The 57,671-nt window shown below is 71.4% G+C and carries 53 protein-coding genes (1 of these 53 running past the window's edge); 42 read left to right on the plus strand and 11 right to left on the minus strand.

The features are described from left to right. Positions 1-189: 189 nt before the first annotated feature. Positions 190-921, minus strand: coding sequence for a glutamine amidotransferase (locus N3K63_RS06165; RefSeq protein WP_261579213.1), 732 nt, complete (start codon positions 919-921; stop codon positions 190-192). 83 nt (positions 922-1,004) lie between these two features. Here N3K63_RS06165 and N3K63_RS06170 point away from each other — a divergent pair, with 83 nt between their 5' ends. Further along, positions 1,005-1,241 carry a response regulator gene (locus tag N3K63_RS06170; RefSeq protein WP_261579214.1) on the plus strand — a complete coding sequence of 79 codons (237 nt, stop codon included), beginning with the start codon at positions 1,005-1,007 and terminating at the stop codon, positions 1,239-1,241. Between the two features lie 7 nt (positions 1,242-1,248). Beyond that, positions 1,249-1,881, plus strand: a complete 633-nt coding sequence (locus tag N3K63_RS06175) for a CYTH domain-containing protein (RefSeq protein ID WP_261579215.1) — start codon at positions 1,249-1,251, stop codon at positions 1,879-1,881. Between the two features lie 128 nt (positions 1,882-2,009). Here the strand turns inward: N3K63_RS06175 and lpdA are convergent, their stop codons facing one another. Both lpdA and N3K63_RS06185 read right to left on the minus strand, forming a co-directional pair. Beyond that, positions 2,010-3,410: a dihydrolipoyl dehydrogenase gene (gene lpdA / locus N3K63_RS06180; protein ID WP_261579216.1), complete on the minus strand. Its 1,401-nt coding sequence runs from the start codon at positions 3,408-3,410 to the stop codon at positions 2,010-2,012. 9 nt (positions 3,411-3,419) lie between these two features. Continuing rightward, positions 3,420-3,989 carry a copper resistance CopC family protein gene (locus N3K63_RS06185; RefSeq protein WP_261579217.1) on the minus strand — a complete coding sequence of 190 codons (570 nt, stop codon included), beginning with the start codon at positions 3,987-3,989 and terminating at the stop codon, positions 3,420-3,422. A gap of 113 nt (positions 3,990-4,102) precedes the next feature. Between N3K63_RS06185 and N3K63_RS06190 the strand changes: the two genes are divergently transcribed. Further along, positions 4,103-4,501 (plus strand): hypothetical protein, encoded by a 399-nt coding sequence (locus tag N3K63_RS06190; protein ID WP_261579218.1) that lies wholly within the window; start codon positions 4,103-4,105, stop codon positions 4,499-4,501. A gap of 49 nt (positions 4,502-4,550) precedes the next feature. On the opposite strand, the gene N3K63_RS06195 is transcribed toward N3K63_RS06190, so the two are convergent. Beyond that, positions 4,551-4,898, minus strand: a complete 348-nt coding sequence (locus N3K63_RS06195; RefSeq protein ID WP_261579219.1) for a hypothetical protein — start codon at positions 4,896-4,898, stop codon at positions 4,551-4,553. A 169-nt stretch (positions 4,899-5,067) separates the two neighbouring features. On the opposite strand from N3K63_RS06195, the gene N3K63_RS06200 reads away from it, so the two are divergent. The 3 genes from N3K63_RS06200 (at position 5,068) to N3K63_RS06210 (ending at position 6,876) form a co-directional block, all read left to right on the plus strand. Beyond that, a complete protein-coding gene (locus N3K63_RS06200) occupies positions 5,068-5,562 on the plus strand; it encodes an FHA domain-containing protein (protein ID WP_390895106.1) in 495 nt (164 codons plus the stop codon). Further along, positions 5,559-6,236: a transcriptional regulator FtsR gene (gene ftsR / locus N3K63_RS06205; protein WP_261579220.1), complete on the plus strand. Its 678-nt coding sequence runs from the start codon at positions 5,559-5,561 to the stop codon at positions 6,234-6,236. Before N3K63_RS06200 ends, ftsR begins: the two co-directional genes overlap by 4 nt. Positions 6,237-6,330: 94 nt before the next feature. Further along, positions 6,331-6,876 (plus strand): MerR family transcriptional regulator, encoded by a 546-nt coding sequence (locus N3K63_RS06210; protein ID WP_261579221.1) that lies wholly within the window; start codon positions 6,331-6,333, stop codon positions 6,874-6,876. Positions 6,877-6,974: 98 nt separating this feature from the next. Here the strand turns inward: N3K63_RS06210 and N3K63_RS06215 are convergent, their stop codons facing one another. Continuing rightward, positions 6,975-7,784, minus strand: a complete 810-nt coding sequence (locus N3K63_RS06215) for a ParA family protein (RefSeq protein WP_261579223.1) — start codon at positions 7,782-7,784, stop codon at positions 6,975-6,977. Between the two features lie 92 nt (positions 7,785-7,876). Between N3K63_RS06215 and N3K63_RS06220 the strand changes: the two genes are divergently transcribed. The 3 genes from N3K63_RS06220 to def are packed head-to-tail and all read left to right on the plus strand — an operon-like array spanning position 7,877 to position 13,203. Then, on the plus strand, positions 7,877-11,284 hold the full coding sequence (locus N3K63_RS06220) for a pyruvate carboxylase (protein ID WP_261579226.1): 3,408 nt from the start codon (positions 7,877-7,879) through the stop codon (positions 11,282-11,284). A gap of 51 nt (positions 11,285-11,335) precedes the next feature. Further along, positions 11,336-12,712, plus strand: coding sequence for a MinD/ParA family ATP-binding protein (locus N3K63_RS06225; RefSeq protein ID WP_261579227.1), 1,377 nt, complete (start codon positions 11,336-11,338; stop codon positions 12,710-12,712). Next, a complete protein-coding gene (gene def, locus N3K63_RS06230) occupies positions 12,712-13,203 on the plus strand; it encodes a peptide deformylase (protein WP_261579232.1) in 492 nt (163 codons plus the stop codon). The genes N3K63_RS06225 and def overlap by 1 nt, the downstream gene beginning before the upstream one ends. Before the next feature lie 82 nt (positions 13,204-13,285). Here the strand turns inward: def and N3K63_RS06235 are convergent, their stop codons facing one another. Next, positions 13,286-15,121: an AMP-dependent synthetase/ligase gene (locus N3K63_RS06235; protein ID WP_261579237.1), complete on the minus strand. Its 1,836-nt coding sequence runs from the start codon at positions 15,119-15,121 to the stop codon at positions 13,286-13,288. 181 nt (positions 15,122-15,302) lie between these two features. Between N3K63_RS06235 and N3K63_RS06240 the strand changes: the two genes are divergently transcribed. The 3 genes from N3K63_RS06240 to N3K63_RS06250 are packed head-to-tail and all read left to right on the plus strand — an operon-like array spanning position 15,303 to position 18,321. Beyond that, positions 15,303-16,238, plus strand: coding sequence for an ROK family protein (locus N3K63_RS06240; protein WP_261579239.1), 936 nt, complete (start codon positions 15,303-15,305; stop codon positions 16,236-16,238). A gap of 17 nt (positions 16,239-16,255) precedes the next feature. After that, on the plus strand, positions 16,256-16,945 hold the full coding sequence (locus N3K63_RS06245; protein ID WP_261579240.1) for a lysophospholipid acyltransferase family protein: 690 nt from the start codon (positions 16,256-16,258) through the stop codon (positions 16,943-16,945). Positions 16,946-16,983: 38 nt separating this feature from the next. Further along, entirely contained in the window at positions 16,984-18,321 is a 1,338-nt protein-coding gene (locus N3K63_RS06250; protein ID WP_261579241.1) for a class II 3-deoxy-7-phosphoheptulonate synthase, read from the plus strand. A 994-nt stretch (positions 18,322-19,315) separates the two neighbouring features. Here N3K63_RS06250 and pknB read toward each other — a convergent pair. Together pknB and N3K63_RS06260 are read right to left on the minus strand one after the other, a co-directional pair. After that, a complete protein-coding gene (gene pknB / locus N3K63_RS06255) occupies positions 19,316-21,256 on the minus strand; it encodes a Stk1 family PASTA domain-containing Ser/Thr kinase (protein WP_261579242.1) in 1,941 nt (646 codons plus the stop codon). 79 nt (positions 21,257-21,335) lie between these two features. Next, a complete protein-coding gene (locus tag N3K63_RS06260) occupies positions 21,336-22,517 on the minus strand; it encodes a LysM peptidoglycan-binding domain-containing protein (RefSeq protein ID WP_449288828.1) in 1,182 nt (393 codons plus the stop codon). A gap of 177 nt (positions 22,518-22,694) precedes the next feature. On the opposite strand from N3K63_RS06260, the gene N3K63_RS06265 reads away from it, so the two are divergent. Then, positions 22,695-23,036 (plus strand): Rv2175c family DNA-binding protein, encoded by a 342-nt coding sequence (locus N3K63_RS06265; RefSeq protein WP_261579245.1) that lies wholly within the window; start codon positions 22,695-22,697, stop codon positions 23,034-23,036. A gap of 63 nt (positions 23,037-23,099) precedes the next feature. On the opposite strand, the gene N3K63_RS06270 is transcribed toward N3K63_RS06265, so the two are convergent. Then, positions 23,100-24,188, minus strand: a complete 1,089-nt coding sequence (locus tag N3K63_RS06270) for a polyprenyl synthetase family protein (protein WP_261579246.1) — start codon at positions 24,186-24,188, stop codon at positions 23,100-23,102. Positions 24,189-24,257: 69 nt separating this feature from the next. Here N3K63_RS06270 and N3K63_RS06275 point away from each other — a divergent pair, with 69 nt between their 5' ends. The 21 genes from N3K63_RS06275 (at position 24,258) to N3K63_RS06375 (ending at position 46,107) form a co-directional block, all read left to right on the plus strand. Next, on the plus strand, positions 24,258-24,632 hold the full coding sequence (locus N3K63_RS06275) for a DUF3040 domain-containing protein (RefSeq protein WP_261579247.1): 375 nt from the start codon (positions 24,258-24,260) through the stop codon (positions 24,630-24,632). A 221-nt stretch (positions 24,633-24,853) separates the two neighbouring features. Continuing rightward, positions 24,854-25,285 (plus strand): division/cell wall cluster transcriptional repressor MraZ, encoded by a 432-nt coding sequence (gene mraZ / locus N3K63_RS06280; RefSeq protein ID WP_261579248.1) that lies wholly within the window; start codon positions 24,854-24,856, stop codon positions 25,283-25,285. Positions 25,286-25,385: 100 nt separating this feature from the next. After that, positions 25,386-26,345, plus strand: a complete 960-nt coding sequence (gene rsmH, locus N3K63_RS06285; protein WP_261579249.1) for a 16S rRNA (cytosine(1402)-N(4))-methyltransferase RsmH — start codon at positions 25,386-25,388, stop codon at positions 26,343-26,345. After that, the gene (locus N3K63_RS06290; protein ID WP_261579250.1) at positions 26,342-27,010 is read left to right on the plus strand and encodes a hypothetical protein; all 669 of its coding nucleotides are present in this window, start codon (positions 26,342-26,344) and stop codon (positions 27,008-27,010) included. The genes rsmH and N3K63_RS06290 overlap by 4 nt, the downstream gene beginning before the upstream one ends. Positions 27,011-27,015: 5 nt before the next feature. Next, positions 27,016-28,824, plus strand: a complete 1,809-nt coding sequence (locus N3K63_RS06295; protein ID WP_261579251.1) for a peptidoglycan D,D-transpeptidase FtsI family protein — start codon at positions 27,016-27,018, stop codon at positions 28,822-28,824. 28 nt (positions 28,825-28,852) lie between these two features. Further along, positions 28,853-30,265, plus strand: coding sequence for a UDP-N-acetylmuramoyl-tripeptide--D-alanyl-D-alanine ligase (locus tag N3K63_RS06300; protein WP_261579253.1), 1,413 nt, complete (start codon positions 28,853-28,855; stop codon positions 30,263-30,265). Further along, a complete protein-coding gene (gene mraY / locus N3K63_RS06305) occupies positions 30,262-31,371 on the plus strand; it encodes a phospho-N-acetylmuramoyl-pentapeptide-transferase (protein WP_261579255.1) in 1,110 nt (369 codons plus the stop codon). Before N3K63_RS06300 ends, mraY begins: the two co-directional genes overlap by 4 nt. Beyond that, positions 31,353-32,915 (plus strand): UDP-N-acetylmuramoyl-L-alanine--D-glutamate ligase, encoded by a 1,563-nt coding sequence (gene murD, locus N3K63_RS06310; RefSeq protein ID WP_261579261.1) that lies wholly within the window; start codon positions 31,353-31,355, stop codon positions 32,913-32,915. Before mraY ends, murD begins: the two co-directional genes overlap by 19 nt. Beyond that, positions 32,875-34,149: a putative lipid II flippase FtsW gene (ftsW, locus tag N3K63_RS06315; protein ID WP_261579266.1), complete on the plus strand. Its 1,275-nt coding sequence runs from the start codon at positions 32,875-32,877 to the stop codon at positions 34,147-34,149. Before murD ends, ftsW begins: the two co-directional genes overlap by 41 nt. Positions 34,150-34,275: 126 nt before the next feature. After that, positions 34,276-35,370: a UDP-N-acetylglucosamine--N-acetylmuramyl-(pentapeptide) pyrophosphoryl-undecaprenol N-acetylglucosamine transferase gene (locus N3K63_RS06320; RefSeq protein WP_261579267.1), complete on the plus strand. Its 1,095-nt coding sequence runs from the start codon at positions 34,276-34,278 to the stop codon at positions 35,368-35,370. Positions 35,371-36,098: 728 nt separating this feature from the next. After that, positions 36,099-37,514 (plus strand): UDP-N-acetylmuramate--L-alanine ligase, encoded by a 1,416-nt coding sequence (gene murC / locus N3K63_RS06325; RefSeq protein WP_261579268.1) that lies wholly within the window; start codon positions 36,099-36,101, stop codon positions 37,512-37,514. 2 nt (positions 37,515-37,516) lie between these two features. Continuing rightward, positions 37,517-38,491 carry an FtsQ-type POTRA domain-containing protein gene (locus N3K63_RS06330; protein WP_261579273.1) on the plus strand — a complete coding sequence of 325 codons (975 nt, stop codon included), beginning with the start codon at positions 37,517-37,519 and terminating at the stop codon, positions 38,489-38,491. A gap of 185 nt (positions 38,492-38,676) precedes the next feature. Then, positions 38,677-39,843 carry a cell division protein FtsZ gene (ftsZ, locus tag N3K63_RS06335; RefSeq protein ID WP_261579274.1) on the plus strand — a complete coding sequence of 389 codons (1,167 nt, stop codon included), beginning with the start codon at positions 38,677-38,679 and terminating at the stop codon, positions 39,841-39,843. Positions 39,844-39,871: 28 nt separating this feature from the next. Next, the gene (locus N3K63_RS06340) at positions 39,872-40,555 is read left to right on the plus strand and encodes a YggS family pyridoxal phosphate-dependent enzyme (protein ID WP_261579276.1); all 684 of its coding nucleotides are present in this window, start codon (positions 39,872-39,874) and stop codon (positions 40,553-40,555) included. 47 nt (positions 40,556-40,602) lie between these two features. Continuing rightward, complete coding sequence (locus tag N3K63_RS06345) at positions 40,603-41,064, plus strand: cell division protein SepF (protein ID WP_261579277.1); 462 nt, start codon at positions 40,603-40,605, stop codon at positions 41,062-41,064. Between the two features lie 2 nt (positions 41,065-41,066). Next, complete coding sequence (locus N3K63_RS06350) at positions 41,067-41,369, plus strand: YggT family protein (protein ID WP_261579280.1); 303 nt, start codon at positions 41,067-41,069, stop codon at positions 41,367-41,369. A gap of 107 nt (positions 41,370-41,476) precedes the next feature. After that, positions 41,477-42,103, plus strand: coding sequence for a DivIVA domain-containing protein (locus N3K63_RS06355; RefSeq protein ID WP_261579283.1), 627 nt, complete (start codon positions 41,477-41,479; stop codon positions 42,101-42,103). A gap of 8 nt (positions 42,104-42,111) precedes the next feature. After that, a complete protein-coding gene (gene lspA / locus N3K63_RS06360) occupies positions 42,112-42,777 on the plus strand; it encodes a signal peptidase II (RefSeq protein ID WP_261579284.1) in 666 nt (221 codons plus the stop codon). Between the two features lies 1 nt (position 42,778). After that, entirely contained in the window at positions 42,779-43,699 is a 921-nt protein-coding gene (locus N3K63_RS06365; protein WP_261579285.1) for an RluA family pseudouridine synthase, read from the plus strand. A 52-nt stretch (positions 43,700-43,751) separates the two neighbouring features. Further along, a complete protein-coding gene (locus N3K63_RS06370) occupies positions 43,752-44,321 on the plus strand; it encodes a GNAT family N-acetyltransferase (RefSeq protein ID WP_261579286.1) in 570 nt (189 codons plus the stop codon). Between the two features lie 22 nt (positions 44,322-44,343). Beyond that, complete coding sequence (locus tag N3K63_RS06375; protein ID WP_390895113.1) at positions 44,344-46,107, plus strand: long-chain-fatty-acid--CoA ligase; 1,764 nt, start codon at positions 44,344-44,346, stop codon at positions 46,105-46,107. 31 nt (positions 46,108-46,138) lie between these two features. Here the strand turns inward: N3K63_RS06375 and N3K63_RS06380 are convergent, their stop codons facing one another. Further along, positions 46,139-46,612, minus strand: a complete 474-nt coding sequence (locus N3K63_RS06380; protein WP_261579289.1) for an NUDIX hydrolase — start codon at positions 46,610-46,612, stop codon at positions 46,139-46,141. A 172-nt stretch (positions 46,613-46,784) separates the two neighbouring features. On the opposite strand from N3K63_RS06380, the gene dnaE reads away from it, so the two are divergent. From dnaE to N3K63_RS06405, 5 genes are all read left to right on the plus strand, one after another. Then, a complete protein-coding gene (dnaE, locus tag N3K63_RS06385; protein ID WP_390895155.1) occupies positions 46,785-50,255 on the plus strand; it encodes a DNA polymerase III subunit alpha in 3,471 nt (1,156 codons plus the stop codon). 61 nt (positions 50,256-50,316) lie between these two features. Next, entirely contained in the window at positions 50,317-51,441 is a 1,125-nt protein-coding gene (locus N3K63_RS06390) for an SUR7/PalI family protein (protein WP_261579293.1), read from the plus strand. 4 nt (positions 51,442-51,445) lie between these two features. Beyond that, entirely contained in the window at positions 51,446-52,762 is a 1,317-nt protein-coding gene (gene hisD, locus N3K63_RS06395) for a histidinol dehydrogenase (RefSeq protein WP_261579294.1), read from the plus strand. Position 52,763: 1 nt separating this feature from the next. After that, positions 52,764-53,249 (plus strand): transcriptional regulator NrdR, encoded by a 486-nt coding sequence (gene nrdR / locus N3K63_RS06400; protein WP_261579295.1) that lies wholly within the window; start codon positions 52,764-52,766, stop codon positions 53,247-53,249. 21 nt (positions 53,250-53,270) lie between these two features. Further along, positions 53,271-54,311, plus strand: a complete 1,041-nt coding sequence (locus N3K63_RS06405) for a quinone-dependent dihydroorotate dehydrogenase (protein WP_261579299.1) — start codon at positions 53,271-53,273, stop codon at positions 54,309-54,311. A gap of 119 nt (positions 54,312-54,430) precedes the next feature. Here the strand turns inward: N3K63_RS06405 and N3K63_RS06410 are convergent, their stop codons facing one another. Beyond that, positions 54,431-54,997 carry a DUF3043 domain-containing protein gene (locus N3K63_RS06410; protein ID WP_261579300.1) on the minus strand — a complete coding sequence of 189 codons (567 nt, stop codon included), beginning with the start codon at positions 54,995-54,997 and terminating at the stop codon, positions 54,431-54,433. 49 nt (positions 54,998-55,046) lie between these two features. On the opposite strand from N3K63_RS06410, the gene N3K63_RS06415 reads away from it, so the two are divergent. The 3 genes from N3K63_RS06415 to ctaC all read left to right on the plus strand — a co-directional run. Continuing rightward, the gene (locus tag N3K63_RS06415) at positions 55,047-56,441 is read left to right on the plus strand and encodes a dipeptidase (RefSeq protein ID WP_261579301.1); all 1,395 of its coding nucleotides are present in this window, start codon (positions 55,047-55,049) and stop codon (positions 56,439-56,441) included. Between the two features lie 157 nt (positions 56,442-56,598). After that, on the plus strand, positions 56,599-56,964 hold the full coding sequence (erpA, locus tag N3K63_RS06420) for an iron-sulfur cluster insertion protein ErpA (protein ID WP_261579305.1): 366 nt from the start codon (positions 56,599-56,601) through the stop codon (positions 56,962-56,964). 115 nt (positions 56,965-57,079) lie between these two features. Next, positions 57,080-57,671 carry the 5' portion of an aa3-type cytochrome oxidase subunit II gene (ctaC, locus tag N3K63_RS06425; RefSeq protein ID WP_261579306.1) on the plus strand. 314 nt of this gene lie beyond the right edge of the window, so 592 of the gene's 906 nt are visible here — the first part of the coding sequence; the start codon lies at positions 57,080-57,082; its stop codon lies off the right edge, out of view.

Genomic DNA, 57,671 nt, shown 5'->3' on the forward strand with positions numbered 1-57,671 from the left:
CGGTCGTTGAGCGAGGAGCGCAGCGACGAGTCGAAACGCGCACCGTGGGGCCTCGTTTCGACTCGCTGCGCTCGCTCAACGACCGGGGGTGGGTGTCGCTTCGTCTCGCTGCGCTCGCTCAACGACCGGGGTTGGGGCCTCGTTTCGGCTCGCTGCGCTCGCTCAACGACCGGAGGGGTCGGAGGGCGGTCAGCGGGCGTAGCGGGTGGTGAAGGCGCGGAGGATGCGGTCGGTGTGGGTCACCGGGGCGCGGCGGACGGCATCCAGCGTCAGCTCGAGCTCGTGCGCGGCGAAATAGCCGTGGTCGGCGTAGGCGAGGATGCGGGTGGTGATGCCGTCGACGTCGAGCTCGGGGTGGAACTGGGTCGCATAGACGTTGCGTCCGACCCGGAACATCTGCACCGGGCACGCCTGGCCGCGCAGGAGCAGCGTGGCCGAGGCGGGCAGCACCGTGATGGCCTCCTTGTGCCCGACGAACGCGGTGAAGGCGTCGGGCAGGTCGGCCAGCAGCGGGTCGTCGGCGCCGGCGGCGGTGCGAGCGACCTCGATCACGCTGATGGGCTCGCGGTGGGCGCCGTCGATCACCGCGCCCTGGTGGGCGCCGAGGGTGCCGACCCCGTAGCAGGCGCCGAGAAACGGGAAGTCCCGCGCGACGACCTCGTCCAGCAGCGCGGCGAACTCCGCTTCGACGCGGTGCTGCACCGGCGACTTGCGCTCCGGCGGGTCGGAGGCGTTGAACGGGCCGCCGCCGACGAAGATCCCCGACCAATCGTCCAGATCGACCTCGCCGAGCGGGCCGGCTTCCATGCGCACCCGCACCAATTCGTGTTCCGCGAGGCCCGTCGCCTGTCGGAACAGCGCGTACTCCTCGTCGGCGGGAACGTCTTCGGCGCGGGTGGCCAGCAGCAGGAAGGGCTTCATCCTGGTCGAGCCTACGGCCTCGCGCAAGGGGTCGGAGCAGGCCGGTGCCCCCGGCGTAGGCTGGCGGGAAAGGAGGTCGAACCATGGCCATTGCCCGACTGAACGGCGGTCCGCTCGACGGACAGCTCATCCCGCTCGACGACACCGCATCCGACCGGCTGATCATGCCTTACAGCGAGACCCAGGTGGTCTACGCCCGCGGCGGAGCGCCCGAGAACACCGGTGACGACGACGGCCCGACCGAGGTCGTGTTCGACTTCGTCGAGGCGCAGGACGACATCGATCCCGATCCCGATCGCCGCGACGACCAGGCCGAGTGAGGCCGTCGTGAGCGCAGCCGTCTCCCTCGAGGTCGAGCGCAAGTACGACGTCGGCGAAGACACCCCGGTGCCCGACTGGGCGCGCCTGCCCGGCGTGGCCACGGTCGGCGCCGCCGAGCCGCGCGCGCTCGACGCCCGCTACTTCGACACCGTCGATTCGCGGCTGGCCGGCGCGCTCACGGCGCTGCGGCGCCGCACCGGCGGCCCCGATGAGGGGTGGCACGTCAAGCGGTCGACCCCCGAGGGCAAGCTCGAGACGCACTGGCCGCTGGGGGAGGCGCTGACCGACCCGGATGCCGATCCGCCGGTGCCCGACGCGATCGTCGCCGAGCTCGCCGCGGTGACGGACGCACCGTTCGCGGTGATCGCCCGCATCCGCAACGATCGCGTCGCCTATGCGCTGCGGGGCGCCGACGGCGGAGTGCTCGCCGAGTTCGTCGACGACCACGTGCACGCGACCGATCTGCGCCGTGGCGTCGAGACGCGCTGGCGCGAATGGGAGCTCGAGCTCGGCCCCGCCGCGCCGGCCGACCCCGCGGCGCGCGCGGCGCTGTTCGCCGCCGCCGACGCCCTGGTGGTCGCCGCCGGGGGCGCGCCCTCGGCATCCGGTTCCAAGCTCGGCCGGGCGCTCGGCGCCTGACGGGCCACCGGGAACCCCGCTCAACGCACTGACGCCGCCCCCGGCTTCGATGGGGCGGCGTCAGTCGCGAAGGCTCAGATTACTCCGAGAACCTATTCGCGTAAATAGGTGTTGGGACCGTTCTCAACTCACAGGTTGATCATGTGGCCGGCGAGCCCGTGGAACGCTTCCTGCAGCGCCTCCGACAGCGTCGGGTGGGTGTGCACGTTGCGCGCGAGCTCGAGGGCGGTCAGGTCCCACTTCTGCGCGAGGGTGAGCTCGGGCAGCAGCTCCGACACGTCGGGGCCGATGAGGTGTCCGCCGACGAGCTCGAGGTGCTCGGCATCCGCGATGAGCTTGACGAAGCCGACCGGCTCGCCGAGGCCGTGCGCCTTGCCGTTGGCCATGAAGGGGAAGGTCGCGACCTTGTACTCGCGGCCGGTCTCCTTGTACTGCGCCTCGGTGTAGCCGAACGAGGCCACCTGCGGCGAGCAGAACGTCGCGCGCGGCATCATGCGGTAGTCGCCCAGCGGCATGGTCTCGGCGCCGCCGATCGTCTCGGCCGCGACCACGCCCTGCGCCTCGGCCACGTGGGCCAGCTGCAGCTTGGCGGTCACATCGCCGATGGCGTAGATGCCCTCGACGTTGGTGCGCATGAAGTCGTCGATCGCGATGGCGCCGCGGTCGGTGAGGGAGACGCCGGTGTTCTCGAGGCCGAAGCCCTCCACGCGCGGCGCGAAGCCGATCGACATGAGCACCTTGTCGGCCTCGATCTGGCCCTGCGCACCGGTCTTGTTGTCGGTGTAGGTGACGGTGACCTTATCGCCGGAGTCGACGACCGTCTCGACCTTCGTCGAGGCGAGGATCTCCACGCCGTCCTTCTTGTACTGCTTGGTGATCTCCTTCGAGACGTCGGCGTCCTCGTTGGGGAGGGCACGGTCGAGGAACTCGATGATCGTGACCTTCACGCCGTAGTTGCTCAGCACGTAGGCGAACTCCATGCCGATGGCGCCGGCGCCGACGATGACGATCGACTCGGGGAGCTCACGGGTGAGGATCTGCTCCTCGTACGTGACGACGTTCTCGCTGAGGGTGACGCCCGGCAGCAGACGCACGGTCGATCCGGTGGAGATGATGACGTTGTCGAACGTGATGGTCTCGGTGGACCCGTCGGCCTTGGTGACCGTGATCGACTTCGCGTCGACGAACGAACCGCGGCCTTCGAACTCGGTGACCTTGTTCTTCTTCATCAGGTAGTGGATGCCCTTGACGCGGCCGCCGGCCACCTCACGGCTGCGGTCGAACGCGGTGCCGTAGTCGAAGGTGAACTCACCCGAGATGCCGAAGAACTCGGCCTTGTGCTTCAGCGTGTGCGCGAGCTCGGCGTTCTTCAGGAGGGCCTTGGAGGGGATGCAGCCGACGTTGAGGCAGACACCGCCCCAGTACTTCTCTTCGATGATCGCGGTGGACAGGCCCAGCTGGGCGCTGCGCACGGCCGCGACGTAGCCGCCGGGGCCGGCGCCGAGGACGACGACGTTGAAATGAGGCATGGTTCCAGCCTAGTCCTCGGCGGAGGGGCGTCTCCGTGTCAACAGAACCACGACGACCACGCCCACCACGACCACCGCGCCGACGACGATCAGCAGCGTCGGATCGAACGCCGAGCCCTCGGCGTCCGTCCCCTCGCCCGCCGCGACGGCGCACGGGGTCTGGCCGGCGCCCGCCTCGCCGACGGCGAACTCCCACGTGCCCGAGATGGGGTGACCGTCGCTGGAGACCACGCGCCAGACGACCGTCACCGGGCCGGTGGCCGCGCCGGTGAGCTCCTGATGCACGCGGGTGCCGTCGAAGGTCGGGTCGCCGGCGGTCAGCGGTGCGCACGACGCGTCGAGAACGTCGATCTCGGTGGCTCCCGCATCAGCGAGGACGACCGCGCTGAACGTCAGCGTGAGCTGCGCCGGCAGCGCGTCGAGCGTGGTGCCGGCGGCGGGGTCGGTGCCGATGAGCTCGTCGTGCGCATACGCGGGCGCGGCGATCGCGGTGAGCAGGGCGACCACGAGCGCCCCGAGGGCGGCGAGCCCTCCGGCGCGAGCGCGACGGCGTGGTTTGTGAAGATTGCGTGACAGCACGCTTTCGAGCCTATCGGCGCCTGTCGCGGTGGCATCCGTCGCCCTACCATGGGCGGCAGGCGGGCTCCCTGCCCGTCACTCCCACGGGAGACGACGATGCGAGGAGAGCCCCGATGGACGCGATGATGATGAACGCGATGACCGAGGACATGATGTCGATGGACGGCATGCCGGCGATGGGCATGGCGATGATGCAGGCGTGCATGGATGCCTGTGCCGCCTGCGAGCAGGCCTGCACGGTGTGCTCCACCCAGATGATGGACTGCGCGCCGGCCTGCATGAACTGCGCCGACATGTGCAACACCATGATGCGCGCCATGATGCGGATGCAGGGGATGACGCCGGCGTCGATGATGGCGATGCTCGACGCCTGCATCGCGATGTGTCAGACCTGCATGGACATGTGCATGGAGCACGCCGACATGAGCCCGGTCTGCAAGATGTGCGCCGACGCCTGCCGCGCGTGCATGGACGCGTGCATGGCGATGAAGTCCGCCATGATGACGGCCTGACAGACCTGGTCCCCGACGCGCCGCGCACCGAGCGGTGCGGCGCAGAAGCTCAGAGGACGAGGGCGTTGTAGCGCGCGCTGCCGTCGGCGAGCACGTGATAGCGCGGGTGGAAGGCCACCGGCGTGCCGGCACGCAGGTGCTCGGCCGCACCCGCGCCGTTCCACAGTTCGATCCGCTCGCCGTGCTCGACGGTGTGCAGCACGATCGTGCGGTCGTCGCGCACCGCGCCGACGATCGCGTCGACCCATTCGGTCGGCGTGGCCGACACCAGGCGCGCCTGGATCAGGTGCACCGCGTGACCCGGAGCGAACGAGGAGCAGGCGCCGCCGCGCGCGCACATGCAGATCGCATCCTGACGCACCGGGGCGGGCGTGAGGTGACGATGCGGCGTGGGCACGATGAGCTCCTTGTCAACGGGATCGGTTGTCGGCCAGGCTAGGCGCAGCCCCCCGCCGCTGTCGTACCCGACGACACACGCGGAAACAATGACCGACCGTCCCGTCGGAGCGCGCATCGGCATGACCGGACACTGCGCGATCGGATAGTGTGGATGAGGAGGAGGAACCGTGAGTGACAACACCCGATCCGGCGGCGAGATCCGGCGAGATGCCGAAGACCCGACGCGCCACACCGGGTCTGACACGACCCAGACCTTCGGACACGACTCCGACCTCTCGTTCGTGCCCTTCGGCAGCGACCTGACCGACGCGGAGCGCGAGGCGATCAGCGCCCTGCCGACCCGCTCGGCGATCCTGCTGGTGCGCTCGGGCCCGACCGCCGGCGCGCGGTACCTGCTCGACACCGACGTGACCACGATCGGCCGTCACCCCGAGGCCGACATCTTCTTCGACGACGTCACCGTCTCGCGCCGTCACGCCGAGATCACGCGCACCGGTCCGACGTTCGAGCTCGTCGACCAGCGGTCGCTCAACGGCACCTACGTGAACGGCGACCGGGTCGATCGCGCCGCCCTCGTCGACGGCTCGGAACTGCGCATCGGCAAGTTCCGACTCAACTTCTTCGTCTCCCCGCTCGACCGCGACCAGGCGCCCGCCGCGTGACCCCGGCGGTCTCCCCGCGCGGACGTGGTCCGGCCGCGGGGCATCTGAGCATCGGTCAGGTGCTCGCCCGGCTCACGCCCGAGTTCCCGGAGCTCAGCGCCAGCAAGCTGCGCTACCTCGAGGTGCAGGGGATCGTCACCCCGGTGCGCACCGAGTCGGGCTACCGCAAGTTCTCGCCCGCCGACCTCGAGCGGCTGCGCACCACTCTCACGATGCAGCGCGACTACGGCATCCCGCTGGCGCGCATCCGCGAGCACCTCGACGGCCAGTCCAGCGACGGCGCGGTCGTGCCGACCTCGATCATCGCCGCCACCCGCCGGTACCGCCGCGACGAGGTGCTGAGCGCATCGGGCGCCTCGGCGACCCTCCTCACCGACGCCGTCACCGCGGGCCTGATCGCCGCCACCGACAGCTACGACGAGCGCGCGCTGACGCTGCTGCGGTCGCTCGTCGCACTCGATGCCCACGGCATCCAGCCGCGGCATCTCCGCACGCTCCGCCAGGCCGCCGAGCGCGATGTGGCGCTGGTCGAGAGTGCGCTCGCGCCGCTGCTGCGCCGACCGGATGCCGCCGGCCGGGCCCGCGCGCATGAACTCGCCCCCGAGCTGGTGCGCCGGCTCGACGAACTGCGCGCCGCATTCGTGCAGTCCGCTCTGGACCGCCTGAGCCCCTGACCCGCACGACACGCCGACGACACGAGCGGATGTCGTTGCCGGAGGGCATGGCCTCCCGTAGCGTGGAAGAACCATCGATCCGCAGGAGGCCAACATGACCGCGCACGACGCGCATGGCGAGCCGCAGTTCACGACCGAACTGCTGTTCACCGACGGTCTCCCGCAGATGGACGACGAAGTCGGGTACCGCGGGGCGCAGGCCGCCCGGGCCGCCGGCATCACCTACCGCCAGCTCGACTACTGGGCTCGCACCGAGCTCGTCGAGCCCACCGTGCGCGGAGCCAGCGGCTCCGGATCGCAGCGCCTCTACGGCTTCCGCGACATCCTCGTGCTGAAGCTCGTCAAGCGCCTGCTCGACACCGGCATCTCGCTCCAGCAGATCCGAGTGGCCGTCGAGCAGCTGCGTGCCGCCGGCATCCGCGATCTGGCCGGCACGACGCTCATGAGCGATGGTGCTTCGGTGTACCTGTGCACGTCGAACGACGAGGTCATCGACCTCGTCAGCCGTGGCCAGGGCGTGTTCGGCATCGCCGTGGGCAAGGTGCTGCGCGAGGTGGAGTCGACGCTGGTCGAGTTCGACCCGCAGGCGCCCGACCCCGTCGACGAGCTCGCCGCCCGCCGCACCAAGCGCTCCGCCTGATCCGCCCCGCCGTCGCGCCCTGAGCGCGGCGCTTCCGCGCGCCCTGAGCGCGCCGACGCAGCGGTGGTCCCGTGAAGCGACCCCGCGCGCGGCGCGGGTCAGGCGCGCTGTTCGCCGGTGGCGGGGATGCGGCCGGTGCGCATGACGCGGTCCAGCAGCGAGTCGAAGTCGGCGGCGAGCTCCTGCGCCGAGTCGCCGGGCCAGATGTGCAGCGGCTTGGCGGCACCCTGCGCCTGCTGCAGCGAGGTGCGCTCGGGCAGCTGCGGCGAGAGCACGAGCGGGCCGAACATGTCGCGCAGCTCCTTGATGCGGAACTGGTGCTCGATCGACTGCGGGCGCACGCGGTTGACGACGATGCCCAGCGGCTGGAGGCGGGGGGAGAGGCCGCGGCGGATCTCCTCGATCGCCCGCAGCGCCCGGTCGGCGGCGGCGACCGAGAACAGCCCCGGCTCGGTGACGACGATGACGCGGTCGGATGCCGCCCACGCGGTGCGCGTGAGGGCGTTCAGCGACGGGGCGCAGTCGATCAGCACCAGGTCGTAGTCGGCCTCGATGGTCGCCAGCGCCTCTTCGAGCTTCCACACGTCGCGCACGCTCGGGTGCGGACCGTCGAAGTTGATGGCGGAGGGGCTGCCGATCATGACGTCGATCGTGCCGGGGTGCACCTTGGCCCACCCGCTGGAGGTGATCGCCTGACGGACGACCTTCTCCTTGGGGTTGGCCAGCACATCGGCGACGTTGAGCCGACCGGCGACCTGGATGTCCATGCCGGTGGAGACGTCGGACTGCGGGTCGAGATCGACGACGAGGGTGCGAACTCCCCGGGCGAAAGCGGCGGACGCGAGTCCGAGGGTCACGGTCGTCTTGCCGACCCCGCCCTTGAGCGAAGAGACGGAGAGAACGTGCACGAGGCTCTACGTTACCGTCCCCTAGGCTGTGAAGATACTCAGCCCAGGTGGCGGCCCGACGTCGTGTCGCCTCGGCACCCGAAGAGGTGAGCATGTTCCGCAAGATCCTTGTCGCGAACCGTGGTGAAATCGCGATCCGAGCCTTCCGAGCCGCATTCGAGCTGGGGGCCCGCACCGTGGCCGTCTTCCCCTACGAGGATCGCTACTCGCTGCACCGTCTGAAAGCCGACGAGGCCTACCAGATCGGCGAGCGGGGCCACCCGGTGCGCGCCTACCTCGACGTCGACGAGATCGTGCGCGTCGCCGTGGAGTCGGGGGCCGATGCCATCTACCCCGGCTACGGATTCCTCTCGGAGAACCCCGATCTGGCAGCCAAGGCCGCCGCGGCCGGCATCGCCTTCATCGGACCGCCGGCGCGCGTGCTCGAGATGGCGGGCAACAAGGTCACCGCCAAAGAGCACGCCATCGCCGCCGGCGTGCCCGTGCTGCGCTCCACGGCCGCCTCCGACGACGTCGACGGGCTGGTCGCGCAGGCGGATGCCATCGGCTTCCCGATCTTCGTCAAGGCGGTCGCCGGTGGCGGCGGCCGCGGCATGCGTCGCGTGGAGCACAAGGAGCAGCTGGCCCCCGCCATCGCCGAGGCGATGCGCGAGGCGGGCAGCGCGTTCGGCGACGCCCGCGTCTTCCTCGAGCAGGCGGTGCAGCGCCCGCGGCACGTCGAGGTGCAGATCCTCGCCGACGGCACCGGGCACACGATCCACCTGTTCGAGCGCGACTGCTCGGTGCAGCGCCGCCACCAGAAGGTCATCGAGATCGCTCCGGCGCCGAACCTCGACGACAGCGTGCGGCAGGATCTCCACCGCTACGCCGTCGCCTTCGCCACCTCCATCGGCTACGAGAACGCCGGCACCGTGGAGTTCCTGCTCGAGACGGCGGGGCCGCGCGCCGGCGAGGTCGTCTTCATCGAGATGAACCCGCGCATCCAGGTCGAGCACACCGTCACCGAAGAGGTCACCGACGTCGACCTCGTGCAGTCGCAGATGCGCATCGCGGCGGGGGAGACCCTCGACGAGCTGGGCCTGCGCCAGGAGGACGTGCGCCTGCGCGGTGCCGCGCTGCAGTGCCGCATCACGACGGAGGACCCGACGCAGGGGTTCCGCCCCGACACCGGCAAGATCACCACCTACCGCTCGCCCGGCGGTGCCGGCATCCGGCTGGACGGCGGCACGACCGCCGCCGGCTCGCAGGTGAGCCCGCACTTCGACTCGATGCTCGCCAAGCTCACCTGCCGCGGGCGCGACTTCGCGGCGGCGGTGCGCCGGTCCAAGCGCGCCCTTGCCGAGTTCCGCATCCGCGGCGTCTCGACGAACATCCCCTTCCTGCAGGCGGTGCTCGACGACCCGGCCTTCGAGGCTGGCGACCTGTCGACCGCGTTCATCGACGAGCGGCCCGAGCTGCTGAAGGGGCGCGAGTCCCGCGACCGCGGCTCGAAGATGGTCGCCTGGCTCGCCGACGTCACCGTCAACCGCCCGCACGGCGAGAACCCGCTGAGCATCGACCCGGCCGTCAAGCTGCCGCACCTCGACCTCACCACGACCCCGCCCGCCGGCAGCCGCCAGCGCATCCGCGAGCTCGGCCCGGCCGGCTTCGCCCAGGCGCTGCGCGCGCAGACCGCCCTCGCCGTCACCGAGACGACGTTCCGCGACGCGCACCAGTCGCTGCTGGCCACCCGGGTGCGCACGCGCGACCTCGTCGGGGTCGCCCCGCACGTGGCGCGCCTCACGCCCCAGCTGCTATCGGTGGAGGCCTGGGGCGGTGCCACCTACGACGTGGCGCTGCGCTTCCTCGGCGAAGACCCGTGGGAGCGGCTGGACGCCCTGCGCGCAGCGCTGCCCAACGTCGCGATCCAGGCGCTGCTGCGCGGGCGCAACACCGTGGGCTACACGCCGTACCCCACGCGCGTCACCGACGCGTTCGTGCGCGAGGCCGCGGCATCCGGAGTCGACATCTTCCGCATCTTCGACGCCCTCAACGACGTCTCGCAGATGCGCCCCGCCATCGAGGCCGTGCTGCAGACCGGCACCGCGGTCGCCGAGGTGGCCGTCTGCTACACCGGCGACCTGCTCGACCCGGCCGAAGACCTCTACACGCTCGACTACTACCTGCGTCTGGCCGAGCAGATCGTCGAGGCCGGCGCGCACGTGCTCGCGGTCAAGGACATGGCGGGCCTGCTGCGCCCCGGCGCGGCGTCGACCCTGGTGTCGGCGCTGCGTGAGCGCTTCGACCTGCCGGTGCACGTGCACACCCACGACACCGCGGGCGGGCAGCTGGCGACCCTGCTGGCCGCCAGTGCCGCCGGTGCGGATGCCGTCGATGCGGCGGCCGCGCCGATGGCGGGCACCACGAGCCAGCCGTCGTTGTCGGCGCTGGTCGCCGCGCTCGCCCACACCGAACGCGACACCGGGCTCGACCTGCGCGCCGTCTCCGATCTGGAGCCGTACTGGGAGGCGGTGCGCCACCTCTACCGCCCCTTCGAGTCGGGCCTTCCCGGCCCCACCGGGCGCGTGTACCGCCACGAGATCCCCGGCGGGCAGCTGTCGAACCTGCGCCAGCAGGCGATCGCACTCGGTCTGTCTGACGACTTCGAGCTCATCGAGGACATGTACGCCGCCGCCGACGCGATGCTCGGCCGCGTGCCGAAGGTGACGCCGTCGTCGAAGGTCGTCGGCGACCTCGCGCTGCACCTGGCCGCCGTCAAGGCCGACCCCGCCGACTTCGAGGCCCACCCCGAGAAGTACGACGTGCCCGACTCGGTCATCGGCTTCATGGCGGGCGAGCTCGGCGACCTGCCGGGCGGCTGGCCCGAGCCGTTCCGCACGAAGGTGCTCAGCGGCCGCGAGCGCGGGCCGGGAATGGTCGAGATCTCCGACGACGAGGCCGCCGACCTGGATGCCGATTCGCCGACGCGCCGCGACCGCCTCAACGAGCTGCTCTTCCCGGCCCCGACCCGGGTGTTCCGGGAGATGCGCGAGACCTACGGCGACCTCAGCGTGCTCGACACGTCGGACTACCTCTACGGGCTGCATCCCGGCACCGAGCACGTCGTGCAGATCGAGCGGGGCGTGCAGCTCTACTTCGGTCTCGAGGCGATCGGCGAGGCCGACGACAAGGGCATGCGCACCGTGATGACGACCCTCAACGGGCAGCTGCGACCGGTGTTCGTGCGCGATCGCAGCATCACCGTCGAGGCGCGCCCCGCCGAGAAGGCCGACACCTCCAAGCCCGGGCAGGTGGCCGCTCCGTTCTCGGGCGTGGTCACCCTCAAGGCCGCCGTCGGCGACTCCGTGAAGGCCGGTCAGCCGGTCGCCTCCATCGAGGCGATGAAGATGGAGGCGGCCATCGCCGCGCCCGTCGACGGAGTCGTGGACCGCCTGGCCATCACCGCCACCGCCGCCGTCGAGGCGGGCGACCTTTTGCTGGTCGTCCGACCCGCCGAGTAGCCTAGGGCGCGGACGGCAGGCGCCGTCCATGAGCACGGGAGTGAACCTGTAGTGACGTCTGACCGCAATGACGAGACGCCGGACGATATCGAGAACGGCGTCCTGGCCGACACGGGAGCCGTGGATGCGACCGACATCGGCTTCGTCGACGGCGCCACCGCGCAGGTCGACATCACCCTGCCCCACACGGGCGACGACGACGACTTCGACGACGCGGATGTCGTCCTCGACGACAACCTCGCCTTCGAGGCGCTGCCCGAGCTCGAGTCCGAGCTCGAGCCCGAGCAGGAGCTGCAGCAGGTGACGGCCCCCGAGCCGGCCCCGGCCACCGGCATCCTCTCCGCAGTCGCGCCCGCCGCCGGCGCCGCAGCCGCAGCCGCCGCCTCGCCGCGCGTCGAGGAGGAGCACCACGAGCGGGTGCGTCCGCGCACGTCCGAGATCGCGCTGCAGTCGCGGCGCATCGGCGACTTCGAGCCCGACCGCGAGAGCGCGGACCTGCTCACCGCCGACCGGCTGCTCGACCCGGCCCACGTCGTGCGTCCCGAGCCGGAGGGCGCCTGGCGCCACTTCGTCTACACGATCTCGGGCCGCCGCATCAACCTCGGCGACGGCAAGCGCGCCCGCGCCCGCAAAGAACTCGACCGCCGCATCGCCGCGCCGCTGACGGGCGGGGCGAAGTTCGTGCCGGTGCTCTCGCGCAAGGGCGGCGTGGGCAAGACCACCGTCACGACGCTGCTGGGCATGGCCCTCGCCGACGCGCGCGACGACCGCGTGATCGCCGTCGACGCGAACCCCGACCGCGGCACGCTCGCCGAGCGCATCAGCCGCACGAGCGGGCGCACCGTGCGCGACCTCGTGCGCACGCACGGCGAGGTGCACGGCTTCAATGACCTGTCGCAGATCGTCGCCCGCGACGAGACGCGCCTCGACGTGCTCGCCTCCGACACCGACCCGCACGTCTCCGAGGCGTTCAGCGACGACGACTACCGTCACGTCGCCGATCTCGCGGCGCACTTCTACTCGGTCGTGCTCACCGACACCGGCACCGGGGTGGTGCACTCGGTGATGACGGCCACGCTCGACCTCGCCGACCAGATCGTCATCGTCGCCGGCCTCAGCGTCGACGAGGCGCGCCTGGCCTCCGAGACCCTCACGTGGCTCGAGACCAACGGCCACGCCGAGATGGTGCGCCAGGCGGTCGTCGTGATCAACACGGCCCGGCCGGGCGCCCCGCTCGTGCGCGCCGACGAGCTCGACGCCCACTTCCGCTCCCGCGTGCGCGCCGTCGTGCGGATGCCGTACGACCCGCAGATCGCGGCGGGAAGCGCCATCACCTTCCGCGACCTCCAGCCCGAGACCCGCGCCGCCGCGCGCGAGCTCGCCGCCGTCGTCGTCGAGGGGCTGCGCGCCCTGGCGGCTGCCGCCTGATGGCCGTCCGTCCCATCCGCCTCTTCGGCGACCCCGTGCTGCGCGCGCCCTCGGCGCCGATCGAGGTCGTCGACGACGGCGTCCGCTCGCTCGTGCGCGATCTGCTCGACACGGTCGAGCCCGCCGGGCGGGCCGGTGTCGCCGCCCCGCAGATCGGCGTGGGCCTGCGCGCCTTCAGCTACAACATCGACGGCGACATCGGCTATGTGCTCAACCCCGTGCTCGTCGAGGTCGCCGGCGAACCGGTGCTCACCGGCGAGGGGTGCCTGTCGGTGCCCGGGCTCTGGCACGACACCCCCCGCTACCCGTGGGCGAAGGTCGTCGGCACCGATCTCGACGGCAACGAGGTCGTGCTCGAGGGGGAGGGGCTGCTGGCGCAGGCGCTGCAGCACGAGACCGACCACCTCGACGGGATGCTGTACCTGCAGCGCCTCGAGCCCGCCGCGCGCAAGGTCGCGATGCGCGAGGTGCGCGAGTCGAGCTGGTTCTGAGCATCGTGGGTGCCAGGCGCACCCGAAGACAGCGAGAAGGGCCCGGACGGTTTCCCGTCCGGGCCCTTCTCACATCTGGGCCTCAGCCCAGCGGCACGTTGGTCGTGGTCACCGGCACCGTGTAGAGCTCTTCGACGACATCCGCGTAATCGCTCATGATGACGTTGCGCTTGATGCTCATCTTGGGCGTGAGGTGGCCGCTCGCCTCGGTCCACTCGGTGTCGAGGATCGTGAACTTGCGGATCGACTCGGCCCGGGAGACGCCCTTGTTGCCGATGTCGATCGCGCGCTGCACCTCGGCGCGCACCTTCTCGTTGGTGGCGGCGTCGGCCAGCGACATGTCGGCGGGCAGCTCGTTGTTGGCCAGCCACGTGGGCAGCATCTCGCTGTCGAGGGTGACCAGCGCCGCGATGAACGGCTTCTGGTCGCCGACGACGACCACCTGGCCGACGATCGGGTTGGCGCGGATCGGGTCTTCGAGCGCGGCGGGGGCGACGTTCTTGCCGCCGGCCGTGACGAGGATCTCCTTCTTGCGGCCGGTGATCGTGAGGAAGCCCTCCTGGTCGAACGAGCCGATGTCGCCCGTTTTGAACCAGTCGCCGTCGAACGCGGCGGCGGTGGCCTCGTCGTTGCGCCAGTACTCGCGGAACACGTTGATGCCCCGCACCTCGATCTCGCCGTCGTCGGCCAGCCGCACGCCCACACCGGGCAGCACCGGGCCGACCGTGCCGATCTTCGACTTGGTGGCGAGGTTCACCGTCGCCGGGGCGGTGGTCTCGGTGAGGCCGTAGCCTTCGAGGATCGTCACGCCGAGGCTGTGGAAGAAGTGCCCGAGGCGCGCGCCCAGCGGCGCCGAACCCGACACGGCGTACGCCACGCGGCCGCCCATCGCGGTGCGCAGCTTGCTGTAGACCAGGCGGTCGAACAGCGCGAACTTGATCTTGGTGCCCAGCGGCACCTTCTTGCCCTCTTCGACGAGCTTCGAGTGCGCGATGGCGGTGGCCGCGGCGGCGCGGAAGATCTTGCCCTTGCCGCCGGCCTCGGCCTTCTGCTCGGCGGAGTTGTAGACCTTCTCGAACACGCGGGGGACGGCCAGGAGGAACGTGGGCTTGAACGAGCCCAGCGCCGGCAGCAGCTGCTTGGTGTCGGGCTGGTGGCCCGTCTTCACACCCGCGTGGATGTTGAGGATCGAGATGAACCGCGCGAACACGTGCGCCGTCGTGATGAACAGCAGGGTCGATGCGCCGCCCGGGGCCTCCAGCACCTCCGAGAGGGCGCTGGCCGAGTTGCGCGAGAGCTCCACGAAGTTGCTGTGGGTGAGCACGCAGCCCTTCGGGCGGCCGGTGGAGCCCGACGTGTAGATGAGCGTGGCGATGTCGGAGCCGACGGCGAGGCCGCGACGGCGCTCGATCTCGGCGTCGGTCACATCGGCGCCGCGGGTGAGGAGCGCATCGAGGTCGCCGTCGGCGAGGGTCCACACCTCGCGCACCAGCGGCACGTCGGCGCGGATCTCCGCGATGCGGTCGCGGTGCTCGGCGGACTCGGCGACGACGGCCACGGCGCCGGAGTCGGAGAGGATCCAGCTGATCTGCGACGCCGAGCTCGTCTCGTAGATCGGCACCATCACGGCGCCGGCGAAGAAGAGGGCGAAGTCGACGAGCGTCCACTGATACGTGGTGCGCGCGATGAAGCCCACCTTGTCGCCCGGCTCGACGCCCGCGGCGGCGAAGCCCTTGGCCAGGGCGATCACCTCGCGCTCGAACTCGGCGGCGGTGATGTCGCGCCAACCGTCGCCGTCGGGCACGGCGAACAGGGCCAGCGAGGGCGTCGCCTTGACGCGCTCGACCAGCAGATCGGCGATGTTGGCCTGCGGATCGGCGGGGACGATCGCAGGGACTTCGAACTGAACAGCGCTCATGGGCGGCAACTCCTTCGGTACCGGACGGTGGCGAGTATGGAATCGAGTCTAAAGGGGAGTGAGACCGAGTCCTACGACACGTGGTCGACAAGTAGTCACGGCCCCGCGTCCCCTGCGGTGCGTATGCCTCCACACTAGACTCTCGGATGCCGTGCCGCCTGGCTCGGCTGAGAGGAGTCCCGTGCTCAGCGTCGGCATCGACATCGGTGGAACGAAGATCGCGGGGGGAGTCGTCGACGACGACGGTCGCATCGTCGAGCAGGCGCGTGTGACCACGCCCGTCGACCCGACCGCCCTGGCGGATGCCGTTGCAGACATGGCCCGCGACCTGGCGTCGCGTCACGACGTCGCCGCCATCGGCGTGGCCGCCGCCGGCTTCATCGACGCGACTCGCTCGATCATGATCCACGCGCCGAACATCGACTGGCGCAACGTGCCGCTGCGGGCCGAGTTCGAGCGCCGCATCGGCCGCGCCGTCACCCTCGAGAACGACGCGAACGCGGCCGGCTGGGGCGAGTACCGCTTCGGCGCCGGTGCGGGCTCGTCGAACATGGTCATGCTGACCCTCGGCACCGGCGTGGGCGGCGCCGTCATCACCGACGGCGAGCTGCTCCTGGGCGGCAACGGCACCGCCGGCGAGCTCGGGCACCTGCGCTACGAGCGCGGCGGGCACGCCTGCGGCTGCGGCCAGCGCGGATGCCTCGAGCAGTATGCATCCGGTCGCGCCCTCCAGCGCGAGGCGCGCGCGATCGCCGCGACCGACGGCATCGGCCAGGGGCTGACCGACGCGCAGCAGCCCGACGGCACGATCCCCGGCGAGGCCATGGCCGCGCTCATCCTCGCCGACGACCCCGGCGCTCTCGAAGCGGTGCACCGTGTCGCGACCGCCCTCGGCGAGGCGTGCGGACAGTTCCAGGCCGTGCTCGACCCCGACCTGTTCGTCATCGGCGGCGGCGTCGCCGACCTCGGCGAGGCCCTGCTGATCCCCGCGCGCGTCGCCTACGAGCAGTCGCTGCCCGGCTACAGCGGTCGCCAGGTCGCACGCTTCGCGATCGCGACGCTCGGCAACGACGCCGGCCTCATCGGCGTCGCCGACCTCGCGCGCATCCGCGGCTGACGATAGGCTCCGGCACGATGTTCTACTGGTTCATGAAGTACGTCGTGATCGGGCCGATCGTCAAGGCGATCTTCCGTCCCTGGATCGTGGGCCGGCGCAACATCCCCGCCGGCGGCGCGGCGATCCTCGCCAGCAACCACCTGTCGGTGAGCGACTCGATCTTCCTCCCGCTGATGATCGACCGGCCCATGTCCTTCCTCGCCAAGAGCGACTACTTCACGGGCAAGGGCCTCAAGGGCTGGTCGACGCGCGTGTTCATGAAGGCCACGGGCCAGATCCCCATCGACCGCACCGGCGGCAAGGCATCCGAGGACTCGCTCAACACCGGGCTGCAGGTGCTCGGCCGCGGCGACCTGCTCGGCATCTACCCGGAGGGCACCCGCAGCCCCGACGGGCGGCTGTACCGCGGCCGCACGGGGCTGGCGCGCATGGCGCTCGAAGCGCGCGTGCCGGTGATCCCCGTCGTCATGGTCGACACCGGCGAGGTGATGCCCATCGGCCGCAGCATCCCGCGCATCGGACGCGTCGGGATGGTCATCGGCGAACCGCTCGACTTCTCGCGCTTCCACGGCCTCGAATCCGACCGGTACGTGCTGCGATCGGTGACCGACGAGATCATGGTGGCGCTGCAGCGGCTGGGGGAGCAGGAGTACGCCGACGTGTACGCCTCCACCCTCAAGGAGCGCGCGCCGCAGACGGCGTCATAGCGGCGATCGGGCCCCACCGCCGACACTAGACTTGGCGGATGCCGACTTCGCAGACCGACCTGGATCGCTGGCGCTCGCTTCCCATCAAGCAGCAGCCGCAGTGGGGCGACGCAGACGCCGTCGCGGCCGTGTCGGCCGAGATCGCCACCCTCCCGCCGCTGGTGTTCGCCGGCGAGGTCGACCTGCTGCGCGAGCGCCTCGCGCGCGCGGCATCCGGTCGGGCCTTCCTGCTGCAGGGCGGCGACTGCGCCGAGACGTTCGCCGGTGCCACGGCCGAGCAGATCCGCAACCGCATCAAGACGGTGCTGCAGATGGCGGTCGTGCTCACCTACGGCGCCTCGATGCCGATCGTGAAGATGGGGCGCATGGCGGGGCAGTTCGCCAAGCCGCGCTCCAGCGACACCGAGACCCGCGGCGACGTCACGCTGCCGGCCTACCGCGGCGACATCGTCAACGGCTACGACTTCACCGAGGGCTCGCGCCAGCCCGACCCGCAGCGACTGCTGAAGGGGTACCACACCGCGGCATCCACCATCAATCTCATCCGCGCGTTCACCCAGGGTGGCTTCGCCGACCTGCGCGAGGTGCACTCGTGGAACAAGGGCTTCGCGCAGAACCCCGCCAACCAGCAGTACGAGCGGCTGGCGCAGGAGATCGACCGCGCCATCAAGTTCATGGAGGCCGCCGGCGCCGACTTCGACGAGCTCAAGCGCGTCGAGTTCTACACCGGCCACGAGGGCCTGCTCATGGACTACGAGCGCCCGATGACCCGCATCGATTCGCGCACCGGCACGCCCTACAACACCTCGGCGCACTTCCTGTGGATCGGGGAGCGCACCCGCGAGCTCGATGGCGCCCACGTCGACTACTTCTCGCAGATCCGCAACCCCATCGGCGTGAAGCTCGGCCCCTCGACCTCGGTCGACACCGCGCTCGAGCTCATCGACAAGCTCGACCCCGAGCGCGAGCCCGGGCGTCTCACCTTCATCACCCGCATGGGCGCCGGCAAGATCCGCGACGCGCTGCCGCCGCTGCTGGAGGCCGTCAAGGACTCCGGCGCCACCCCGCTGTGGGTCACCGACCCCATGCACGGCAACGGCATCACCACGCCCACCGGCTACAAGACGCGTCGCTTCGACGACGTCGTCGACGAGGTGCGCGGCTTCTTCGAAGCGCACCGCGCGGTCGGCACCTTCCCCGGCGGCATCCACGTGGAGCTCACCGGCGACGACGTCACCGAATGCCTGGGCGGCTCGGAGCAGATCGACGAGGCCACCCTCGCGACCCGCTACGAGAGCCTCTGCGACCCGCGCCTGAACCACATGCAGTCGCTCGAGCTCGCCTTCCTCGTCGCCGAGGAGCTCGAGAAGCGCTGACCCCCGGCATCCGCGGGTCGGTGTGGCCCGCGGGGTGGCGGCTGGGGTGTGGGCTGGTGCGCGACCTGCCGGTGCCGCGTCCCACAAGTGGTGGGTGCGGTTGGCTCGGCGCGCAGGTTGCGGGACCTCCCGCGTGAGCGTGTCCCGCGATGCGCGGGTGCGCTGGGCGGAGGTCGCCGATTGCGTGACCCGCTGAGCGACCATGTCCCGCGAACGGCGGATGCGGTGGCTCGAGCCCGCAGGTCGCGGGACCTGCCCGTAGGCGGTGTCCCGCAACTGGTGGGTGCGGACACCGTCACCCGCAGGGTGCGGGACACGTGCCGGTGGACGGCGTCCCGCAAATGGTGGATGCGATGGCTTTCAGCCGCAGGTTGCGCGACCTCCCCGCCGACGGTGTCCCGTTATCGGTGGGTGCTGGCCGCGACCCGCAGGTTGTGAGACCTGCCGGGCGACCGTGTCCCGCGAACGGCGGATGCGGTGGCTCGAGCCCGCAGGTCGCGGGACCTGCCGGGCGACCGTGTCCCGCAGGTGGCGGGTGTCAGCGCCGCGACCTGCAGGGTGCGGGACTTGCCCGTGGGTCGGGTCCCAGAGATGGCGGGTGCGAGGGGCACGAACCCGCACCTTGCGGGACCTGCCCGATGAGCATGTCCCGTGATCGGTGGGTGCGCGCCGCCACCCGCAGGTCGCGGGACCTGCCGGGTGACCGTGTCTCACAGATGGCGGGTGCGAGCGCCTAGACCCGCAGGGTGCGGGACTTGGCAGTGGGTCGCGTCCCAGAGATGGCGGGTGCGAGGGGCACGAACCCGCGGGTTGCGGGACCTGCCCGTCGACCGTGTCCCGCAAGTTGCGCCTGCGAGCCTCACGACCCGCAGGTTGCGGGACCTGCCCGCACACCGTGTTCCGCAAACGGCGGATGCCGTCGCCCACCGCGCACCGGCAGAGAGGTCGGACCCCACATACTGCCCCACATACCGCGGCGGCACCCCGCCGCGGGCTACAGCCCGGGGGTGAGGGTGATGGTGCTGCCCTTGGGCGCCATCGCGCCGGCCTTGGGGTTGGTGGAGCGGACGTTGTAGACGTCCCAGTACTTGAAGCCGAGCGGCAGGTCCCCGTCGTCGATGCCGGCGTTCACCTCGAAGCCGAGGGCCTCGAGTTCGCGCACGGCGCTGCGGATCGAGTCGCCGGTGACGTCGGGCACCTTCACGGGCTCCGGGCCGTCCGAAACCACGAGCGTCACGGTGTCGCCCTTGCGCAGCGGGTCGTCGCCGATGCCGGTCACGCGGATCACGCGACCCTTGTCGACCGAGTCGCTGTACTCGCGGGTGATGTCGGTCTTCAGCTCGACGGCATCCATCGCGGCGGCAGCGTCGTCCTGCGACTGCCCGGCGACGTCGGGCACCGGGCCGAGCGAGACCTGCAGGGCGGCGGTCGCGCCCTCGGTGACGCTGCAGCCGGCGGTGCAGTCCACCGCGTCGCCGCCGCCGAACGGCGTGACCGACACCCCGACGACCTGACCGGCGGCCAGGTCGTTGAAGAACTCGTCGGTGCCGCTGACGTCGATGCGCGACTGGGTGAGGATCTGCGTGACATCGGATGCCGGGCGGTCCTGCAGCGCGGGAAGATCCACCGGCGCGGGGCCCTGCGACACGACGACGGTCACCGTCGTGTCTTTGTCGATGAAGTCTCCCGCGGCCGGCTCGGTGCGGATCGTGAGACCCGCGGTGACCTCGAGGCTGTAGTCGGCGCCCTCGGCCGCCACCAGCGATCGTTCGGTGAGGGCGGTCTGCGCCTCGGCGAACGACAGGTTCGTGACATCCGGCACCGACACCAGCGAGCCCGGACCCGAGCCGAACCACCACCCGGCGCCGCCGGCGAGGGCGGCGAGCACGACCACCAGCGCGATCAGCCATCCGCCCTTCGTCGCGTTGCGGCGGGCACGGCGGCGCAGCTTGGTGGCGTTGTCGACGTCTTCGGTGACGGTGGGCGCGGTGAACGCGCCGGGGAGCACCTTGGTGACCTCTCCCGAGTCGATGCCGTCATCGGCGCCCACGAGCCCCACGGGGGTCGCGCGCACCACCTGCGGGTGCACCCCGAGCTCGCGCTCGATCTCGCGCAGCCGGTCGAGCATGACGCGGGCGTCGGTGGGGCGTTCGTCGGGGGAACGCTCGGTGGCCCACAGCACGAGCTCGTCGAGCTGCTCGGGCACGCCCGGGTTCTTCGCGCTCGGGCGGGGCACCGAGTCGGTCGCGTGCTGGTACGCGATCTGCATGGGCTGCTCGCCCTTGTAGGGCTGCTCGCCGGCGAGCATCTCGTAGAGCATGATGCCGAGCGCGTAGATGTCGCTGCGGGCGTCGGCGGTGCCGCGGGTGACGAGCTCGGGCGCCAGGTAGGCGATGGTGCCCAGCAGCATCTGCCCGGTGGCGGTGTTGGCTGTCGTCGCCCGTGCCAGGCCGAAGTCGCCGATCTTGATGCGGCCGTCCTCGGCCAGCAGCACGTTCTCGGGCTTGACGTCGCGGTGCACGATGCCGGCGCGGTGCGCGGCCGCGAGGCCCGACAGCACGGCATCCATGATGGTGATCGTCTGCGGCACCGACAGGCGCCGCTGCTCGCGCAGCAGCTCGCGCAGCGTGATGCCGGGCAGGTACTCCATGACCAGGTAGGCCATCTCGCCGTCCTGGCCCTGGTCGAACACGTTCACGACGTGCGGGTCGGCCAGGCGGGCGGCGGCCCGCGCCTCTTGGATGAAGCGGCTCTGGAAGACGGTGTCGTCGGAGAGATGGCCGTGCATCACCTTGAGCGCGACGCGGCGTTCCAGCCGCAGATCGGTGGCGACGTAGACCGTCGCCATGCCGCCGCGGGCGATGCGAGCACGCACCCGGTACCGGCTGTCGACCAGACGGCCGATCAGCGGGTCGGTCTGCTGGCTCGTGCTCACAGGGTGGATTCTACGGACGCCGACCCGCGAGGCCGGTGAGCGGCGCACCCCTGCGGGCACACCTGATGGTGGATCCGGGTCACCCGAGGGCGGCGAGCCAGGCGTGGGCCTGGGTCTCCCATGCTCCATAACGATCCGGGAACGCCGAGACCTGCACCGCCTGAGCGGCCTCGCTGAAGCCCATCTGCTCCCAGCCGCGCACGTCGAGGAGGCCCTTCGTGCGCGCGCCGTTGGGATCGGCGGGCCCACCGAAGAACGTCGCGGCGGAGCGGTAGGGGTCCTGCACCTCGGCCGCGCTGCCCCACCCGGTGCTCGGGCGCTGCTGGAACAGGCCGAGCGAGTCGTACGTGCCCCAGTCGACATTGCGGATCCACGACTCGACCATCGCGGTGGCCAGCGCGATGGCGATGCCGCGATCGGGCACGCCGCGCTCACGCCCCACCTGGATGATGATGCGCGCGTTGGCCACCTGCTCGGCGTCGAGACCGAGCTCGGGGGCGGCGGCGGGCGCCGCGGATGCCGGGGCGGCGGCCGCCGGGAGTGAGAGCTGCTGCCCGGGGTAGATGATCGACCCGTCGTCCAGTCCGTTGGCCTGCAGCAGGGCGGCCAGCGCGACGCCGTTCTTCTGCGCGATCGACCACATGGTCTCGCCGCGGGTGACGGTGTGCGCGGCGGCGGCGGTCGGTGCCGGGGCAGCGGAGGGTGCGGCGGCGGCGGTCGGTGCCGGGGCAGCGGAGGGTGCGGCGGCGGCGGTGCGGGTCATGGCGCCGGGGAGGGTCAGGGTCTGGCCGGGGCGGATGAGCGAGCCCTCGCCGAGCCCGTTGGCGGCGCGCAGATCGGCGACCGAGACACCGTGGGCCCGGGCGATGCCCCAGAGCGTGTCGCCCGCGGTCACCGTGTACCCGGCAGCGGCCGGCGCCGCCGGCGCGGCGGGGGCGGCGGGGGCCGCGGCGGGGGTCAGCGTGAGCACGTCGCCGGGTCGGATGACGGAGCTCCACGTCAGCGCGTTCCAGGCGAGCACGTCGGCGGTGCGCAGGCCGAACCGGGCCGCGATGCGGCTGACGGTGTCGCCGGCGCTCACCGTGTAGGAGGTTTCCGCTGCCGCGGGGCGGATCGCAGCGGGGGAGCGGTGGGCGCCGGCCGCGTCGAGGGAGCGCGGTGCCCGCTCGGTCGTGGTCTGTGACGCCTGGGCGGGAGCCGCCGTCAGGGTCAGCGCGATCGATCCGAGGATCGCGGTGGGAGCGGCGAGGGCCGCGGGCATGGTCGGTCGCTGTCGCACGATCTTCCCCCTTCGGTGACCTCGCCAAGCTGTCACGGATGAATACTCGAGTCAACGGATGTGACTGAAGTGACAGATGAGATTCCTGTCATGTTCGGGTGAGACGCCGACGGCCGGGCGGATGCGGGGCGGGAGAGATGCGGGTGGGATAGTAGAGGGGTGACCACGTCGCCTCTTGCCACCGATTGGCTGACCCTGCCCGAGATCGTCGAGCGCACCGGGGAGCCCCTCGGGCGGGTGCGCCGCATGCTCGACGAGAAGCAGCTCATCGGCTCCCGCCGGGACGGCACCTTCAAGGTGCCCGCACTGTTCCTCGTCGACGACGCCCCGCTCTCGTCGCTGCGCGGCACCGTCATCGTGCTGCTGGATGCCGGTTTCACCGAGGACGAGGCGATCGACTGGCTGCTGGCCGACGAGGAGTCCATCGGCCGTGCGCCGATCGAGGCTCTGCGCGCCGGGCGCAAGAGCGAGGTCCGCCGCGTCGCCCAGACGCTCGCCTGACGACGCCCGCGTCGCTCAGACGCTCTGACCGGCCCCGAAGTGGCGGCCGTGACGCCGCCGCGCCTAGAAGGTGCGCGCGGTCGCCGCGCGGGCCAGGTCGCGCAGCTCGCCCACGGCGGCATTGCCCAACGGCGCGCCGCGCAGCGCGGCATCCGCTTCGCCGGTCTGCTGCGTGATGAGCTGCTCGACGCGGTCGAGGGCGCCCGAGTCGACGATCGTCTGCTGCAGGGCGCCGATCTGCGCGTCGTCGAGGGTCGGGTCTCCGACGAGCTCGTCGAGCGCGCGGCGGGCGCCGGTGGGCAGTGCCTCGCGGGCGTACGCGATCAGCAGTGTGCGCTTGCCCTCGCGCAGGTCGTCGCCGGCGGGCTTGCCGGTCACGGCCGCGTCGCCGAACACGCCGAGCACGTCGTCGCGCAGCTGGAAGGCGATGCCGACGGGGTGGCCGAACCGGGCGAGGGCGTCGAGCTGGGCGGCATCCCCGCCCGCGAGGGCCGCGCCGATGAGGAGCGGCTGCTGCACCGAGTAGCGCGCCGACTTGTACGAGGCGACGCGCAGCGCCCGCTCGGCGTGCTCGGTGTCGGGTGCCGTGACGTAGGCCGCCTCTTCGGCGACGTCGAGGAACTGTCCGATGGTCACATCGCGTCGCATCCGGGCGTACTCGGCCCGCGCCGCCGCGGCGTGGGGGCCCCCGACGAGGCCCTCTTCGAGGAGGTCGTCGCTCCACGCCACGAGCAGGTCGCCCAAGAGCACGGCGGCCGCACGCCCGAACGGCTCGGCGGCACCCGACCAGCCCTGGGCGCGGTGGTGGGCCTCGAGCGCACGGTGGGCCGCGGGGCGGCCGCGACGGGTGTCGGAGTTGTCGACGATGTCGTCGTGGACGAGCGCGGCGGCGTGGAACACCTCGAGCGCGGCGGCGGCGGACAGCACGTCGTCGGGGAGGGCGCCGAGGGGGCCGCGGCGCTCGGCGACGGCCCGCCAGCCGGTGAGGCAGAAGCGTGCGCGCAGACGCTTTCCGCCCACCAGAGCATCCGCCGCGGATCGGGCGAACGTCTCGGCCTCGACGCCGAGGGCGGAGGCTGCGGCCACCTGGGTCGCGGTGAACCTTTCCAGTCGCTGGGAAACGGCCTCGATCGGGTCAACGGAGCGGTGCACGGGCCTAGCCTAGTTCTCGTCCCGGTGCGTACAATTGCAAGGACTCGAGACACTCCCAAAGGGGGATGTATGCCACTTTCAGAGCAGGAGCAGCGTCTGCTCGATGAGATGGAACGCCATCTCATGCGCAACGACGCCGACGTCGTCGCGCCTCGCGAGGGTCAGACCCTCAGCTATCGCAACATCGTCTACGGCGCGGTCCTCGCTCTGGTCGGCATCGGCGGGCTCATCGTGGGCGTGTCCACCTCGCTCATCGTGGTCGGCGTCATCGCCTTCCTGCTGATGGTCGCCGGTGTGCTGCTGGCGGTCACCCCCGCCAAGGGAACCCCGACCACGCCTCGTGCCGCCACCGCCGGGCAGAAGCCGCGCCCCACCGCCGGCACCGGCCAGTCGTTCATGGATCGCATGAACGATCGCTGGGACCGCCGCAACGACGGGCACTGACCCGCACCTGGCTTCCGAAAAGCACCGACCTCCGGGTCGGTGCTTTTTTTGTGCCCGCGGGACGCCGCCGACGCACGGTATGCCCGGATCTGCGCGGGGCCTGTGGGGGAGGGGGAGCGCGGGGGGAGCATTCACCCAGCAAACATGTAGTGGAGTGGAGGGAAGTGGAGTAAAGTGGCGCGTACCTGAGGCGGGCCGGCACGAAAGGGGGTGAGCGACCGATGTTGTTGGGCACCTACACCCCCAAGCTCGACGACAAGGGGCGCGTCATCCTCCCGGCCAAGTTCCGCACCGACCTCGGCGACGGCCTGGTGATCACCCGTGGTCAGGAGCGCTGCCTGTACGTGTTCAGCTCGAAGGAGTTCGAGCGCGTCTACGAGCGCATCCGCGAAGCGCCGCTCACCAACAAGCAGGCGCGCGACTTCCAGCGCATGTTCCTCTCGGGCGCCAGCGACGAGAAGCCCGACAGCCAGAGCCGCATCACCATCCCGCCGCACCTGCGTACCTACGCCAGCCTCGACCGCGAGCTGGTCGTCACCGGTGTCGGCGCGCACGCCGAGATCTGGGATGCCGAGGCGTGGAACACCTATGCCGCCGGCAACGAAGACAGCTACTCCGACATGGAGCAGGAGGTGATCCCGGGACTGTTCTGAGCCCCGACCGTGACTCCCAGCCGCACGCCCTGACGCACTTCCCCGGTGTCAGGTCGCGGCGGATGGGGATCAGGGTCGGCGGGTCGGATCCGGACACATCATGGCCATCGACGACATCCACACCCCCGTGCTGCTCGACCGCTGCGTCGAGCTGCTGGCCCCTGCGCTGGAGCGCGACGACGCCGTCATCGTCGACGCCACCGAGGGCATGGGCGGCCACTCCGAGGCTCTGCTCGAACGGTTCCCGCGCGTGCACCTCATCGGGCTCGACCGCGACACCGACGCCCTCCGCATCGCGGGGGAGCGCCTGGCGCGGTTCGGCGACCGCGTCTCGCTCGTGCACACCGTCTACGACGGCATCGCCGATGCCGTCGCCTCCACCGGGCACCGCCGTGTCGACGGCATCCTCTTCGACCTCGGCGTCTCGTCGCTGCAGCTCGACGAGGCGGAGCGCGGCTTCGCCTACTCGCAGGACGCGCCGCTGGACATGCGCATGGACCAGACGGCCGGCACCACCGCGGCCGATGTCGTCGCCACCTACGGCGAGGGCGACCTCCGCCGCATCTTCGAGCGCTACGGCGAGGAGAAGCTCGCCGGCCGCTACGCCCGCGCGATCATCGACGCCCGCGGTCGCGCCCCCATCACCCGCTCGGGGCAGCTCGTCGACATCCTCGTCGCGGCGACCCCCATGGCCGTGCAGCGCGAGGGCCGCGGGCACCCCGCCAAGCGCGTGTTCCAGGCGCTGCGCATCGAGGTCAACGCCGAACTGTCGGTGCTCGACGCGGCCCTCCCGGCCGCGATGGGGCTGCTGCGGGTCGGCGGCCGCATCGTCGTCATGTCGTACCAGTCGCTCGAAGACCGCCTCGTGAAGCGCGCCTTCGCCGAGGCATCCAGCTCCACCGCCCCCGCCGGGCTGCCGGTCGAGCTGCCCGAGCACGCCCCGCGCTTCCGCCTGCTGGTCAAGGGCGCTGAACTCGCCTCCGACGCCGAGAAGGAGCGCAACCCGCGCGCCACCCCGGTGCGCCTGCGCGCCGCCGAACGAGTGAGGGAGGCCGTATGAGCGCCGACATCCTCGGTACCGCCGCACTGCCGGTCCGCACGCGGCCGGCCCCCGCGACGGGCCCCCAGCCAGGCGACGCACGGCGCCTGCGTGCGCTGGAGCGCCCCGCCGCTTCCCGCCGCCCCCGCCTGCTCTACGGCATCATCGCCGTGGCCGGCGCGCTGACCATCGCCGGCGTGCAGATGGGCATGTCGATCCTCACGACCCAGACCTCCTACGAGCTCAAGTCGCTCACCGCGCAGCAGAAGGACCTCGACTGGCAGAAGCAGATCCTGCAGGACGACCTCGCCGGACTCAGCTCGCCGCAGTACCTCGCCGCCAACGCCGCCTCGCTGGGCATGGTCACCGGCCAGGTGCCCAGCTACCTGCGCCTGAGCGATGCCGCGATCGTCGGCCCGAGCGAAGCCTCGCTCGGCGCCTCGAGCATCGATGCGCTGGGGAAGGCGGCGGTGGGCAACAAGCTCGTGGCCGGCACCCCGCTGGTCACCGACCCGGGTGCGACGCTCGGGGCCGGACCGGCGCCGGTGGTCGCCGAGGAGACGGCGCCGCCGGCCGATGAGGCCGCACCGCCCGCCGACGGGGCGAGCGATCCGGCTGCGCCCCCCGCCGATCCGACGACACCCCCGGCCATCACCGACGGCCTGCCGACTCCGACCACACACTGAGAGACATGACGACACGAGCCACCCGCAGCCCGCGCCGGCGGACGGTCGTCGCGCTGGCGGTCGTCCTGGCCGTCTTCGGCGCCTTCGTCGTGCGCCTGGTCGACATCCAGGTCGTCAACGCCAGCGACCACATCGCGGAGTCGCAGCACTTCGCCACCGGCACCACCGTGCCGCTGCGCGGCGTGCGCGGCGAGATCGTCGACGAGGACGGCACCGTCCTGGCCTCGTCGACCGTGCTCTACGACGTCGAGATCGACCCCCAGCTGGCCGTGCAGGGCATCAAGAAGCGCGACGCGGCGGGCAAGACCGTGCGCGACGAGGCCGGCGACGCGGTGATGGTGCCCTGGCCCGAGCTGGCCGCGAACATCGCCCAGGTCACCGGACAGACCGCCGACGAGGTCACCGCCATCGTCAACGACGCGGTCGCCAAGAACCCGAACGCGCAGTTCGCCTACGTCAAGCGCTACGTCTCCACCGAGACCTACCGGGCTCTGGCGACGCTCGGCTATCCGTTCCTGAACTTCCCGGCGACCTCGTCGCGGGTCTACCCCGACGGTGCGGTCGCCGGCAATGTGCTCGGCTTCATGGGCACCGACGGTCCGCTGGAGGGGCTGGAGAGCCTGCAGAACACCTGCCTCGACAAGACCGACGGCAAGCTCACCTACCAGCGCGGCGCCGACGGCGTCATCATCCCCGGCACCGAGGTCGAAGACCCCGCCGTCGACGGCGGCACCGTGACCCTCACCATCGACGGCGACCTGCAGTGGTACATGCAGCAGCTCATCGCCGAAGAGGTCTCGCACTACCAGGCCGACTGGGGCGGGATCATCGTGATGGAGACCAAGACGGGAAAGATCCGCGCGTTCGCCGAGACCCCCACCGTCGACCCCAACGATCCCGGCGCCTCGTCGCCGGAAGACCGCGGCTCGCGCCTGCTGCGCTTCTCGTACGAGCCCGGCTCGACCTTCAAGCCCATCACGGCCGCCACCGCGATCGAGAAGGGCGGCGCCACGCCGACCTCGACGGCGTGGACGCCCTCGCGGATGCAGTTCCCCAACGGCGCCGTCATCAACGACTCCGAGAGCCACCCCGATCAGAACCTCACCCTCACCGGTGGCCTGGTGACCTCCTCGAACGTGGCGATGTCGCAGTTCGGCGCCCTCGTCGACCCGCAGGTGCGCTACGACTACCTCAAGAAGTTCGGCGTCGCCGACGGCACCGCGCTGAACTGGTCGGGTGAGCCCAAGGGCGACCTGCGCACCCCCGACACCTGGGACAACCAGACCTACTACACGACCACGTTCGGTCAGGCGTTCACGGTGACCCCGACGCAGGTGGCGAGCGTCTACCAGACGATCGCCAACGGCGGCGTGCGGATGCCGGCGCAGCTGGTCGAGTCGTGCACGACCTCCGACGGCACCGTCGTCGAGCCCGACCTGCCGGCGCCCGTCAAGGTGATCGAGCCGGAGACGGCCTCCGAGGTCACCCAGATGCTCGAGAACGTCTACGCGCAGGGCACGCTGAAGGACGACATCCGCATCCCCGGCTACCGTCTGGCCGTCAAGACCGGCACCGCGCAGGTGTCCAACGGCGCCGGCGGATACAAGGACGGGCTGTATTTCACCAGCCTTGTGGGGTTCGCCCCCGCCGACGATCCGCAGTACGTTGTTCTGACGGTGTTCGACGAGCCCAAGACCAACCGGATGTCGTCGGCGAACCGCTCCGTCTTCAAGAAGGCGATGACCCAGGTGCTCACGCACTACCGCATCATGCCGTCCGGCCAGGAGACGCCCCTGCTTCCCGTCACGCAGTGACCCATGCCCGCTGAAGGAGCATTCCCGCATGATCTCGATGACGCTGGCAGACCTCGCCGCCGCCGTGTCGGGGCGCCTCGTCCTCGCCGCCGGCGACACGCCTGAGACCACCGTCTCGGGCACCGTCGACACCGACTCGCGGGAGATGGGACCGGGCGGCGTGTTCGTCGCCAAGCCCGGCGAGACCACCGACGGGCACCGCTTCGTCGGCGTGGCCGCCGAGGCGGGTGCCGCCGTGGCCGTCGTCGAGCACGAGGTCGACGCCGCGCTCTCGCAGATCGTCGTCGCCGACGCGGTGCAGGCCCTGGCCGCCCTCGCGCGCGAGGTCGTCGCGCGCGTGCGCGCGCACGGACACCTGCGCATCGTCGGGATCACCGGCTCCAACGGCAAGACGACCACCAAGAACATGCTCGCCCGCATCCTCGAGGGGGAGGGGCCGACCGTCGCGCCCCGCAACTCGTTCAACAACGAGGTGGGCGCTCCGGTGACCATGCTCCGCGTCGACGACGACACGCGCTTCCTGGTCAGCGAGTTCGGCGCGTCGAAGATCGGCCGCATCGCCGAGCTCGCGGGCCTCGTGACCCCCGACATCGGCGTCGTGCTGATGGTGGGGCTGGCCCACGCCGGCGGTTTCGGCGGGGTCGAGCTCACCCAGCGCGCCAAGACCGAGCTCGTCGAGGCCGTGCGCGCCGGTGGCGTCGCGGTGCTCAACGCCGACGACCCGCGCGTGGCGGCGATGTCGGCGGCGGCGGATGCCGGCGGGGTCGCCGTGCGGTGGTTCGGCCGTTCCACGGCGGCCGAGGTGCGCGCCGAAGACGTCGAGGTGACGGCATCCGGCACCACCTGCACCGTCGTGATCGGCGAGGATCGGCTGCCGCTGCGCCTGCAGGTGCTCGGCGAGCACCACGTCATGAACGCCCTCGCGGCCCTCGCCGCCGCGCGCGAGCTGGGCGTCGACCCGGCCACCGCCGTGGCGCGGCTCGAGACCGTCGAGATCGCCGAGCGCTGGCGCATGCAGCCGATGGGCTCCGACCGCGTGCGCATCATCAACGACGCCTACAACGCCAGCCCCGACTCGATGGCCGCGGCCCTGCGCACCCTCGCGCAGATCGTCGAGCCCGGCCAGCGCAAGGTGGCCGTCCTCGGCGCCATGAGCGAGCTCGGTGAGGTCGCCGGCGAAGAGCACGACCGCGTGGGCCTGCTCGCGGTGCGCCTGCGCTTCGAGCGCATCGTCGTGGTCGGCACCGCCGCCCGGCGCCTCTACCTCGCCGCGATCGGCGAGGGGTCGTGGGACGGCGAGGCGGTCTTCTTCGAGACCGCCGACGAGGCCCACGCCTACCTGCTCACCGAGCTGCGCGACGGTGACCGGGTGCTGGTGAAGTCGTCCAACTCGGCCGGGCTGCGGCACCTCGGCGATCGTCTGGGAGAATCGTTCTCGTGAGATCTCTGCTTGCCGCCGCGACGATCTCGCTGGCCTTCACGCTCCTGCTGACGCCCCTGTTCATCCGGCTGTTCGAGAAGCTCGGCTGGGGACAGGTGATCCGCACGCCCGAAGACGGCCACAACCCCGGGCACGCCGCCAAGCGCGGCACGCCCACCATGGGCGGCATCGTCTTCATCCTCGGCACCCTCGTCGGCTACTTCGCGGGCACTCTGTTCGGCGGCACCGCCCCGACCATCTCGGGCATGCTCGTGCTCTGGATGATGGTGGGACTGGGCGCCGTCGGCTTCATCGACGACTTCATGAAGGTGCGCCAGCAGCGCAGCCTGGGCCTGTCGGGCTGGCGGAAGGTCATCGGGCAGATCCTCGTCACCGTGCCCTTCGCGCTGATCGCCCTGAACTTCCCGAACCGCTGGGGAGAGACGCCCGCCTCCCCGTACGTGTCGTTCGTCCGCGACATCCCGGCGCTGTCGTTCATGGCGCTCGGGGCCGTGGTCGGCACGATCCTCTACCTGGCATGGGTGTCGTTCCAGGCGGTCGCGTGGTCCAACGCCACCAACCTCACCGACGGCCTCGATGGCCTCGCCACCGGCGCGGGCATCTTCACCGTGTCGGCCTACAGCCTGGTGACCTTCTGGCAGTTCCAGCAGCGCTGCCACAGCGAATCGCTGCTCGCGATCTACGCCGACGCCTGCTACCCGACCCGCGACCCCATGGGGCTCACCATCGTCGCCGCCTCGTTCGTGGGCGCCCTCGTCGGCTTCCTCTGGTGGAACGCGCCCAAGGCGAAGGTGTTCATGGGTGATGTCGGCTCGATGGCCATCGGCGGCGTCGTCGTGGCCATGGCGGTGCTCTCGCGCACCGAGATCCTCGCCATCGTCATCGCCGGTGTCTTCATCATCGGCCCCGGCTCGGTCATCCTGCAGCGCTACTACTTCAAGGCCACCGGCGGCAAACGCCTGTTCCTGATGAGCCCGTTCCACCACCACCTCGAGATGCGCGGCTGGCCCGAGATCACGATCGTGGTGCGCATGTGGATCATCGCCGGGATGCTGGCCGTCACCGGCGTCGGCATCTTCTACATCGCGTGGCTGGCGGCCCTGTGAGCGCGGCGGCAGACCGCCTCGACGCCCTTACCAGCTGGCACGCCGACTGGACGGGCCTGCGCGTCGCGGTGCTCGGCCTGTCGGTCACCGGCTTCTCGGTCGCCGACACCCTCACCGAACTCGGCGCCGACGTGCTGGTCGTCTCCGAGACGGCATCCGAGGAGTACGCCCGTCTCGTGCCCGTCATCGGCGCGCGGCAGTGGACCGGACCGCTGGATGCCGTGCCCGCCGCGCTCGTCGACTTCGGCCCCGAGGTGGTCATCGCCTCGCCCGGGTTCGCGCCGCACCACCCCGTCATCCGGTGGGCGCGCGAGGGCGACGTCGCCGTCTGGGGCGACCTCGAACTCGCCTGGCGCGTGCGCGACAAGGTCACCGGCGCCGACGGCCGTCCCGCCGAGTGGGTGCTGATCACCGGCACCAACGGCAAGACCACGACCACCCAGCTCACCGCGAGCATGCTCGTCGCGGGCGGGCTGCGCGCCGCGCCGGTCGGCAACATCGGGGTGCCGGTGCTCGACGCGGTGCGCGATCCCGCCGGGTTCGACGTCTTCGTCGTCGAGATCTCCAGTCACCAGCTGTGGTACCTGGGGCTGCAGTCCGGCCCCGACCGGGTATCGCCGCACGCGAGCGTGTGCCTGAACCTCGCCGACGACCACCTCGAGTGGCACGGCTCGGCCCGGGCCTACCGCGATGCGAAGGCGCTCGTCTACGACAACACCCGCGTCGCCTGCGTCTACAACAAGGCCGACGTCGCCACCCGCGAGATGGTGGAGGACGCCGAGGTCGTCGACGGTTGCCGCGCCATCGGCTTCGACCTGGGGGTGCCCGGCCCGAGCGATGTCGGCCTCGTCGACGGCATCCTCGTCGACCGCGCCTTCCTCGCCGAGCGGCACACCAGCGCGCTCGAGCTCACGACCGTCACCGAGCTCGCCGAGCGCGGGCTCGCCGCCCCGCACGTGGTGGCGAACATTCTCGCCGCGGCGGCGCTGGCCCGCTCGCTGGGCGTGGAGCCGGCCGCCATCCGCACCGCGCTGCAGACCTTCCGTCTCGACCCGCACCGCATCGAGGTCGTCGCCGTCGCCGCGGGTGTGACCTGGGTCGACGATTCCAAGGCCACCAATCCGCACGCCGCGGCATCCTCGCTCGCCGCCTACCCCGGCGCGGTGTGGGTCGTGGGCGGCCTGCTGAAGGGCGTCGACATCGCCGAGCTCGTCTCCAGCCGCGGTCCCGCGGCCAAGGCGGCCATCGTCATCGGCGTCGAGCGCGACGAGATCACGGCGGCGTTCGCACGACACGCGCCGACGGTGCCCGTGTTCGAGGTCGACCACACCGAGACTGAAGACGTCATGGCGCAGGTCGTCGACCTGGCGGTGGGCATCGCACGAGACGGGGACGTGGTTCTCCTGGCTCCGGCGGCGGCGTCCTTCGACCAGTTCGCGTCGTACGCAGACCGCGGTCGCCGCTTCGCGGCGGCGGTGCACGAGCGGATCGGAGGGGGAGCGGATGGCGACACCGACGACCGATCGCGCTCCCCGCAGCACTGACGACACCGCGCGCGGGTTCGCAGCCCGCGTCTCGCTCGGGCGGGCCTTCGCGCCGGTGCCCAGCGAGTTCCTCCTCATCGCCTCGACGGCGCTGATCCTCACGATCTTCGGGCTCGTCATGGTGCTCTCGGCGACCATGGCCACCTCACTCTCGGCGGGGGAGAGCCCCTTCGAGGTCGTCATGAAGCAGTCGGTGTTCGCCCTCATCGGCGTGCCGCTCATGTTCGTCGTCAGTCGTATGCCGGTGCGGTTCTGGAAGCGGATCGCCTGGTTCGGGCTCATCGCGGCCGTCGCGCTGCAGATGCTCGTCTTCATCCCGGGCCTCGGCGTCGTCAACGACGGAAACCGCAACTGGATTCGCATCGCCGGCTTCCAGCTGCAGCCTTCCGAATTCCTCAAGCTGGCCTTCATCCTGTGGCTGGCGTACGTGCTCTACCGCAAGCACACGCTGCTGGGCACCTGGAAGCACGTGTTCATCCCGGTCGTGCCCGTCGGCATCCTCGTCATCGGTCTGGTCGGCGTCGGCAGCAAAGACCTCGGCACGGCGATGATCCTCGCGCTCATCATGCTCGGGTGCCTGTTCTTCTCGGGGGTGAAGCTGCGGCTGTTCCTGCTGCCGCTCATCCTGCTTGTGGCCGGTGTCGCCTACCTCGCCGTCTCCAGCCCGAACCGCATGCGGCGCATCATGAGCCTGTTCGACGTCGACACGCTCTCCTGCTACACCACCACCTGCTACCAGCCGGTGCACGGGGTATGGGGGCTCGCCAACGGCGGGCTGCTGGGGCTGGGCCTGGGCAACTCGCGCGAGAAGTACCAGTGGCTCCCCGCCGCCTCCAACGACTACATCTTCGCGATCGTCGGTGAGGAGCTCGGCCTCATCGGCTGCGTCGTGGTGCTCGCCCTGCTGACGCTGTTCGCCGTCGGCGCGTTCCACATCATCCGCAAGACCCACGACCCGTTCATCCGCATCGCCGCCGGCGGCGTGACCGTGTGGGTCGTCGGCCAGGCGCTCATCAACATCGGCGTCGTGCTGCGCCTGTTCCCGGTGCTGGGTGTGCCGCTGCCGTTCATGTCGCAGGGCGGTACGTCGCTGCTGTCGGTGCTGCTGGCCTGCGGCGTGCTGCTCTCGTTCGCCCGCACCCTGCCCGAGACCGCACCGCCGCCTTCCGCGGCCCGCGGTCGCGAGGCCGCGCGGCCCGCGCGCGTGCGGGAGACTGCGCCGACGCTGCGCTGACGGGTCGCCGGGCGCCGGTGGTGGCGCGCGGTTGCCAGCCGGTGCGGTGACGGGTGGCCGGGCGCCGATGTGGTGACGAGCGGCCGGTAGCCGGGGCGGTGACGGGCGGCCGGTAGGCTCGATCCGGTGACGACGTACCTGCTCGCCGGCGGTGGCACCGCCGGCCACGTGAACCCCCTGCTGGCCGTCGCCGATGGGCTCAAGGCCCGCGATGACCAGGCCGAGGTGCTGGTTCTCGGCACCCGCGAGGGACTCGAGGCGCGCCTCGTGCCCGAGCGCGGTTACGAGCTGCTGTTCGTCGACAAGGTGCCCTTCCCGCGGCGTCCCGACGGCGCCGCGCTGCGCTTCCCGGTGCGCTTCCACCGTGCGATCGGTCAGGTGCGACGTCACCTGCGCGAGCACCGGGTCGACGTCGTCGCCGGATTCGGCGGCTACGCCTCGGCCCCCGCCTACGTCGCCGCGCGGCGGGAGCGCATCCCGTTCGTCGTGCACGAGGCCAACGCCAAGCCGGGCCTGGCCAACATCCTGGGCGCCCGATTCGCCGCCGGCACCGGCGTCGTCTTCGAGGGCACGCCCCTGAAGGGATCGCGCGTGGTGGGGATGCCGCTGCGCCGCGAGATCGTCGAGCTCGACCGTCCCGCCCGCCGCGCCGAGGCCGCAGCCCTGTTCGGCCTCGACCCCGCCCGCCCGGTGCTGCTCGTCTTCGGCGGATCGCTCGGTGCCCGGCGCCTCAACGAGGCCTTCGCCGGCGCGGGTGCCGGTGCCGGCGCCGGCGCGGGCGCGGATGTGGCAGCGGCCGGTTGGCAGGTGCTGCACGCGGCGGGGGAGCGCAACGAGCTGCCCGCGTCCGCCCATCCCGACCACCACATCGTCCCCTACCTCGACCGTATGGACCTCGCCTTCGCCCTCGCCGACGCGATCGTCAGCCGAGCCGGCTCGGCGACCGTCAGCGAGATCAGTGCCCTCGGCATCCCGGCGGTCTACGTGCCCTATGCCGTCGGCAACGGCGAGCAGGCCCTCAACGCGGTATCCGCCGTGCGCGCCGGCGCGGCGCGACTGATCCCGGATGCCGAGTTCACCGCCGAGCGCGTGCGCCGCGAGGTCGTGCCGCTCCTGCAGGACGCCGCCGCCCTCGAGCGCATGCGCGCGGCCGCCGCGACGGTGGGCACCCGCGCCGGCACCGAGAACGTCATCGCGATGCTCGACGCCGCCCAGCGCTGACCCTGCGGGCCGGGGTCTGATTCGGACCCGCCGTTGGCGGGACGCGCCCATGGGCGGTGTCCCGTGATGTGTGGGTGCGGGGGCTGGAAGCCGCGGTTGGTGGGACGCGGTCGGTGCGCGGGTCCCGTGATGTGTGGGTGCGGAGGGCTGTAAGCCGCGGTCTGTGGGACGGGCCCGAGGGCGGCGTCACGCGATGTGTGGGTGTGGAGGGTTGGAAGCCGCGGTTGGTGGGACGCGGTCGGTGGCGGCGTCACGCGATGTGTGGGTGAGAGGGCTGGAAGCCGCGGTCTGCGGGACGCGGTCAGCGCGCGGGTCCCGCCGTTTGCGGGACAGGGCGGCGGGGAAGGTCCCGCGTGCGGTGGGCTAGAGGTTCAGTACCCGCCCTTTGCGGGACATGCCGGATCGGCCGGTCCCGCAGAATGCGGGCTGGGGTTCCGGCATCCGCCATTTGTGGGACGAGCGGGGGGAGCTGGTCCCGCAGAATGCGGGCTGGAGTCCCGGCATCCGCCGTCTGTGGGACGTGCCAGCGGGTGGAGTCCCGCATTGTGCGGGTGCGGGGCGCGTGCACCCGCTGTTCGCGGGACACGGGTCTTCGAACCACGGATGCCGTGCCGTCGCCGACCCTCCCCGTCACCACCTCCGCACCCACCGCCCCCAACCACACCCCACCCCACCCACCCGCGCGCCGGGCGACCGCACAGGATGCCGCGACCTAGACTTGACGGGCCATGATTCGACCCGACCTGAGCCTCCCGATCCCCGCTGAGATCACCGCCGCCCACTTCATCGGCATCGGCGGTTCCGGCATGTCGGGGCTGGCCGGCATGTTCCTCGACCGGGGCATCCGCGTGTCGGGCTCCGACCGTGCCGACAGCGCCGCGCTGCGCGCCCTCGCCGCCCGCGGCGCCGAGGTGCACGTCGGCCACGACGCGGCGAACCTCCCGGTTGACGTCGACACCGTCATCCACACCGGGGCGATCTGGCCCGAGAACCCCGAGTTCCTGCTCGCCAAGGAGCGCGGCCTGCACGTCATCCACCGCTCGCAGGCGCTGCACTGGCTCATCCGCGGGCGTCGCTTGGTGTCGGTGGCGGGCGCCCACGGCAAGACGACCTCGACGGGCATGATCGTCACGGCGCTGAAGGCGCTGGACGCCGACCCCACGTTCGTCAACGGCGGCGTCATCGCATCGCTCGGAGTCTCCAGCGGCACCGGCTCCGACGACCTCGTCGTCATCGAGGCCGACGAGTCCGACGGTACCTTCCTGCTCTACGACACCGCGGTCGCCCTCATCACCAACGTCGACCCCGACCACCTCGACCACTGGGGCAGCGGTGAGGCGTTCTACGACGGTTTCGTGAGATTCGCGGATGCCGCGGGCGAGGCGGTCGTGATCTCCTCCGACGATCCCGGCGCACAGCGCGTGCGCGCGGCGCTGCGGCATCCGAACGTCGTCACCTTCGGCGAGGCGGCCGACGCCGACGTGCGGGTGCACGACATCGTCGCGGCCGGACCGGTGGCCTTCTCGCTCACCCACGCGGGCCGCACCGTCTCGGGCCGGCTGGCCGTTCCGGGCGCGCACAACGCCGTCAACGCGGCGGGCGTCGTCGCGGTGCTGCTCACCCTCGGCCACGACCTCGAGGCCGCGCTGCGCGCCGTCGAGCAGTTCGGCGGCACGGTGCGCCGGTTCGAGCTGCACGGGGTCGAGCGGGGCGTCAGCGTCTTCGACGACTACGCCCACCACCCCACCGAGGTCGCCGCGGCCCTCGCGGCCGCGCGCACCGTGGTCGGGGAGGGGCGCATCATCGCGCTCCACCAGCCGCACACCTACTCGCGCACGCAGGCGATGCACCGCGAGTTCGCCGAGGTGCTCGAGTCGCACGCCGACCACACGGTGGTGCTCGACGTCTACGGGGCGCGCGAAGATCCCGTGCCCGGAGTGACCGGTGCGCTGGTGAGCGAGTCGTTCGACGACCCCGAGAAGGTGCACTTCGTCGCCGACTGGCAGGCGGCCGCCGACTACACCGCCCGTGTGGCCCGCGAGGGCGACTACGTGATCACCCTCGGCTGCGGCAACGTCTACCTCATCATCCCGCAGGTGCTCGAGGCCCTCGCCGCCGAGCAGGGCGCGGAAGCCCGGGCCTGAGCATGCGCCGCCCGTCGCCGCTGCCCGAGGTGCCGCGCGCGGCGCCCCGGGATGACCCGTCGGGCGACGGCGCCGCCGACGGCCTCGACGCGGCATCGGGCGCCGACGTGCTGCCGATCGCACCCGCCTTCGCGCCGCGCACGCCCACCCCGGATCCCGTCCCCGGCGAGCCCGACCCGGCGCCCGACCAGCACGACGCCGCACCCGACCCCGACGCGCCGATGCGCGCGCGCGACGTGTGGGCCGCCGCCCGCGCCCGCCGCCGGGCGCTGCGCGCCGAGGTGCGTCGGTTCACCGCCCGCCAGCGTCGCCGCCGCATGGTGTGGCTGGGCAGCGCCGCCGCATTCGTGCTGCTCGTGCTCGGCACCCTCGCCGCCGCCTACGGACCGCTGTTCGCGGTGGAGCGGGTGCAGGTGGTCGGCACCACGACGCTGGATGCCGGAGCCGTCGAGGCCGCCCTGGCGGGTCAGGTGGGAACACCGCTGCCGTTGGTCGACTCGAGCGCGGTCAAGGCGGCGCTGGTCGCCTTCCCCCTCGTCGAGTCGTACACGCTCGAGGCCCACCCGCCGCACGACCTGGTGGTGCGCATCGTCGAGCGCACGCCGGTGGGCGTGTTCGAGTCGGCCGCCGGATTCACCCTCGTGGATGCCGCGGGCGTGGCCCTGTCGACCACCCCCGACCGTCCCGAGGGCGTGCCGCTGATCGAAGTCGCCGCCGGCCCCACCTCGCCCGCCTTCCAGGCCGCCGGTCACGTCTACCGGTCGCTGCCGGAGTCGGTGCGCGGCCGCGTCACCGGCATCACCGCGAGCACGCCCAACGACGTCACGCTCACCCTCGGCGACACCGGCGCCTCGGTGGTCTGGGGCAACGCCGACGACTCGGCCGTCAAGGCGCTGCGCCTCGACAAGATCATGACCGCGCGCCCCGACGCGTCGCTCTACGACGTCTCCTCTCCCGACGCGATCGTCACGCGCTGACGGGTCCGCGCGCCCTGCGGCGGACCAGTTCGCGACGCGGTTCCGCGACACGCCCACGCGGTTGCGAAGGCGGTGACCGCCGCCGCATACCTTCGAGATCAGGAAATGCATACTCGGCATTTCTTTAAACCTCTGGTTGAGGTTGAAGGTTTAGACATGTGGTTCGGGACGATACGGAGGCCGGCATGAGCCAGAACCAGAACTACCTCGCGGTGATCAAGGTCGTCGGCGTGGGTGGCGGCGGCGTGAACGCCGTCAATCGAATGATCGAGCTCGGCCTGCGTGGTGTCGAGTTCATCGCGGTCAACACCGACGCGCAGGCGCTGCTGATGAGCGACGCCGACGTGAAGCTGGACGTGGGCCGCGAGCTCACCCGCGGGCTCGGCGCAGGCGCCGACCCCGAGGTGGGTCGCCGCGCCGCGGAAGACCACGCGGAGGAGATCGAAGAGGCCCTCACCGGCGCCGACATGGTCTTCGTCACCGCCGGTGAAGGCGGCGGCACGGGCACCGGTGGAGCACCGGTGGTCGCGCGCATCGCCAAGTCGATCGGCGCCCTCACCATCGGTGTGGTCACCAAGCCCTTCTCGTTCGAGGGACGTCGTCGTCAGCAGCAGGCCGAGCTCGGCGTGTCGAAGCTGAAGGAAGAGGTCGACACCCTCATCGTCGTGCCCAACGACCGTCTGCTGGAGATCAGCGACCGCGGCATCTCGATGATCGAGGCGTTCGCCACCGCCGACCAGGTGCTCCTGGCCGGTGTGCAGGGCATCACCGACCTCATCACGACGCCGGGTCTGATCAACCTCGACTTCGCCGACGTGAAGTCGGTGATGCAGGGAGCGGGATCGGCCCTGATGGGCATCGGCTCGGCGCGCGGCGCCGACCGCGCCATCAAGGCGGCCGAGCTCGCGGTCGAATCGCCCCTGCTGGAAGCCTCGATCGAGGGTGCGCACGGCGTGCTGCTGTCGATCCAGGGCGGCTCCAACCTCGGCATCTTCGAGATCAACGACGCGGCCCAGCTGGTGAAGGAGGCCGCGCACCCCGAGGCCAACATCATCTTCGGAACGGTCATCGACGACACGCTCGGCGACGAGGTGCGGGTCACCGTCATCGCGGCCGGCTTCGACGGCGGCGAACCGCAGACGCGCATCGAGCCGATCACGGCCCAGCGCACGGTGCCCGCAGCACCCGTGCTGCCGGCGATCTCGGCGGAGGAGGCCGCGGCCCCGCGCGCCGAGGCGCCGCGTGCCGAGGTCGAGGAGAAGCGCGAGTCGGTGTCGGTGTCCGCCGCCAACGACTCGTACGACTCCGTCTTCGGCGACGACGACCTCGACATCCCCGACTTCCTGAAGTGACCTGCACTCCCGGCTGGCCGGGCGAGGCATGGATCTGACGGCACGGCTCGCCGACCTCGACGCCCGCATCGCGGATGCGGCGAGATCGGCGGGCCGTGACCCGTCGGAGCTCACACGCATCGTCGTGACCAAGTTCCATCCCGCCGAGCTCGTGAGCACGCTGTACGCGGCGGGTGTGCGCGAGGTGGGGGAGAACCGCCAGCAGGAGCTCTCCGCCAAGCGCGAGGCGCTTCCGGACCTGCCGGGGCTGCGCTGGCACTTCATCGGGCAGCTGCAGTCCAAGAAGGCCCGCGCGGTGCGCGCGGCCGCCCAGGTCGTCCACTCGGTCGACCGTGACCGCGCCGCCGACGCGCTGCACGCCGCCGACCCCGACGGGGCGCCGTTGGCGGTGCTGCTGCAGCTGAACCTCACCGACGACCCCGGTCGCGGCGGCGTCGCGCCGGCCGGCCTGGAGTCCCTCGCCACCCACGTGCTGACGGCCTGCCCGTCGCTGCGCGTGCGCGGTGTCATGGCCGTCGCGCCGCTCGACGAGGCGCCCGCCGCGGCCTTCGCGCGCGTCGCCGCGGCATCCGAGTCCCTTCGCCGCGTCGTGCCGGATGCGACGTGGATCTCGGCGGGGATGTCGGGCGATTACGCCGAAGCCATCGCCGCAGGTGCGACACACCTGCGGATCGGCACGGCAATCACGGGCCCGCGGCCGGAGCGCCGTTAGCCTTCCAGAAGACGAGCACACAGACGAGCACACACACGGAGGCTGCGATGTCGAACCCGCTCAAGAAGACGATGGTCTACCTCGGCCTCGCCGACGAAGAAGAGACCTACGAAGAGCAGGCAGCGGTCGCCCCGCGCCGTGACAAGCCGCAGCCGGTCGACAAGCCGGCCGCGCCCATCACGCCGCTGCACCGCCCCGCCGTGGTGCGTCAGCCCGCGGCCGGCACGGTCAGCGAGATCCTGACGGTGCACCCCAAGCAGTACCGCGACGCCCAGGTGATCGCCGAGAACTTCCGTGACGGCATCCCGGTGATCATCAACCTCTCGCAGATGAGCGACGCCGACGCGCGCCGCCTCATCGACTTCGCGAGCGGCCTGTCGCTGGGCCTGTACGGGCGCATCGAACGCGTCACGAGCAAGGTGTTCCTCCTCTCGCCCGAGAACGTCGCCGTGTCCGGCGACGGAGCTGTCGCCCAGGCTGACGCCGAGGGCGCGGCCTTCGTCCAGTAGTCGTGGATGTCGTGCGGCTGATCGCGTCGATCGCGAACATCTTCCTGCTGCTGTACATCCTGCTGCTGTTCGGGCGGTTGATCCTCGAGTACATCCCGATGTTCAACCGCGAGTGGCGTCCCCGCGGGGGCGCGCTCGTCGTGGCTGAAACCGTGTTCACCCTGACCGACCCGCCGCTGAAGTTCTTCCGGCGCCTGATCCCGCCCCTGCGGCTGGGACCGGTGGCCATCGACCTGGGTTTCCCGCTGACCATGCTGCTGTGCTTCGTGCTGCTGTCGGTCGTGCGGGCCGTCATGTCGATGTGACTTCTCGCGCCTCCCATCCACGCCGACTATGCTGTGGAGATCGGCTCGCCCTCGGGCGGGCACTCCGTATCGGCCCGCGTCGTGAGCCCTGAAAGAGGATTGACACCATGGCTTTGACCCCCGAAGACGTCGTCACCAAGCAGTTCCAGCACGTCCGCTTCAAGGAGGGTTTCGACCCCGATGAGGTCGACGACTTCCTGGACGAGATCGTCGTCGAGTGGCGCAAGACGATCGCCGAGAACGACGAGCTCAAGGCGAAGCTCGCGGCCTACGAGTCGGGCTCCGCCCCCGTGGCCGCCGCCGCTCCCGTCGAGGAGGAGGCCGTCGTCGTCGACGAGGTCCCCGCCCCGGAGCCCGAGCCCGCCCCCGAGCCCGCCGTGGTCGAGCCCGCGCCCGCCGCTCCCGCCGCCGATGCCACCGCTCCGGCCCTGGCCACCGCCGGCATCATCGAGCTCGCCCAGCGCCTGCACGACGAGCACGTCGCCGAGGGCCAGGCCCAGAAGGACAAGCTCATCTCGGAGGCCGAGATCAAGGCGTCGCAGATCGTCGCCGACGCCGAGGCCAAGAGCCGCGAAGAGCTCTCCCGCCTCGACACCGAGCGCGCCACTCTCGAGAGCCGCATCAGCGAGCTGCGTCAGTTCGAGCGCGACTACCGCACTCAGCTGCGCGGGTTCATCGAAGACAAGCTGCGTGACCTCGACGTGGCGGGCACCTCGCCCGTCTCGGCTTCCTGAGCCGGCCGTTGAGCGGTAGCACGCCCCACGACGGCGCTGCGAGCACGAAGTCCTTGCGTCCGGCGGCGGCCGGCACCATCGTCGCGATCCTCGCGATCCTGGTGCTGGCCGCCGACCAGTTCGCCAAGCACCTCGCCCTCGAGAACCTGCCCTACCAGGAGCCGGTCGAGGTCTGGGGTGACTTCCTCCAGCTGTACCTGACCCGCAACCCCGGCGCCGCCTTCTCGCTCGGCGAGGGCGTGACCTGGGTGTTCACGCTGATCCTCGCGGCGGCGGCGATCGTGATCGTCGTGCTGGCGATCACCCGCATCCGCTCCCGCGCGTGGGCGATCATCCTGGGTCTGCTGCTGGGCGGCATCCTCGGAAACCTCACCGATCGCCTCATCCGCGAGCCCGGGTTCCTGGTCGGGCACGTCATCGACTTCATCAACACCCCGTGGATGTGGCTGGGCATGAACCCGGCGATCTACAACGTCGCCGACATGTTCATCGTCACGATGATGATCGGCGTCGCGGTGCTCGTGCTCCTCGGCATCCACCTCGACGGCACCCGCGAGCAGCGCGCCGACGCGACCGACGACGCAGCGGCATCCGAGGCCCCCGCCACCGAGGCCCCGGCCACCGACGCCACCCCCGGGTCGGCGCCCGCCGCCGGCGAGCCGACCAGGGACTGACGTGGAGTCCCGCACCCTCATCGTCCCCGACGGCCTCGACGGCGTGCGCGTCGACGCCGCGCTGGCCAAGATGCTCGGGTTCTCGCGCACCTTCGCGGCCGACGTCGCCGAGGCTGGCGGTGTGCTGCAGGACGGGCGCACCGTGGCCAAGAGCGACAAGCTGCGCGGCGGGTCATGGCTCGAGGTGGAGTGGGAGCAGCGTCGCGGTCCCGAGATCGTGCCGATCCCGGTGCCCGACCTCGGCATCGCCTACGACGACGACGACATCGTCGTGGTCGACAAGCCCGCCGGCGTGGCCGCCCACCCCTCGGTGGGCTGGGAGGGGCCGACCGTGGTCGGCGCTCTCGCCGCGGCGGGCTTCCGCGTGGCCACCACCGGCGCCGCCGAGCGCCAGGGCGTCGTGCACCGCCTCGACGTCGGCACGAGCGGCCTGATGGTCGTCGCCAAGACCGAGCGCGCCTACACCGCCCTCAAGCGGGCCTTCAAGGAGCGCGAGGTCGAGAAGATCTACCACGCGGTCGTGCAGGGCCATCCCGATCCGCTCGCCGGTACGATCGACGCGCCCATCGGGCGGCATCCGTCGCACTCATGGAAGTTCGCGGTGACCCCCGACGGCAAGGACTCCGTCACCCACTACGAGACGATCGAGGCCTTCCGCGGCGCGTCGCTGCTGGAGATCCACCTCGAGACCGGCCGCACCCACCAGATCCGCGTGCACATGGCCGCCCACCGCCACCCCTGCGTGGGCGACCCGCTCTACGGGGCCGACCCGACCCTGTCGGCGCGTCTCGGGCTCACGCGGCAGTGGCTCCACGCGCACCAGCTGTCGTTCGCGCACCCGGTGACCACCGAGTGGCTCACCGTCACCAGCGACTACCCCGCCGACCTGGCCCACGCCCTCGAGGTGCTGCGCGCCGACTGACCGGCGCCGGTGCGTCTTGCCGGTGTCGGATGCCGGTGGCATCCTGACCCGCATGACGATCGAGGTGCGTCCGGCGACCGAGTTCGACGACATCCGCACGATGGTGGGGCCCAAGCAGCCCACGTCGAACGTGTGCTGGTGCCTGAGCTACCGGCTCACGTCCGGTCGCGAGAACCGGGAGCTGCGCGGCACGGCCCGCGGCGACCGGGTGCGGCAGCTGCTGCGCGGCGGCCCGCCGGGCGTGCTCGCCTACGACGGCGACGAGGTGGTCGGGTGGGCGGCGGTGCATCCGCGCGCCGACACCTCCTTCGCCACGAGCCGCAAGATCCCGCACGTCGACGACGCCGACGTCTGGAGCCTCTGGTGCCTGCGCGTGCGCCCCGGCCACCGCGGCGAGGGCATCTCGCACGCGCTGCTGGCGGGCGCGGTCGCCTTCGCCCGCGACAGCGGGGCGCCGGCGATCGAGGGCTACCCGGTCGACAACGCGGGGGAGAAGGTGGACCTCACCATGGCCTACGTCGGCACACGGGCGCTGTTCGAGCGGGCCGGGTTCCGCAAGGCCGCCGACACCGACGCCGTGGCCGGCGGGTTCCCGCGGGTGGTGATGCGGCTGGCGCTCTGACATCCCCGGATGCCGCCGGCACATGCCCGGGCGCGTACATCCGGGTACCTACGCTGGTGCAGTGAACCCCCTCGCTGCGCGTCCCTGGCTCTCGTCCTACGCCGAGGGGGTCCCGCACGAGATCGCTCCCTCCGATGCGACGCTCGTCGACATGCTCGACGCCGTTGTGACGCGGTATCCGGCACGTCCCGCGCTGGAGTTCTTCGGCGCGGAGACGACCTACCGGGAGCTCGGCGACCAGGTCGCCCGCGCCGCCGAGGCCCTGCGGCGCCTCGGCGTCGGCGCCGGCGACCGGGTCGCCCTCGTGCTGCCGAACTGCCCGCAGCACATCGTGGCGTTCTACGCCGCGCAGCGGCTGGGCGCGATCGTCGTCGAGCACAACCCGCGCTACACCGCCCCCGAGCTGCGGCACCTGTTCGAGGTGCACCGGGCGCGCATCGCCATCGTGTGGGACGCGATGGCCGACACCATCCACGACCTCCCCGCCGACATCCGCCCCGCGACGATCATCGCCGTGCGCATGCCCGACGCCATGCCGTGGCACCTGCGCGCGCTCCTGAAGATGCCGCTGCCCGCGGCTCGGCGCTCGCGCGCGGCGATGACCACGCCCCCCACCGCCAAGGGCGTCATCGACTGGGCGGGCCTCGTGCGCGGACGCCGGCTGTCGCGGCGGGCGCCGCGGCCCCGGGCCGACGACATCGCCGTGCTGCAGTTCACCAGCGGCACCACGGGGCGCCCCAAGGCCGCCGTGCTCAGCCACCGCAACCTGCGGGCCAACGCCGCGCAGTCGGTGGCGTGGGTCCCCGGTCTCGTGCCCGGCGGTGAGGTCTTCTACGGGGTGCTGCCGCTGTTCCACGCGTACGGGCTCACGCTGTGCGTGACGACCGCGATCTCCATCGGCGCGCGCATCGTGCTGTTCCCGCTGTTCGACGTGCCGATGACGCTGAAGGCGATGAAGCGCACGCCGCCGACCTTCCTGCCGGCCGTGCCGCCGATCTACGACGCCCTGGCACGCGCCGCCTCGCGCGCGCACATCGACATGTCGGCGCTCCGGCACGCGATCTCCGGCGCGATGGCGCTGCCGGCGGCCACCGTGCGGCGCTGGGAGGAGGCGACCGGCGGCATCCTCGTCGAGGGCTACGGCATGACCGAGTCCTCGCCCATCTCGCTCGGCAACCCGATGGGTCCGCAGCGCCGTGCCGGCACGGTGGGTGTGCCCTTCCCGAGCACCGACATCCGGGTCGTCGACCCCGACGACCCCACCGTCGACCGCGCGATCGGCGAACCCGGCGAGCTGCTCGTGCGCGGGCCGCAGGTGTTCCAGGGGTACTGGAACCAGCCCGAGGAGACCGCTCAGGCGCTGCTGGAGGGCGGGTGGCTGCGCACCGGCGACATCGTGACCGCCGACGCCGACGGTTTCGTCACGATCGTCGACCGCATCAAGGAGCTCATCATCACCGGCGGGTTCAACGTGAGCCCCAGCGAGGTCGAAGACGCCCTGCTGCTGCACCCCGACGTCGTCGACGCCGCGGTGGTGGGCATCGCGCGCTCCGACGGCGGCGAGTCGATCACGGCGGCGGTCGTGCTGCGCGACGGGGCCGCCTTCGACCCGCAGGCGCTCCGCGAGTCCGCCCGCGAGCACCTCGCCGCCTACAAGGTGCCCCGCGCGGTCGTCGAGTTCGACGTGCTGCCGCGGTCGCTGATCGGCAAGGTGCTGCGCCGCGAGGTGCGCGACGAGATCGTGCGCCGCAAGGGCGCACGGGGAGCCGAGCCCGCCGCCGACTGACCGGTCGGCGCCGGGCGGGTGACTCCGCCGGTCAGACGCCGCCCGCGAACGAGGCCGGGTCGTCCTCGGCGATCGCGAGGGCGATCTTGCGCACGTGGAACGGCTCCACCTCGGCGAGCTCGCCCAACCCGTACCAGCCGACCTCGGTCAGTTCGCCGTCGGCCGGATGCGGGTCGCCCGAGACCCACTCGCAGCGGAAGACGAGATCGAGGTAGTCGACCTGGTCGCCGTTGGCGTAGGTGATGCGGGGGATCTGCTGCACGACGGCCAGACGCGTCGCGCGCACCACCACGCCCGCCTCCTCGAGGCACTCGCGCACCGCGGCGGTCGCCGGCTCCTCGCCGGGATCGACGATCCCCGACACGCACTGCCACGCGCCGTTGTCGGAGCGGCGCCCGAGCAGCACCTTCTCGTCCTTGAACACGACGGCGGTCACGCCGACCAGGGGGAGCGGATCGTGACCGATCTTCTCGCGCAGCGACAGGACGAAGTCGGGGGTGGCCATGGCATCCACCCTAGGCGGCCGTGCGGCCGCGCGAACCTTCACCCTCCACTGGAGGGTGAGGCGACCTCGCAGCCGCGCGGCCGGCGCGGGGCGACGATGTCGGAGGCCTTCGTAGACTCGATGGGTGGCATCCGACTCCTTCGTTCACCTGCACGTGCACAGCGAGTACTCGATGCTCGACGGTGCGGCCAAGATCGGCGCGATGACGCAGGCGGCCGCCGAGTACGGCATGCCCGCCATCGCCGTCACCGACCACGGCAACACCTTCGCGGCGTTCGAGTTCTACCGCGCGGCCAACGCCGCCGGCGTGAAGCCGATCATCGGGCTCGAGGCCTACGTCACCCCGGGCACGCACCGCAGCGACAAGTCGCGTGTGGCCTGGGGCTCGCCCGATCAGAAGAGCGACGACGTCTCGGGCTCGGGCGCCTACACCCACATGACGATGTGGAGCCAGAGCACCGAGGGCATGCACAACCTCTTCCGGCTCAGCTCGCTGTCGAGCATGGAGGGGTACTACTTCAAGCCGCGCATGGACCGCGAGCTGCTGCAGACCTACGGCAAGGGGCTCATCGCCACGACGGGCTGCCCGTCGGGCGAGGTGCAGACCCGCCTGCGGCTCGGCCAGTACGACGCGGCCCGCGCGGCGGCGGCGGAGTTCCAGGACATCTTCGGCAAGGAGAACTACTTCGCCGAGATCATGGACCACGGCCTGTCGATCGAGCGCCGCGTGATGACCGACCTCATCCGCCTGGCCAAAGACCTCGACATCCCGCTGGTGGGCACCAACGACTCGCACTACACCCACCAGCACGAGGCCGACGCGCACGAGGCGCTGCTGTGCGTGCAGTCCGGCTCGACCCTCGACGACCCCAACCGGTTCAAGTTCGACGGCGACGGGTACTACATCAAGACCGCGCAGGAGATGCGCCAGCTGTTCCGCGACCACCCCGAGGCGTGCGACAACACCCTGCTGATCGCCGAGCGCTGCGAGGTGGAGTTCAACACCTCCGCCAACTACATGCCCCGCTTCCCGGTGCCCGACGGCGAGACCGAGGACAGCTGGCTGATCAAGGAGGTCGAGGCGGGTCTCCACTACCGCTACCCGGCCGGCATCCCCGACCGCGTGCGCAAGCAGGCCGAGTACGAGACCGGGATCATCCTGCAGATGGGCTTCCCGGGGTACTTCCTCGTCGTCGCCGACTTCATCAACTGGGCCAAGGACAACGGCATCCGCGTCGGTCCGGGCCGCGGCTCGGGTGCCGGTTCGATGGTCGCGTACGCGATGAAGATCACCGACCTCGACCCGCTCGAGCACGGCCTCATCTTCGAGCGCTTCCTCAATCCCGACCGCGTCTCCATGCCCGATTTCGACGTCGACTTCGACGACCGGCGCCGCGGCGAGGTGATCGAGTACGTCACCGCGAAGTACGGCTCCGAGCGCGTCGCGCAGATCGTCACCTACGGCACCATCAAGTCCAAGCAGGCGCTGAAGGACGCCGGGCGCGTGCTCGGCTTCCCGTTCAGCATGGGGGAGAAGCTCACCAAGGCCATGCCCCCCGCCGTGATGGGCAAGGACATGGAGCTCGGGGGCATGTTCAACCCGCAGCATCCGCGCTTCAAGGAGGCCAGCGAGTTCCGCTCGCTCGTCGAGACCGACCCCGACGCGAAGACCGTGTTCGACCGGGCGCTGGGTCTGGAAGGCCTCAAGCGCCAGTGGGGCGTGCACGCGGCCGGCGTGATCATGTCCAGCGAGCCGCTGCTGGACATCATCCCGATCATGCGCCGCGAGCAGGACGGCCAGATCGTCACGCAGTTCGACTACCCGTCGTGCGAGACGCTCGGCCTCATCAAGATGGACTTCCTGGGGCTGCGCAACCTCACGATCATCTCCGACGCCCTCGACAACATCCGGCTCAACCGCGGTGAAGAGCTCGACCTCGAGCACCTCGCCCTCGACGACCGTCCCGCCTACGACCTGCTCACCCGCGGCGACACGCTGGGCGTCTTCCAGCTCGACGGCGGGCCCATGCGTTCGCTGCTGCGCCTCATGAAGCCCGACAACTTCGAGGACATCTCGGCCGTCATCGCGCTGTACCGCCCCGGCCCCATGGGCGCGAACTCGCACATCAACTACGCGCTGCGCAAGAACGGCCAGCAGGACATCACGCCCATCCACCCCGAGCTCGAAGAGCCCCTGCGCGACATCCTCGACACCACCTACGGCCTGATCATCTATCAGGAGCAGGTCATGGCCATCGCCCAGAAGGTGGCCGGGTTCTCGCTCGGACAGGCCGACATCCTCCGCCGCGCGATGGGCAAGAAGAAGAAGTCCGAGCTCGACAAGCAGTACGAGGGCTTCTCGGGCGGCATGAAGGAGCGCGGATTCGGCGAGGCGGCGGTGAAGGCGCTGTGGGACATCCTGCTGCCCTTCTCCGACTACGCCTTCAACAAGGCGCACTCGGCCGCCTACGGTCTCGTCTCGTACTGGACCGCCTACCTCAAGGCGCACTATCCCGCCGAGTACATGGCGGCGCTGCTGACGAGCGTCGGCGACTCCAAGGACAAGATGGCGGTGTACCTCAACGAGTGCCGCCGCATGGGCATCAAGGTGCTCCCGCCCGACGTGGGGGAGTCGATCCGGTACTTCGCGGCCGTCGGCGGCGACATCCGCTTCGGCCTCGGCGCGGTGCGCAACGTCGGCGCCAACGTCGTCGACGGCATCGTCGCCTCCCGCGCCGACGGCACGTTCACGTCGTTCCACGACTTCCTCGCCAAGGTGCCGCTGCACGTGGCCAACAAGCGCACCGTCGAATCGCTCATCAAGGCCGGCGCGTTCGACACGATGGGCGACACCCGCCGCGCGCTGCTGGAGATCCACGAGGATGCCACCGAGGCGGCCGTCGACCGCAAGCGCAACGAGGCCCAGGGGGCCATCGGCTTCGACTTCGACAGCCTCTACGATGCCGCCGAAGAGGTCGTGCCGCCCAAGGTCCCCGACCGTCCGGAGTGGACCAAGAAGGACAAGCTCGCCTTCGAACGCGAGATGCTCGGTCTCTACGTCTCCGACCATCCGCTGGCCGGTCTCGAGATCCCGCTCGCCAAGCACGCGTCGACCTCCATCCACGACCTGCTCGCCTCCGAGGACGTCAACGACGGCGACCAGGTGACCGTGGCGGGGCTGGTCACCAGCGTGCAGCACCGCGTCGCCAAGCAGAGCGGCAATCCCTACGGCATGATCACCATCGAGGACTTCGACGGCGAGGTGACCGTCATGTTCATGGGGAAGACCTACACCGAGTTCCAGTCGATGCTGCAGCAGGACGGCATCCTGGTCGTGCGCGGCCGGGTGTCGCGCCGTGACGACGGGCTGAACCTGCACGGCCAGTCGGCGTTCACGCCCGATCTCGGCACCGTCGATGCCGCGGGGCCGCTCGTGCTGCTGATGCCCGAGCACCGTGCCACCGAGACCCTCGTCGAGCGGCTCGCCGAGACGCTGCGGCGCCACCCGGGAGACACCGAGGTGACGTTGCGCCTGCACAAGGGCGGCACCGCGAAGGTGTTCGAGGTGCCGATGCCGGTCTCGGTCACCGTCGACCTGTACGGCGAGCTGAAGGGCCTTCTCGGACCCGGATGCCTGGGCTGAGCGCGCCACCCGGGCGGGTAGGATCGCATGCACGAGTGACCGTGATCCGAGAGGAACGATCGTGAGCGACGACACCCGGGCGAAGGCGGATTCCGCCGACGAGTTCGACGGCGAGACCACGCCGGCAGCGACCACCGACGAGACCCACGCGGTCGACGTCGTCCCTGCCGCGCACGCCACCTCCGCCGACGCGGCCGGCGACTACGCCGCCGACGACTACGCGGCCGAGGACTACGCCGCCGGCGGCCACGTCGACGGCCAGCCGGTCGCCACCGACACCCCCGCCGACCCGGCATCCGACGCGCAGGACCCGGGCCCGGCCGCACAGCCCACGGTCGCCGCGGCCGCCGACGCCTCGGTGCAGTACGGCGTCGGACCGTTCTCGATCCGCGAGGTCGCCCTGCTGGGCGTGTGGGCGCTGTCGTTCGTCTTCTCGTTCTTCTCCATCTACGTCGACAGCCGGTTCATGATGGCCCTCGGCGTCGGGGGATCGGTCTGGACCTCGGGCATCTCGTGGATCCTCACGATCGGCGCCCCCACCGTGGCCGTCGGCCTCATCGTGCTGCGCCGGTTCTCGCCGGACGCCATCCGTCGCGTCGGCTCGCTCGGCATCGACCAGTTCGCCTCGGTGGCGTTCTCGGTCGCGGCGCTGATCTGGCTCGGCATCCTGTGGGAGGAGATCGCGCGCGTCGCCCAGGGGGGACCGTGGCTGCACAGCTGGGTCGTGTGGGTCGAGCTGGTGCTCATGCTCGCCGGCGTTCTGCTCACCGTCTTCGCGCGCTTCATCGCGCCGTTCGACCAGGACTTCCAGGGCCGCCCGCAGGTCACCGCCCACGTGCTCGCCAGCCCGGCGCGCCCGGTCGTGGCGCGCCCCGTCACCGCGTCGCCCGCAGCGGACACCTCCGAGCGCTGGGCCGACCCGGCCGCCGGGGCCGCGACGGCCACCGACACGACCGCGACCAGCGTCATCGAGCCCCTCGTGGCCGAGCCGGCGGCCAGCCAGGCCTTCTGGGCGCTCGCGCCCGTCGAGCGCGACGTGGTCGACGAGAACGGCGTGCCGCTGTTCACCGTCGGCCCCACCGCGTGGGCGCTCGTGATCGAAGACCGCGGCGATGCGTTCGTCGTGCGCCACGAAGACGGTCGCGTCGGCTACCTGCGCGACGTCTCCGGCGTCACGCGCGGCTGAGCCGATGCTGCGCACCATCGATCTGCGCGGCCGCGCGCTGACCCCGGCCGAACTGCTCGCGGCGGTCCCGCGCGCCACGGCCGCCCGCGACGAGGCCCTCGCCACCGCCGCACGCATCGTCGACGACGTCGCCGAGCGCGGCGAGACGGCGCTGCGCGAGCAGGCCGCCCGGTTCGACGGCGTCGAGGGGCACGCGATCCGGGTGCCGCAGGAACACCTCGACGAGGCCCTCGTCGCTCTCGCCCCCGAGGTGCGCGCCGCCCTCGACGAGGCCATCCGGCGCGTGCGCGCCGCCTCGGCTGCCCAGGTGCCCGACGACCGCGTCACCGAGCTCGCCCCCGGCGCCCGCGTCGAGCAGCGCTGGCGCCCGGTGCAGCGGGTGGGCGTCTATGTGCCCGGCGGCAAGGCGGTCTACCCGTCGAGCGTCGTCATGAACGTCGTGCCCGCGCAGGTGGCCGGGGTGGCCGACGTGGCCCTCGCCTCGCCGCCGCAGCGCGACCACGACGGCCGCGTGCATCCCGTCATCCTCGCCGCGGCCGCGCTCCTCGGCATCGACGAGGTCTACGCGATGGGCGGCGCCGGCGCGATCGGCGCCTACGCGCACGGCGTGCCGGACCTGGGCCTCGCCCCGGTCGACGTGATCTCCGGCCCCGGCAACAACTTCGTCGCCCTCGCCAAGCGCGTCGTCGCTGGCATCGTCGGCACGGATGCCGAGGCGGGCGCGACCGAGATCCTCGTCGTCGCCGACGAGCACGCCGACGCCGACCTCGTCGCCGCCGACCTGGTGAGCCAGGCCGAGCACGACGAGCAGGCCGGCGCGGTGCTGGTCACCGCCTCCGCGGAGCTGGCCGATGCGGTCGCCGCCGCGATCGTCGAACGCGCCGGCGCGACCCGTCACGCGGCTCGCGTGGCCGCCGCCCTCGGTGGGCCGCAGTCGGCCATCGTGCTCGTCGACGATGTCGCCGCCGCCACCGCGTTCAGCAACGCCTACGCCCCCGAGCACCTCGAGCTGCACCTCGCCGAGCCGCGCGTGGACGACTTCGTCAACGCGGGCGCGGTGTTCGTCGGCCCGTGGTCGCCGGTGAGCCTGGGCGACTACCTCGCCGGCAGCAACCACGTGCTGCCCACCGGGGGACAGGCCCGCTACGCGGCCGGGCTGTCGGCTTCGACCTTCCTCCGCCCGCAGCAGGTGATCGTGTACGACCGTGACGCCCTCGCCGCCGTGCACGAGGACATCGTCGCCCTCGCCACCGCCGAGGCGCTGCCGGCCCACGGCGAAGCGGTCACGGCGCGCTTCCCCGCCACCGCGACGGAGGCCTGAGGTGCACTGCCCGTTCTGCCGCCACGCCGACTCGCGCGTCATCGACTCCCGCACGAGCGATGACGGCCTCAGCATCCGCCGTCGCCGCCAGTGCCCGCAGTGCGGCGGCCGGTTCTCCACCATCGAGACGGCGAGCCTCAACGTCATCAAGCGCTCCGGCGTGATCGAGCCGTTCAGCCGCGAGAAGGTCATGTCGGGGGTGCGCAAGGCCTGCCAGGGGCGGCCCGTCACCGAGGGCGACCTCGGCCTGCTCGCCCAGGCGGTCGAAGAGACCGTGCGCCAGACCGGCACGTCGCAGATCGACACGAACGAGATCGGCCTGGCCATCCTGCCGCCGCTGCGCGAACTCGACGAGATCGCCTACCTGCGCTTCGCGAGCGTCTACCAGGCGTTCGACACGCTCGACGACTTCGAGGCCGCGATCGCGCAGCTGCGCGCCGACCACGACGCCGCGCGCGCCGCCGCGTCGGTCGCCGATGAGGTCTGACCACCGCTAGGGTAAGGGCTGATGTATCCCTTCATCTTCCGCACCTTCTTCGTCCCGATGGACGCCGAGGTCGCCCACCACGTCGTCGTCCCCGTGATCCGCGCGTTCGGCGTCTGGCCGATCGCACCGGTGCTGCGGGCCTTCACCCGTCCGGCCCCTGCGCTGCGCACCGAGGCGCTGGGACTCGTGTTCGACTCGCCGTTCGGCGTGGCCGCCGGGTTCGACAAGAACGTCAAGATGACCGCGGGTCTCCACGCGCTCGGGTTCGGCCACGTCGAGGTCGGCACCGTCACCGCCATCGCGCAGGAGGGCAACCCGAAGCCGCGACTGTTCCGGCTCGTGCCCGACCGTGCGCTCGTCAACCGCATGGGGTTCAACAACGACGGCGCGGCGGCCGTCGCCCGCCGACTCGAGAAGGCGCGGCGCCGCCGTCGGCGCGCGGTCATCGGCGTCAACATCGGCAAGAGTCGCGTGGTCGACGTGGCCGACGCGACCGACGACTACCTCGTCAGCACGCGGCTGCTCGCGCCGCTGGCCGACTACCTGGTCGTCAACGTCTCCTCGCCCAACACCCCCGGGCTGCGCGGCCTGCAGGCCGTCGAGACCCTCCGTCCGCTGCTGGCCGCCGTGCACGAGGCCGCCGGCGCGACGCCCCTGCTCGTCAAGATCGCCCCCGACCTCCCCGACGACGAGGTGCAGGCCATCGCCCGCCTCGCCGTCGACCTGGGCTTGGCGGGCATCGTGGCCACCAACACGACGATCGCGCGCGACGGTCTGGTCACCGACCCGGCCAAGATCGAGGCCGCCGGTGCCGGCGGGCTGTCGGGCGCGCCGCTGCGTGCGCGGGCGCTCGAGGTGCTGCGCGTGGTGCGCGCGGCGGTGCCCGCGGAGTTCTGCGTCATCGCCGCCGGGGGAGTGGAGACCGCCGCCGACGTGCAGGAGCGCCTGGATGCCGGGGCGACGCTCGTGCAGGGCTACAGCGGCTTCATCTTCCGCGGACCGCTCTGGGCGCGGCAGATCAACCGCGGGCTCGCCGCGCGTCGGGGCGCCCGCGCGTCCTGACCCGCGCCCGCGCCTCCGCGACACGCCCGTCCCGGCGGGCGCACACGCCTCGGCATCCATGCGCACGCACGACGAAACCGCCCCCGTCCGCGTGGCGGTCGGGGGCGGTGGAGTCCGGCTCAGGCGGGGCGCTGGCCGCGCTTGGCCTGCGGCTTGGGCAGACGCATGAAGCGCATCTGGATGGTGCGCATCGCCGCGTACCATCCGAGGCCCTTCTCGGCGCGTGCACCCCACTTGTCGCGCGCGATGCGCTTGATGCGGATGCTCGTGAAGATCATGTCGGCGACGACCAGCAGGATGAACGCCCACAGGCCGATGAAGCCGTAGTACATGATCGCCGGGTTGGGGATGAGGCTCAGCAGGATGACGATGACCATCAGCGGCATCATCAGCTCGCCGAAGTGCCAGCCCGAGTCGACCCAGTCGCGCACGAACTTGCGCTGCGGACCCTTGTCGCGCAGCGGCAGGTACTTCTCGTCGCCGTTGGCCATGCCCACGCGGGCCTTCTCGCGCTGGGCGGCCATCTCGGTGCGGGCGCGGCGCTTGGCCTCCTTGGTGTCGGCGACCAGCGGGCGCTTGCGGGCGGCCTCCTGCTCGGCCCGCGACGGGGTGGGACGGTTCTTCCCGACGCCCTGCGGGGCGTCGGCGGAAGCGTCGGGGGCGGGTGCTGCGGGAGTCTTTGCCACGGGAGAGACCTCGGATCGGCGGAAAATCGTGCGCTCTAAGATTACCCGCATGACCTCTGCTTCGTCCCGGGCCTCGGCCGTGCAAGAGGCGGCCACCGCCGCCGTCCCCGCCGCCGTCGCCGATCTCGGCGCCCTCGTGCGCATCCCGTCCGTCGCCTTCCCGGGCTTCGACCGCGCCGAAGTGGAGCGCAGCGCGGCCGCGGTGAAGGCCCTGCTCGACGATCTGGCCGTCTTCGACCGCGTCGAGATCAAGACCGCCACGATCCCGGCCACCGGCGCCGAGGGGATGCCGGCGGTGCTGGCCACCCGCGCCGCCCGCAACGGCCGTCCGACGATCCTGCTCTACGCGCACCACGACGTGCAGCCGGTGGGCGATGAGGCGCTGTGGGAGAGCACGCCCTTCGAGCCCACGCTGCGCGGCGGTCGGCTCTACGGCCGCGGCGCCGCCGACGACAAGGCCGGCGTCATGGCGCACGTCGGGGCGCTGCGCGCCCTCATCGAGGTGCTCGGCACCGACTTCGACCTCGGCGTCAACCTGTTCATCGAGGGGGAGGAGGAGGCGGGGTCCGCCTCGTTCGCCGCGTTCCTGCACGACAACGCCGACGCCCTCCGCGCCGACGTCATCGTCGTGGCCGATTCCGGCAACTGGGATGCCGTCACTCCCGCCCTCACCGTGTCGCTGCGCGGCAACACCCGCTTCACGATGACGGTGAAGACGCTCGACCACGCGTCGCACTCCGGGATGTTCGGCGGCGCCGTGCCCGACGCGATGCTCGCCACCGCCAAGCTGCTGTCGACCCTCTGGGACGACGACGGCGCGGTCGCCGTGGCGGGGCTCCTCGAGCGCGACGCGCCGACCCCCGAGTACTCGGAGCAGACGCTGCGCGACGAGGCGGGCCTGCCCGACGGGGTCAGCCCCATCGGTCGCGGGACGATCCTCAGCCGCCTGTGGAACAAGCCGACCGTCACCGTGACCGGCATCGATTTCCCCAGCGTGCGCAACGCCTCCAACACGCTCACCCCCGAGCTGTCGGTCGTGATCAGCTCGCGCGTCGCCCCGGGGCAGCGCGCCGAAGACGCCTTCGCCGCGCTGGAGGCGCACCTGCGCGCCCACGCGCCGTTCGGCGCCCAGCTGTCGTTCCACGACGTCGACTTCGGCGACGCCTTCCTCGTCGACACGTCGGGCTGGGCGGTCGCGCAGGCGCGCGACGCGCTGGAGGCCGGTTACGGCGTGGCCCCCGTCGACATCGGCGTCGGGGGATCGATCCCCTTCATCGCCGATCTCGTGCGCGAATTCCCCGCCGCGCAGATCCTCGTCACCGGAGTGGAAGACCCCCACGCCCGCGCGCACAGCCCCAACGAGTCGCTGCACCTCGACACGTTCCGCCACGCGCTGGTCTCGGAGGCGCTGCTGCTGGAGAGCCTCGACGCCACCGAGCTGTAGAGCGCACCGCGCGGATGCCGTCGCGGCGGCCCCGGGAATTGACCCGGCCTCGCCGCCGCGACGGCGCGTAGAATCGTCACACCCCGCCGTCGTCGACCGACGCGGCATCGGCCCACCCCCGACCGGCACGTCCGGCCGCAACGCACAGGGAGAAGTCATGACCGACATCGCCACGTCCACCGCCACCGACGCGCCGACGCACGGCATCGGCCTCACCGACGCCGCTGCCGCCAAGGTGAAGAGCCTGCTCGAGCAGGAGGGCCGCGACGACCTGCGCCTGCGCGTGGCCGTGCAGCCCGGTGGCTGCTCGGGCCTGATCTACCAGCTGTACTTCGACGAGCGCTTCCTCGACGGCGACGTCGCGGTCGACTTCGACGGCGTCGAGGTCATCGTCGACGACATGTCGGTTCCCTACCTCGACGGCGCGAAGATCGACTTCCAGGACACCATCTCGCAGCAGGGTTTCACGATCGACAACCCCAACGCTGCGGGCAGCTGCGCCTGCGGCGACTCGTTCCACTGAGTCCGGCGGCTACCCCCTCCGAGAGTCGGGACATCCTGGGCGGATGGCCTGAATCGGTTGGGAGGTTGCCCTAGACTGACGGGAGTCGAACCTTCAAGACCCCGAAAGGTGAAACGTGCGCGTCAAACGTCGCCTCCGTCTGATTGCCATCCCCCTCGGGATGGCCACGGCGGTCGCCCTCGCAGCCTGCACCCCCACTGAGCTCAACGGCTACCTTCCGGGGTTCACCGAAGACGGCACGCAGGCCACCAACCACACCGAGATGATCTCGGCGCTGTGGGTGAACTCCTGGATCGTGCTGCTGGCCGTGGGCGTGATCACCTGGGGTCTGATGGCCTGGGCCGCCATCGCGTACCGCCGTCGCAAGGGCCAGTCCGGCCTGCCGGTGCAGCTGCGCTACAACATGCCGATCGAGATCTTCTACACGGTCGTGCCGCTCATCCTCGTGATCGGGTTCTTCGCGTTCACCGCGCGTGACCAGACGATCCTCGAGACCCAGTACGACGACCCCGACGTGTGCGTCACGGCCATCGGCAAGCAGTGGGCGTGGGACTTCCAGTACAACGACGACACGCAGAACTGCGAGGCCGGCGACGACGCCGTGTGGAGCATGGGCGTGCAGGCGCAGACCGACCGCGTCGGCGACGTCACCAACGAGATCCCGACCCTGTACCTTCCGGTCGACAAGGAGGTCAAGCTCAAGCTCG

Source organism: Microbacterium festucae, from assembly GCF_025421715.1.
In the GTDB taxonomy this organism is placed as follows: domain Bacteria; phylum Actinomycetota; class Actinomycetes; order Actinomycetales; family Microbacteriaceae; genus Microbacterium; species Microbacterium festucae.

Bases quoted from the DNA above. Each gene is read 5' to 3' on its own strand.
- N3K63_RS06165 (WP_261579213.1), bottom strand. From the start codon at position 921: ATGAAGCCCTTCCTGCTGCTGGCCACCCGCGCCGAAGACGTTCCCGCC.
- N3K63_RS06170 (WP_261579214.1), top strand. From the start codon at position 1,005: ATGGCCATTGCCCGACTGAACGGCGGTCCGCTCGACGGACAGCTCATC.
- lpdA (WP_261579216.1), bottom strand. From the start codon at position 3,410: ATGCCTCATTTCAACGTCGTCGTCCTCGGCGCCGGCCCCGGCGGCTAC.
- N3K63_RS06190 (WP_261579218.1), top strand. From the start codon at position 4,103: ATGGACGCGATGATGATGAACGCGATGACCGAGGACATGATGTCGATG.
- N3K63_RS06210 (WP_261579221.1), top strand. From the start codon at position 6,331: ATGACCGCGCACGACGCGCATGGCGAGCCGCAGTTCACGACCGAACTG.
- N3K63_RS06220 (WP_261579226.1), top strand. From the start codon at position 7,877: ATGTTCCGCAAGATCCTTGTCGCGAACCGTGGTGAAATCGCGATCCGA.
- def (WP_261579232.1), top strand. From the start codon at position 12,712: ATGGCCGTCCGTCCCATCCGCCTCTTCGGCGACCCCGTGCTGCGCGCG.
- N3K63_RS06235 (WP_261579237.1), bottom strand. From the start codon at position 15,121: ATGAGCGCTGTTCAGTTCGAAGTCCCTGCGATCGTCCCCGCCGATCCG.
- N3K63_RS06245 (WP_261579240.1), top strand. From the start codon at position 16,256: ATGTTCTACTGGTTCATGAAGTACGTCGTGATCGGGCCGATCGTCAAG.
- N3K63_RS06250 (WP_261579241.1), top strand. From the start codon at position 16,984: ATGCCGACTTCGCAGACCGACCTGGATCGCTGGCGCTCGCTTCCCATC.
- N3K63_RS06260 (WP_449288828.1), bottom strand. From the start codon at position 22,517: ATGCCCGCGGCCCTCGCCGCTCCCACCGCGATCCTCGGATCGATCGCG.
- N3K63_RS06275 (WP_261579247.1), top strand. From the start codon at position 24,258: ATGCCACTTTCAGAGCAGGAGCAGCGTCTGCTCGATGAGATGGAACGC.
- mraZ (WP_261579248.1), top strand. From the start codon at position 24,854: ATGTTGTTGGGCACCTACACCCCCAAGCTCGACGACAAGGGGCGCGTC.
- rsmH (WP_261579249.1), top strand. From the start codon at position 25,386: ATGGCCATCGACGACATCCACACCCCCGTGCTGCTCGACCGCTGCGTC.
- N3K63_RS06290 (WP_261579250.1), top strand. From the start codon at position 26,342: ATGAGCGCCGACATCCTCGGTACCGCCGCACTGCCGGTCCGCACGCGG.
- N3K63_RS06295 (WP_261579251.1), top strand. From the start codon at position 27,016: ATGACGACACGAGCCACCCGCAGCCCGCGCCGGCGGACGGTCGTCGCG.
- N3K63_RS06300 (WP_261579253.1), top strand. From the start codon at position 28,853: ATGATCTCGATGACGCTGGCAGACCTCGCCGCCGCCGTGTCGGGGCGC.
- ftsW (WP_261579266.1), top strand. From the start codon at position 32,875: ATGGCGACACCGACGACCGATCGCGCTCCCCGCAGCACTGACGACACC.
- murC (WP_261579268.1), top strand. From the start codon at position 36,099: ATGATTCGACCCGACCTGAGCCTCCCGATCCCCGCTGAGATCACCGCC.
- N3K63_RS06330 (WP_261579273.1), top strand. From the start codon at position 37,517: ATGCGCCGCCCGTCGCCGCTGCCCGAGGTGCCGCGCGCGGCGCCCCGG.
- ftsZ (WP_261579274.1), top strand. From the start codon at position 38,677: ATGAGCCAGAACCAGAACTACCTCGCGGTGATCAAGGTCGTCGGCGTG.
- N3K63_RS06340 (WP_261579276.1), top strand. From the start codon at position 39,872: ATGGATCTGACGGCACGGCTCGCCGACCTCGACGCCCGCATCGCGGAT.
- N3K63_RS06345 (WP_261579277.1), top strand. From the start codon at position 40,603: ATGTCGAACCCGCTCAAGAAGACGATGGTCTACCTCGGCCTCGCCGAC.
- N3K63_RS06355 (WP_261579283.1), top strand. From the start codon at position 41,477: ATGGCTTTGACCCCCGAAGACGTCGTCACCAAGCAGTTCCAGCACGTC.
- N3K63_RS06370 (WP_261579286.1), top strand. From the start codon at position 43,752: ATGACGATCGAGGTGCGTCCGGCGACCGAGTTCGACGACATCCGCACG.
- N3K63_RS06375 (WP_390895113.1), top strand. From the start codon at position 44,344: ATGCCCGGGCGCGTACATCCGGGTACCTACGCTGGTGCAGTGAACCCC.
- N3K63_RS06380 (WP_261579289.1), bottom strand. From the start codon at position 46,612: ATGGCCACCCCCGACTTCGTCCTGTCGCTGCGCGAGAAGATCGGTCAC.
- dnaE (WP_390895155.1), top strand. From the start codon at position 46,785: ATGCTCGACGGTGCGGCCAAGATCGGCGCGATGACGCAGGCGGCCGCC.
- hisD (WP_261579294.1), top strand. From the start codon at position 51,446: ATGCTGCGCACCATCGATCTGCGCGGCCGCGCGCTGACCCCGGCCGAA.
- N3K63_RS06405 (WP_261579299.1), top strand. From the start codon at position 53,271: ATGTATCCCTTCATCTTCCGCACCTTCTTCGTCCCGATGGACGCCGAG.
- N3K63_RS06415 (WP_261579301.1), top strand. From the start codon at position 55,047: ATGACCTCTGCTTCGTCCCGGGCCTCGGCCGTGCAAGAGGCGGCCACC.
- erpA (WP_261579305.1), top strand. From the start codon at position 56,599: ATGACCGACATCGCCACGTCCACCGCCACCGACGCGCCGACGCACGGC.